The sequence below is a fragment of the Pseudomonas sp. ICMP 3272 genome (assembly GCF_001466905.1).
Taxonomy (GTDB): Bacteria; Pseudomonadota; Gammaproteobacteria; order Pseudomonadales; family Pseudomonadaceae; genus Aquipseudomonas; species Aquipseudomonas amygdali.
Genome location: NZ_LKEK01000037.1, coordinates 55,689 through 113,359, shown reverse-complemented (window position 1 = coordinate 113,359; position 57,671 = coordinate 55,689). Strand labels below are relative to the sequence as shown.

General features: G+C 58.0%; 48 protein-coding genes and 2 tRNA genes (2 of these 50 cut by a window edge). 32 read left to right on the top strand and 18 right to left on the bottom strand.

Annotated elements, in window-relative coordinates; all coding sequences use genetic code 11:
* Together AO068_RS05655 and AO068_RS05650 are read left to right on the top strand one after the other, a co-directional pair.
* A protein-coding gene (locus AO068_RS05655) for an adenylosuccinate synthase (protein ID WP_002551824.1) crosses the window boundary here: on the top strand, positions 1–974 show its 3' portion. Its footprint begins 319 nt before the window's first position; only the last 974 of its 1,293 coding nucleotides appear in the window; its start codon lies beyond the left edge, outside the window; it ends in the stop codon at positions 972–974.
* A 171-nt stretch (positions 975–1,145) separates the two neighbouring features.
* Entirely contained in the window at positions 1,146–3,080 is a 1,935-nt protein-coding gene (locus tag AO068_RS05650; protein ID WP_058401221.1) for a methyl-accepting chemotaxis protein, read from the top strand.
* A gap of 103 nt (positions 3,081–3,183) precedes the next feature.
* Here AO068_RS05650 and AO068_RS05645 read toward each other — a convergent pair.
* Positions 3,184–3,270 (bottom strand) — tRNA-Leu (locus AO068_RS05645).
* Between the two features lie 160 nt (positions 3,271–3,430).
* A tRNA-Leu gene (locus AO068_RS05640) sits at positions 3,431–3,517 on the bottom strand.
* 225 nt (positions 3,518–3,742) lie between these two features.
* Here AO068_RS05640 and rnr point away from each other — a divergent pair.
* The 8 genes from rnr to AO068_RS05600 all read left to right on the top strand — a co-directional run bounded on the left by rnr (position 3,743) and on the right by AO068_RS05600 (position 13,372).
* Positions 3,743–6,373 (top strand): ribonuclease R, encoded by a 2,631-nt coding sequence (gene rnr / locus AO068_RS05635; protein WP_058407864.1) that lies wholly within the window; start codon positions 3,743–3,745, stop codon positions 6,371–6,373.
* Positions 6,370–7,131, top strand: a complete 762-nt coding sequence (gene rlmB, locus AO068_RS05630; RefSeq protein WP_004666402.1) for a 23S rRNA (guanosine(2251)-2'-O)-methyltransferase RlmB — start codon at positions 6,370–6,372, stop codon at positions 7,129–7,131. Before rnr ends, rlmB begins: the two co-directional genes overlap by 4 nt.
* Positions 7,132–7,344: 213 nt before the next feature.
* Positions 7,345–7,770 carry a 30S ribosomal protein S6 gene (gene rpsF / locus AO068_RS05625; RefSeq protein ID WP_002551828.1) on the top strand — a complete coding sequence of 142 codons (426 nt, stop codon included), beginning with the start codon at positions 7,345–7,347 and terminating at the stop codon, positions 7,768–7,770.
* A gap of 28 nt (positions 7,771–7,798) precedes the next feature.
* Positions 7,799–8,029, top strand: a complete 231-nt coding sequence (gene rpsR, locus AO068_RS05620) for a 30S ribosomal protein S18 (protein WP_002551829.1) — start codon at positions 7,799–7,801, stop codon at positions 8,027–8,029.
* Positions 8,030–8,068: 39 nt separating this feature from the next.
* Positions 8,069–8,965 carry a hypothetical protein gene (locus AO068_RS05615; RefSeq protein ID WP_004666401.1) on the top strand — a complete coding sequence of 299 codons (897 nt, stop codon included), beginning with the start codon at positions 8,069–8,071 and terminating at the stop codon, positions 8,963–8,965.
* Between the two features lie 19 nt (positions 8,966–8,984).
* Positions 8,985–9,431, top strand: coding sequence for a 50S ribosomal protein L9 (gene rplI, locus AO068_RS05610; protein WP_002551831.1), 447 nt, complete (start codon positions 8,985–8,987; stop codon positions 9,429–9,431).
* A gap of 123 nt (positions 9,432–9,554) precedes the next feature.
* Positions 9,555–10,949, top strand: a complete 1,395-nt coding sequence (gene dnaB, locus AO068_RS05605; protein ID WP_058407863.1) for a replicative DNA helicase — start codon at positions 9,555–9,557, stop codon at positions 10,947–10,949.
* A 107-nt stretch (positions 10,950–11,056) separates the two neighbouring features.
* On the top strand, positions 11,057–13,372 hold the full coding sequence (locus AO068_RS05600) for a YgiQ family radical SAM protein (protein WP_002551833.1): 2,316 nt from the start codon (positions 11,057–11,059) through the stop codon (positions 13,370–13,372).
* A gap of 51 nt (positions 13,373–13,423) precedes the next feature.
* Here the strand turns inward: AO068_RS05600 and AO068_RS05595 are convergent, their stop codons facing one another.
* On the bottom strand, positions 13,424–16,168 hold the full coding sequence (locus tag AO068_RS05595) for a hypothetical protein (RefSeq protein WP_058407862.1): 2,745 nt from the start codon (positions 16,166–16,168) through the stop codon (positions 13,424–13,426).
* A gap of 273 nt (positions 16,169–16,441) precedes the next feature.
* Here AO068_RS05595 and AO068_RS05590 point away from each other — a divergent pair, with 273 nt between their 5' ends.
* The 4 genes from AO068_RS05590 (at position 16,442) to azu (ending at position 23,798) form a co-directional block, all read left to right on the top strand.
* Complete coding sequence (locus tag AO068_RS05590) at positions 16,442–19,720, top strand: transglutaminase family protein (protein ID WP_058407861.1); 3,279 nt, start codon at positions 16,442–16,444, stop codon at positions 19,718–19,720.
* A gap of 89 nt (positions 19,721–19,809) precedes the next feature.
* Positions 19,810–22,305 carry a circularly permuted type 2 ATP-grasp protein gene (locus AO068_RS05585; RefSeq protein WP_058407860.1) on the top strand — a complete coding sequence of 832 codons (2,496 nt, stop codon included), beginning with the start codon at positions 19,810–19,812 and terminating at the stop codon, positions 22,303–22,305.
* Positions 22,305–23,198, top strand: a complete 894-nt coding sequence (locus AO068_RS05580) for a transglutaminase family protein (protein ID WP_004666395.1) — start codon at positions 22,305–22,307, stop codon at positions 23,196–23,198. The genes AO068_RS05585 and AO068_RS05580 overlap by 1 nt, the downstream gene beginning before the upstream one ends.
* Positions 23,199–23,351: 153 nt before the next feature.
* Positions 23,352–23,798: an azurin gene (gene azu / locus AO068_RS05575; protein WP_005731138.1), complete on the top strand. Its 447-nt coding sequence runs from the start codon at positions 23,352–23,354 to the stop codon at positions 23,796–23,798.
* 354 nt (positions 23,799–24,152) lie between these two features.
* Here azu and nadE read toward each other — a convergent pair whose 3' ends face one another.
* From nadE to AO068_RS05560, 3 genes are all read right to left on the bottom strand, one after another.
* Positions 24,153–24,980, bottom strand: coding sequence for an ammonia-dependent NAD(+) synthetase (nadE, locus tag AO068_RS05570; RefSeq protein WP_057402885.1), 828 nt, complete (start codon positions 24,978–24,980; stop codon positions 24,153–24,155).
* Positions 24,981–25,006: 26 nt separating this feature from the next.
* Entirely contained in the window at positions 25,007–26,230 is a 1,224-nt protein-coding gene (gene pncB / locus AO068_RS05565) for a nicotinate phosphoribosyltransferase (RefSeq protein WP_002551841.1), read from the bottom strand.
* 99 nt (positions 26,231–26,329) lie between these two features.
* Complete coding sequence (locus tag AO068_RS05560; protein WP_057402883.1) at positions 26,330–27,235, bottom strand: LysR substrate-binding domain-containing protein; 906 nt, start codon at positions 27,233–27,235, stop codon at positions 26,330–26,332.
* 505 nt (positions 27,236–27,740) lie between these two features.
* Between AO068_RS05560 and AO068_RS05555 the strand changes: the two genes are divergently transcribed.
* From AO068_RS05555 to AO068_RS05530, 6 genes are all read left to right on the top strand, one after another.
* Positions 27,741–28,877, top strand: coding sequence for a branched-chain amino acid ABC transporter substrate-binding protein (locus AO068_RS05555; protein ID WP_058401226.1), 1,137 nt, complete (start codon positions 27,741–27,743; stop codon positions 28,875–28,877).
* A 161-nt stretch (positions 28,878–29,038) separates the two neighbouring features.
* Positions 29,039–29,953: an ABC transporter permease subunit gene (locus AO068_RS05550; protein ID WP_002551844.1), complete on the top strand. Its 915-nt coding sequence runs from the start codon at positions 29,039–29,041 to the stop codon at positions 29,951–29,953.
* A gap of 2 nt (positions 29,954–29,955) precedes the next feature.
* Complete coding sequence (gene livM, locus AO068_RS05545) at positions 29,956–31,269, top strand: high-affinity branched-chain amino acid ABC transporter permease LivM (protein ID WP_002551845.1); 1,314 nt, start codon at positions 29,956–29,958, stop codon at positions 31,267–31,269.
* Positions 31,266–32,141 (top strand): ABC transporter ATP-binding protein, encoded by an 876-nt coding sequence (locus AO068_RS05540; protein ID WP_058407859.1) that lies wholly within the window; start codon positions 31,266–31,268, stop codon positions 32,139–32,141. The genes livM and AO068_RS05540 overlap by 4 nt, the downstream gene beginning before the upstream one ends.
* Complete coding sequence (locus AO068_RS05535; protein WP_003376368.1) at positions 32,138–32,854, top strand: ABC transporter ATP-binding protein; 717 nt, start codon at positions 32,138–32,140, stop codon at positions 32,852–32,854. Before AO068_RS05540 ends, AO068_RS05535 begins: the two co-directional genes overlap by 4 nt.
* A 719-nt stretch (positions 32,855–33,573) precedes the next feature.
* Positions 33,574–34,338 carry an SDR family oxidoreductase gene (locus AO068_RS05530; RefSeq protein WP_005742971.1) on the top strand — a complete coding sequence of 255 codons (765 nt, stop codon included), beginning with the start codon at positions 33,574–33,576 and terminating at the stop codon, positions 34,336–34,338.
* Between the two features lie 42 nt (positions 34,339–34,380).
* Here AO068_RS05530 and AO068_RS05525 read toward each other — a convergent pair whose 3' ends face one another.
* From AO068_RS05525 to yghU, 7 genes are all read right to left on the bottom strand, one after another.
* Entirely contained in the window at positions 34,381–35,595 is a 1,215-nt protein-coding gene (locus AO068_RS05525; protein WP_058407858.1) for an AGE family epimerase/isomerase, read from the bottom strand.
* A 72-nt stretch (positions 35,596–35,667) separates the two neighbouring features.
* Positions 35,668–37,560 (bottom strand): 1-deoxy-D-xylulose-5-phosphate synthase, encoded by a 1,893-nt coding sequence (gene dxs / locus AO068_RS05520; RefSeq protein ID WP_058407857.1) that lies wholly within the window; start codon positions 37,558–37,560, stop codon positions 35,668–35,670.
* A gap of 160 nt (positions 37,561–37,720) precedes the next feature.
* Positions 37,721–38,608: a polyprenyl synthetase family protein gene (locus AO068_RS05515; protein WP_058401230.1), complete on the bottom strand. Its 888-nt coding sequence runs from the start codon at positions 38,606–38,608 to the stop codon at positions 37,721–37,723.
* Entirely contained in the window at positions 38,605–38,850 is a 246-nt protein-coding gene (locus AO068_RS05510) for an exodeoxyribonuclease VII small subunit (RefSeq protein WP_002551852.1), read from the bottom strand. Before AO068_RS05510 ends, AO068_RS05515 begins: the two co-directional genes overlap by 4 nt.
* Positions 38,851–38,952: 102 nt before the next feature.
* Positions 38,953–40,119 carry a cystathionine beta-lyase gene (gene metC / locus AO068_RS05505; RefSeq protein ID WP_058407856.1) on the bottom strand — a complete coding sequence of 389 codons (1,167 nt, stop codon included), beginning with the start codon at positions 40,117–40,119 and terminating at the stop codon, positions 38,953–38,955.
* An 85-nt stretch (positions 40,120–40,204) separates the two neighbouring features.
* A complete protein-coding gene (locus AO068_RS05500; protein WP_058407855.1) occupies positions 40,205–41,221 on the bottom strand; it encodes a PDDEXK nuclease domain-containing protein in 1,017 nt (338 codons plus the stop codon).
* A gap of 200 nt (positions 41,222–41,421) precedes the next feature.
* Positions 41,422–42,264, bottom strand: a complete 843-nt coding sequence (yghU, locus tag AO068_RS05495) for a glutathione-dependent disulfide-bond oxidoreductase (RefSeq protein ID WP_010211665.1) — start codon at positions 42,262–42,264, stop codon at positions 41,422–41,424.
* A gap of 312 nt (positions 42,265–42,576) precedes the next feature.
* Here yghU and AO068_RS05490 point away from each other — a divergent pair, with 312 nt between their 5' ends.
* The 12 genes from AO068_RS05490 (at position 42,577) to AO068_RS05435 (ending at position 53,974) form a co-directional block, all read left to right on the top strand.
* On the top strand, positions 42,577–43,353 hold the full coding sequence (locus AO068_RS05490; RefSeq protein WP_058407854.1) for an ABC transporter permease: 777 nt from the start codon (positions 42,577–42,579) through the stop codon (positions 43,351–43,353).
* Entirely contained in the window at positions 43,350–44,054 is a 705-nt protein-coding gene (locus AO068_RS05485) for an ABC transporter ATP-binding protein (RefSeq protein ID WP_058407853.1), read from the top strand. The genes AO068_RS05490 and AO068_RS05485 overlap by 4 nt, the downstream gene beginning before the upstream one ends.
* Positions 44,055–44,112: 58 nt before the next feature.
* Positions 44,113–44,874 (top strand): glycosyltransferase family 2 protein, encoded by a 762-nt coding sequence (locus AO068_RS05480; RefSeq protein ID WP_058401234.1) that lies wholly within the window; start codon positions 44,113–44,115, stop codon positions 44,872–44,874.
* A 1-nt stretch (position 44,875) separates the two neighbouring features.
* Entirely contained in the window at positions 44,876–45,490 is a 615-nt protein-coding gene (locus tag AO068_RS05475; RefSeq protein WP_058407852.1) for a hypothetical protein, read from the top strand.
* Positions 45,491–45,497: 7 nt separating this feature from the next.
* The gene (locus AO068_RS05470) at positions 45,498–46,136 is read left to right on the top strand and encodes an HAD family hydrolase (RefSeq protein WP_058401236.1); all 639 of its coding nucleotides are present in this window, start codon (positions 45,498–45,500) and stop codon (positions 46,134–46,136) included.
* Positions 46,133–46,864, top strand: coding sequence for a glycosyltransferase family 2 protein (locus AO068_RS05465; RefSeq protein ID WP_058401237.1), 732 nt, complete (start codon positions 46,133–46,135; stop codon positions 46,862–46,864). The genes AO068_RS05470 and AO068_RS05465 overlap by 4 nt, the downstream gene beginning before the upstream one ends.
* The gene (locus AO068_RS05460; protein ID WP_058401238.1) at positions 46,861–47,181 is read left to right on the top strand and encodes a hypothetical protein; all 321 of its coding nucleotides are present in this window, start codon (positions 46,861–46,863) and stop codon (positions 47,179–47,181) included. Before AO068_RS05465 ends, AO068_RS05460 begins: the two co-directional genes overlap by 4 nt.
* A 3-nt stretch (positions 47,182–47,184) precedes the next feature.
* Positions 47,185–48,960, top strand: coding sequence for a hypothetical protein (locus tag AO068_RS05455; protein ID WP_057402873.1), 1,776 nt, complete (start codon positions 47,185–47,187; stop codon positions 48,958–48,960).
* Positions 48,957–49,562, top strand: a complete 606-nt coding sequence (locus tag AO068_RS05450) for a hypothetical protein (protein WP_058407851.1) — start codon at positions 48,957–48,959, stop codon at positions 49,560–49,562. Before AO068_RS05455 ends, AO068_RS05450 begins: the two co-directional genes overlap by 4 nt.
* A 45-nt stretch (positions 49,563–49,607) precedes the next feature.
* Positions 49,608–50,651, top strand: a complete 1,044-nt coding sequence (locus tag AO068_RS05445) for a WavE lipopolysaccharide synthesis family protein (protein WP_058401240.1) — start codon at positions 49,608–49,610, stop codon at positions 50,649–50,651.
* A gap of 192 nt (positions 50,652–50,843) precedes the next feature.
* Positions 50,844–53,123, top strand: a complete 2,280-nt coding sequence (locus AO068_RS05440; protein WP_058407850.1) for an autotransporter family protein — start codon at positions 50,844–50,846, stop codon at positions 53,121–53,123.
* A complete protein-coding gene (locus AO068_RS05435; RefSeq protein WP_058407849.1) occupies positions 53,123–53,974 on the top strand; it encodes an alpha/beta fold hydrolase in 852 nt (283 codons plus the stop codon). Before AO068_RS05440 ends, AO068_RS05435 begins: the two co-directional genes overlap by 1 nt.
* Positions 53,975–54,066: 92 nt before the next feature.
* Here AO068_RS05435 and AO068_RS05430 read toward each other — a convergent pair whose 3' ends face one another.
* From AO068_RS05430 to AO068_RS05410, 5 genes are all read right to left on the bottom strand, one after another.
* Positions 54,067–54,282: a helix-turn-helix domain-containing protein gene (locus tag AO068_RS05430; protein ID WP_058407873.1), complete on the bottom strand. Its 216-nt coding sequence runs from the start codon at positions 54,280–54,282 to the stop codon at positions 54,067–54,069.
* Positions 54,283–54,334: 52 nt separating this feature from the next.
* Entirely contained in the window at positions 54,335–55,405 is a 1,071-nt protein-coding gene (locus AO068_RS05425) for an alpha/beta fold hydrolase (RefSeq protein WP_058407848.1), read from the bottom strand.
* A gap of 505 nt (positions 55,406–55,910) precedes the next feature.
* Positions 55,911–56,642 carry a LexA family transcriptional regulator gene (locus tag AO068_RS05420; protein WP_058407847.1) on the bottom strand — a complete coding sequence of 244 codons (732 nt, stop codon included), beginning with the start codon at positions 56,640–56,642 and terminating at the stop codon, positions 55,911–55,913.
* A 358-nt stretch (positions 56,643–57,000) separates the two neighbouring features.
* Positions 57,001–57,528 carry an inorganic diphosphatase gene (ppa, locus tag AO068_RS05415; RefSeq protein ID WP_002551870.1) on the bottom strand — a complete coding sequence of 176 codons (528 nt, stop codon included), beginning with the start codon at positions 57,526–57,528 and terminating at the stop codon, positions 57,001–57,003.
* A gap of 110 nt (positions 57,529–57,638) precedes the next feature.
* Positions 57,639–57,671, bottom strand: the 3' end of a protein-coding gene (locus AO068_RS05410; RefSeq protein ID WP_058407846.1) for a zinc-dependent peptidase. Its footprint extends 777 nt past the window's final position; only the last 33 of its 810 coding nucleotides appear in the window; its start codon lies off the right edge, out of view; its stop codon occupies positions 57,639–57,641.

Sequence of the window (57,671 nt, the reverse complement as noted above, 5' to 3'; positions counted from 1 at the left end):
TCCTGTCGTACCACGTTGCATTGGACCAGGCGCGTGAGAAAGCCCGCGGCGAATTCAAGATCGGCACCACCGGTCGTGGTATCGGCCCGGCTTACGAAGACAAGGTTGCGCGTCGCGGTCTGCGCATTGGCGACCTGTTCCATCGCGAACGCTTCGCGGCCAAGCTGGGCGAGCTGCTCGACTACCACAACTTCGTGCTGGTCAATTACTACAAAGAGCCTGCCATCGACTTCCAGAAGACACTCGACGAGTGCATGGAATACGCCGATCTGCTCAAGCCGCTGATGCTCGACGTCACCGCTGCGCTGCATGAAATGCGTCGCGACGGCAAGGACATCATGTTCGAAGGTGCCCAGGGTTCGTTGCTGGACATCGACCACGGTACTTATCCGTACGTCACCAGCTCCAACACCACTGCTGGCGGTATCGCTACCGGTTCGGGTTTTGGTCCGATGTACCTGGATTACATTCTGGGCATTACCAAGGCTTACACCACGCGTGTGGGTTCGGGTCCGTTCCCGACCGAGCTGTTCGACGATGTCGGTGCTTTCCTGGCCAAGCGTGGTCATGAGTTCGGCGCTACCACCGGTCGCGCTCGTCGTTGCGGCTGGTTCGATGCCGTCATCCTGCGTCGCGCCATCGAAATCAACAGCATCTCGGGCCTGTGCCTGACCAAGCTGGACGTGCTCGACGGTCTTGAGACCATCAACATCTGCGTCGGCTACGAGAACGAAGAAGGCGCGGTCATCGACGCACCTACTGACGCCGACAGCTACCTGGGTCTGCGTCCGGTCTACGAGCAGATGCCTGGCTGGAGCGAATCCACGCTGGGTGCCAAGACCCTGGAAGAGTTGCCTGCAGCCGCTCGCGCCTACATCAAGCGCGTCGAAGAGCTGGTTGGCGCGCCTATCGATATCATTTCGACCGGTCCTGACCGTAACGAAACCATCGTGCTGCGTCACCCGTTCGGCTGATACGTCACCGCGCTGTACCAAGAGGGCCGCGTTTGCGGCCCTTTTTGTTTTCAGTGTCTGGTGGATTCAGCCCCGGCAAAAGTGAGACTTGTGTCACGGCACGGCGCTTGCTACAAAGATGACAGAAAAGTGCCATCATTTTAATGGCGCTGAGGGTGGAGGGATTCTCCTGTGTCTGCTGTCTTATCTCTATTGCAAAGCCGTCTGCTGCGCCCGGTCTTCATTGCCCTGGGCATTGCCCTTTTGGTGCAGGTCATCGTGGCGGTTGCTCTTACCCGGAGCACAGTCACAGCGCTTGAGGCTGACCTTGCCAATCGCCTTGGGGTAGATTCGCAACATCTTTCCTCCGAGCTTGAGCTGGCGAGTAGCGAAGTGACGTCGAGCCTCGACTCGCTTTCAGCCAGTACGCGTCAGCGCTTGAGCGTCGGACTTTCTACCCGCCTGAAGGAAGAGCAGGCCCAACTGCGCGCCACGCTGGAAAAAGACCTGAGAGAGTCCGCCACTGACATGGCCGAGCTGCTGGCTGCGGTTGCCCCGCGTGCCATGTGGGATAACGACACGCCAACCCTTTCTGAATTTGCCCGACGCGCCCAGCGCAATCCCAATGTGTTGTTTGTGGTCTATGACGACGCGGCAGGCGAGCACCTTACGCGGTACATGAACCGCGATAACCCGCTGGTCAAAGCGTTGCTGGCCAAGGGTGAGGGTGAGCGGGCGATGGACAAGATCCTCAATGCCGCGAAAAACGACCCGTCGGTGTATTACGTCGAGGCCTCCATCAGCCCTAACGGTGTTGAGATCGGCAAGGTGCGCATGGGAGTGTCCACGGCAACGGTCGAGGAAAATCTCGCTGCGCTGGACAAGCGTTTCGCCACCCTGATAACCAGTGGCGAGCAACTGGTTTCCGACAGCCTTGCCAGTGCTTCCAAAGACAGTTCGACCGCCTTGCGCACGCGCCTGCAATCCGCTCAGGCGGCGGGTGCTGCAATGACCGCCAATACGCGTGTTACGGTTCAGGAAGCCGCTGAAACGTTGCGCTGGCGGATCGGCATGGGGCTGGCGCTGGTCGGCCTGGGCGTACTGCTGTTACTGGCGGTGGTGCTCGGACGTCGTGTGGTCAGCAAGTTGCACCTGCTGATCGCGGCACTGAATGATTTGGCTGCGGGTGAGGGCGACCTGACCAAGCGCGTCAAGCTGGACAGCAATGACGAGATCGGCGACATGTCGGCTGCGGTCAACCGTTTCATCGACAAGTTGCAGCCTATCGTTCGTGAGGCGGGCGAGGTGGCGCAGCGCACCGGGCAGGAAATCGGTGTCATGAGCCAGCGTAACGCCGGGGCTGATGCGGCGGCCGAGCTGCAGCGTGATGAAGTGGCGGCCAGCCTCAAGGCGCTGGAGCAGATGGCTGATGAGGCGCAGTCGGAAAGCCAGGCGATGCAGGCGGCCTTGCGTCAGGTGGTCGATATCAAGCAAGCGACCGATGAAAACACCCGCACGTCCAATCAGGTCGGCGGTTTGATCGAGGCGCTGGCCGGGCAGGTTGAAACCGGTGCGCAGGTCATTGAGCGTCTGGCGCAGCAAAGCCAGCAGATCGAGGTCGTGCTGGAAGTTATCCACGGTATTGCCGAGCAAACCAACTTGCTCGCACTCAACGCAGCTATCGAAGCGGCGCGCGCGGGTGAAACGGGCAGGGGCTTTGCCGTGGTGGCTGACGAAGTGCGGGCGCTGGCCAGCAAGACGCAAAGCTCGACGGGCGATATCCAGGAACACATCATCGCCTTGCAGCGCGGCGCGAAAGAGGCGGTCGCTGCCATCGGCATCGCTGGCCGACAGGCTAAGGAAGGGCTGGAAGTATTACGTGACAGCGCCAAACGCCAGCAGACTGTGCAGGCTTCCGTCGAGCAAGTGCACGCTGCCATTGGTCTGGCGACCAAGGCGGCTGTACATCAGGCTGAAGGCGCGCAGGCCGTTCGCGGTCGGGTAGAGGTGATTCACGCTCAGGCCGAGCGTGCTGCCGAAGCAGTGGTCGAGACGACTGCTAGCGGCAAGGTACTCAGCGGGCTGGCTGCGCAGTTGAAGGCGAGCCTGGGGCAGTTTCGGGCTTGAGTATCATGCAGCGCTGCAAATGTGGCGCTGCCATGTCTGCGGAGGGGGGCTTTTCTGAAGTCGGAAAGCAAAAAACCGAGCCATTGGCTCGGTTTTTTTGAATTGGTGCCCAGAAGAAGACTCGAACTTCCACGACCTTGCGGTCACCAGCACCTGAAGCTGGCGTGTCTACCAATTTCACCATCTGGGCAGCATCAGCAGCGTCTCCGCCGTTGATGGGGCGCACTATACGGCGATCATTTTGCTCTGTAAACCCCTGTTTTGATTTAATAATCAAAACCTGAAAATGCAAAAACCCGCTTTCGCGGGTTTTTGTGAGGCTTGAGACTGTTGTAGTCTGTTGCCTGAATTGGTGCCCAGAAGAAGACTCGAACTTCCACGACCTTGCGGTCACCAGCACCTGAAGCTGGCGTGTCTACCAATTTCACCATCTGGGCAGCATCGGAAGGCATCAACCTGCCGATGGCGCGCACTATACGGAGCGCTTTTTAGGCTGTAAACCCCGGCGATGAAAAAAAGTCGAAAAAATTCGCGGGCGGTGTGTTTCGGGTGTTGCAGCGGGGTTGAGCAGGCTTTTTGTCCAGTGGATTGAGCGTGAAATTTCCCGTTTCATGAGGTCTATGCCAAACTAACCCCTATATATACAAGGTGAAAACTATCTAATGGCCGATTGGCAGTCCCTCGATCCCGAGGCCGCTCGTGAAGCGGAAAAATACGAAAACCCTATTCCCAGCCGTGAGCTGATCTTGCAGCACCTTGCCGAGCGCGGTTCGCCGGCCAGTCGCGAGCAACTGGTCGAAGAATTCGGCCTGACCACCGAAGATCAATTCGAGGCCCTGCGCCGTCGCCTTCGCGCGATGGAGCGCGACGCCCAGTTGATCTATACCCGTCGTGGCACTTATGCACCGGTAGACAAGCTTGACCTTATCCTGGGTCGCATCTCCGGGCATCGCGATGGCTTCGGCTTTCTGGTTCCAGATGACGGTTCCGATGACCTGTTCATGAGCCCGGCGCAAATGCGTCTGGTATTCGACGGCGACCGGGCGCTGGCGCGTGTTTCCGGCCTTGACCGTCGCGGTCGTCGCGAAGGCGTTATTGTCGAAGTGATCTCGCGTGCTCACGAAACCATCGTTGGTCGCTACTTCGAAGAGAGCGGCATTGGTTTTGTTGTACCCGATAACCCGAAAATCCAGCAGGAAGTGCTGGTGACGCCGGGTCGCAACAACGGCGCCAAGATCGGTCAGTTCGTCGAGGTGAAAATCACCCATTGGCCGACGCCGCGCTTCCAGCCGCAAGGCGACGTGATCGAAGTGGTGGGCAACTACATGGCGCCCGGCATGGAGATCGATGTCGCGCTGCGTACCTACGATATCCCGCATGTATGGCCCGAGGCAGTGCTCAAAGAGGCTGCCAAGCTCAAGCCGGAAGTCGAAGAGAAGGACAAGGAACACCGCGTCGATCTGCGCCATCTGCCGTTCGTGACCATCGACGGCGAAGACGCTCGTGACTTCGACGATGCGGTCTATTGCGAAGCCAAGCCGGGCAAGCTGCGTCTGTTCTCCGGTGGCTGGAAGCTCTACGTGGCGATTGCCGACGTATCGAGCTACGTGAAGATCGGCTCGGCGCTGGATGCAGAGTCCCAGGTGCGCGGCAACTCGGTGTATTTCCCCGAGCGCGTCGTGCCCATGCTGCCTGAGCAATTGTCAAACGGCCTCTGCTCGCTGAACCCGCACGTCGATCGTCTGGCCATGGTTTGTGAGATGACCATCTCCAAGACCGGCGAGATGACTGACTACGTATTCTACGAAGGCATCATCCACTCCCACGCTCGCCTGACCTACAACAAGGTCAGCACGATCCTGGAACAGCCGAAAACGGCTGAAGCCAAAAGCCTTCGCGGCGAATACGGCGACGTGGTTCCGCACCTCAAGCAGCTTTACGCCATGTACAAGGTGTTGCTGGGTGCGCGTCATGTGCGCGGTGCGATCGATTTCGAAACTCAGGAAACCCGGATCATCTTCGGTTCCGAGCGCAAGATTGCCGAAATTCGTCCGACCACTCGTAACGATGCTCACAAGCTGATCGAAGAGTGCATGCTGGCCGCCAACGTGGCCACCGCGCAGTTCTTGAAGAAGCACGAAATTCCCGCGTTGTACCGCGTCCATGATGGTCCGCCGCCAGAGCGTCTGGAAAAACTGCGTGCATTCCTCGGTGAGCTGGGGCTGACGCTGCACAAAGGCAAGGAAGGTCCGACACCGAAGGATTATCAGGCGCTGCTTGAAACCGTTCGTGACCGTCCGGATTACCACCTGATTCAGACCGTCATGCTGCGTTCGTTGAGCCAGGCCGTTTACAGCTCTGACAACAACGGCCACTTCGGTCTCAATTACGAAGCGTATACGCACTTCACTTCGCCGATCCGTCGTTATCCGGATCTGCTTACGCACCGTGCGATTCGCAGCGTTATCCGCTCCAAGCAGGATACCCCGCACGTACGCCGTGCCGGTGCTGCAACGATTCCGAAGGCGCGTATCTACCCGTACGACGACGCGCTGCTCGATCAGTTGGGCGAACAATGCTCGATGAGCGAGCGCCGTGCCGACGAGGCTACGCGCGACGTGGTCAACTGGCTCAAGTGCGAGTACATGAAAGATCGCGTGGGCGAGTCATTCCCGGGCGTGATTACGGCGGTAACCGGCTTTGGCCTGTTCGTCGAGCTGACTGACATCTACGTCGAGGGGCTGGTTCACGTCACGGCTCTGCCGGGTGATTACTACCATTTCGACCCCCTGCATCACCGCCTTGCCGGCGAGCGTACCGGGCGTAACTTCCGTCTGGGCGACAGCGTCGAAGTGCGAGTCATGCGTGTTGATCTGGATGAGCGCAAGATCGACTTCGAGATTTCCGAAACCGCAGCGGCTGCAACGCCGGTTGGTCGCAAGCGTCGTGGTCATGACACTGCGCCGCCTGCTACTACAGCGGCTGAAAAGGAAAAGGCGCCTGCCAAGTCCGGTCGCCGTAGCGCTTCTGCCAAGGAGAGCAGTACCGAAGCGTATCGCCCGAGCGATGCGGCGGCGAAAAACGCAGAAGTGCGTAAAAGTCGTGAGCTGAAAAAAGCCCTTCTGGCAGACGCGAAGGGTGGTAGCAAGGCGTCGTCGGGAAAGTCTGACAGGTCGGGCTCTGCTCCTTCGTCGAGCAAGCCGGCCAGTAAACACCGTAAAGGTCCGTCAAAATCGGGCTCCGCGCCAACCGCGAAAAGCGGTGGCGCTCGTAAACCCAAGGCCAAGTCATGAGTCAGCTGGAAAAAATCTACGGCGTTCACGCCGTAGAAGCGTTACTTCGTCATCACCCGAAACGCGTCAAGCACATCTGGCTGGCCGAGGGTCGTAACGACCCCCGCGTTCAGACGCTGGTGGCGCTGGCGGGTGAGAATCGCGTGACCATTGGTCAGGCGGAGCGTCGCGAAATGGATGCCTGGGTCGAAGGCGTGCATCAAGGTGTGGTTGCCGATGTGAGTCCTAGCCAGGTCTGGGGCGAGGCAATGCTCGACGAGCTACTCGACCGCAGCGAAGGTTCGCCGTTGCTGCTGGTGCTTGATGGTGTGACCGATCCGCACAACCTCGGCGCCTGCCTGCGTACCGCCGATGCGGCAGGTGCACTGGCCGTGATCGTGCCCAAGGACAAGTCTGCAACCTTGACGCCAGCGGTGCGCAAAGTCGCCTGCGGTGCGGCAGAAGTCATCCCGCTGGTGGCTGTGACCAACCTGGCGCGCACGCTGGAAAAGCTCCAGCAGCGCGGCTTGTGGGTTGTCGGCACGGCAGGCGAGGCCGAGGTCGAGTTGTATCAGCAGGACCTGACCGGCCCGACCATCATCATCATGGGTGCGGAAGGCAAGGGCATGCGTCGCCTGACCCGCGAGCACTGCGATTATCTGGTGCGTCTGCCGATGGCGGGCAGTGTCAGCAGTCTGAACGTGTCGGTCGCGACCGGCGTGTGTCTGTTTGAAGCGCTGCGTCAGCGCAGTGTCAAGGCTGCCGGCAAAAAAGCCTGATTTCGGCGCCTGGCCAGAGTGAGCAGGTCGCGCCATGCGATCTGCTCATTAATTCACCAATTGCCTTGCGCCTCCCTCGCCCCTTCTCTACAATTGCGCCCCTTGCTGTCACGGCAGGCGCGCATGTGCCTGTCCCTGAGCAAGACCAACAGTGTCATTCACTCCTTGTCTGACCGCTTTTGAGCGGCAGGCTACAACCCGTAAGGAGCATTCATGCGTCATTACGAAATTATCTTTTTGGTCCACCCGGATCAAAGCGAGCAAGTCGGCGGCATGGTAGAGCGTTACACCAAGCTGATCGAAGAAGACGGCGGCAAAATCCACCGTCTGGAAGATTGGGGCCGTCGTCAACTGGCTTACGCAATCAACAATGTTCACAAGGCTCACTACGTGATGCTGAACGTTGAGTGCACTGGCAAGGCTCTGGCCGAGCTGGAAGACAACTTCCGTTACAACGATGCTGTGATCCGTAACCTGGTCATCCGTCGCGACGAAGCCGTAACTGGCCAGTCCGAGATGCTCAAGGCTGAAGAGAACCGCAGTGAGCGCCGTGAGCGTCGTGACCGTCCTGAGCACTCCGACAGCGCCGATGGCGATGACGGCGACAACAGCGACGTTAGCGATAACGCTGACGAGTAATCCACGGACCTTTTGAGGAGCCAATTACATGGCACGTTTCTTCCGTCGTCGTAAATTCTGCCGCTTCACCGCTGAAGACGTCAAAGAGATCGATTACAAAGATCTCAACACTCTGAAAGCCTACGTATCCGAGACCGGCAAAATCGTTCCAAGCCGTATCACTGGTACCAAAGCACGTTATCAGCGTCAGCTGGCCACCGCTATCAAGCGTGCCCGCTTCCTGGCCCTGCTGGCCTACACCGACAGCCACGGCCGCTGAGACCAGGTAGTCGACAAAACGTAACAAAGGATAGAAAGCATGCGTGCCCTGGCTGAATTCATCATGCGCGGCCGTATGCAGGCCACTCTCGTAGTGGCTGGATGTGCGGCATTGCCGCTGTTGTTCTGGTTGAGTGCTGCCGCAGGGTGCCTTGTGCTTCTGCGACGCGGGTTCAGTGATGCCGTTGGTGTTCTGTCCTGGGCTCTGCTGCCGGCTTTGGTCTGGTGGTATTTCGGCGAACCTCGTACAGCCATGGTGCTGGCAGGTTCGCTGAGTTTGGCAATGGTTTTGCGTGCCAGCGAGTCCTGGGTCCGCGTGCTGCTGGTCAGCGTGGCGTTGGGTGTGGTGTATGCAGTAATTCTGGGCACGGTTTTTCGCGAACCTCTGGAAGCAATGTCGCAGGAGCTGCAAAAGCATCTGCCGACAATGCTGGCCGGGCTCTACGAGCAGTTGAACGTAGAAGAGCGAGCGCGTCTGGGGGCACTGATTGCACCCGTCCTGAATGGCCTGATAGCGGCTGTGCTGCAAATTGTCAGTGTGCTGTGCCTGATTCTTGGGCGGTACTGGCAAGCGATGTTGTACAACCCTGGTGGTTTCGGGCGTGAATTTCGCGCTGTGAAACTCCCGCTGGTGCCTGCGTTGGCGCTGTTGGTGTGCATGCTGGTGGGGCCGAATTTCGGTCCGCAGATAGCAATGCTTACACCGCTTTGCAGCGTACCGCTGGTGTTTGCGGGGCTGGCTCTGATCCACGGTCTGGTTGCTGAAAAGCGGCTTTCCCGGTTCTGGCTGGTAGGGATGTACATAACGCTGCTGGTGTTCATGCAACTGATCTATCCGTTGCTCGTGGTAATTGCCATTGTCGACAGCCTGATTGATTTTCGCGGTCGCCGGAGTTCGAAAGATTCCGGCAATGGTCCTGCGAACGGTGAAGGTTAAAAGTTAAGAGGATTTCCACATGCAATTGATCCTTCTGGAAAAAGTCGCCAACCTGGGCAACCTGGGCGACAAAGTAAACGTTAAGGCCGGCTACGGTCGTAACTACCTGCTGCCTTACGGCAAAGCAACCGCTGCAACCGCTGCCAACGTGGCTGCGTTTGAAGAGCGTCGTGCAGAGCTGGAAAAACTGGCTGCAGACAAGAAAGCATCTGCCGAAACTCGCGCTGCTCAACTGGCTGAGCTGGAAGTGACTATCACTGCCACCGCTGGTGACGAAGGCAAGCTGTTCGGTTCGATCGGTACGCACGACATCGCTGATGCACTGACCGCCTCCGGCGTTGAAGTTGCAAAAAGCGAAGTTCGTCTGCCGAACGGCACTATCCGCAATGTTGGCGAATACGACGTAGCCGTGCACCTGCACAGCGACGTAGAAGCGACCGTACGCGTTGTCGTAGTGGCTGCTTAAGCAATACGTAATCGTCTGGCGGCATTGCTGCCAGAGGATTAACATCGGGCACGATCCTGTTCACAGGTCGTGCCCTTTGTCTTTGTGCCATCCCCATTCTGCAAACCTCGAATTGAAGTGGCCATGAACGATATTTCCACCCCCGAACAATACGATCTGCAAACCGCTGCCCTGAAGGTGCCGCCACATTCCATCGAGGCCGAACAGGCCGTGCTCGGTGGTTTGATGCTGGATAACAACGCCTGGGAGCGGGTGCTTGATCAAGTTTCCGATGGTGATTTCTATCGACATGACCACCGCCTGATATTCCGCGCCATCGCCCGCTTGGCCGACCAGAACAGCCCGATTGACGTGGTCACCCTGGCTGAACAGCTGGACAAGGAAGGGCAGACCTCGCAAGTAGGCGGCCTGGGCTACCTCAGTGAGCTGGCGAAAAACACGCCTTCTGTCGCCAACATCAAGGCCTACGCGCAGATTGTCCGGGCCCGTGCCACATTGCGGCAATTGATCGGCATCAGCACCGAAATTGCCGACAGTGCGTTCAACCCGGAAGGCCGTACCGCCGAAGAAATTCTTGACGAGGCTGAGCGGCAGATCTTCCAGATCGCCGAAGCGCGCCCCAAGACGGGCGGTCCGGTCAGCGTCAATGACCTGCTGACCAAGGCCATCGACCGTATCGATACCCTGTTCAACAGCGACAACGCCATTACCGGTCTGTCGACCGGGTATACCGATCTCGATGAAAAAACCAGCGGATTGCAACCCGCCGACCTGATCATCGTTGCCGGACGTCCTTCGATGGGTAAGACCACCTTCGCCATGAACCTAGTCGAGAATGCGGTGCTGCGCAGTGACAAGGTGGTTCTGGTCTACTCGCTGGAGATGCCAGGTGAATCGCTGATCATGCGTATGTTGTCGTCACTGGGGCGCATCGACCAGACCAAGGTGCGCGCGGGTCAGCTCGACGACGATGACTGGCCGCGGCTGACGTCTGCGGTCAACCTGCTCAATGATCGCAAGCTGTTCATCGATGACACTGCCGGTATCAGCCCGTCCGAAATGCGTGCGCGTACCCGGCGGATCGTACGTGAGCACGGCGATATCGCCATGATCATGATCGACTACCTGCAGTTGATGCAGATTCCCGGCTCGAGCGGTGACAACCGGACCAACGAAATTTCCGAGATTTCGCGCTCGCTGAAAGCGCTGGCCAAGGAATTCAACTGCCCGGTCATTGCCCTGTCGCAGCTCAACCGCTCCCTTGAGCAGCGGCCGAACAAGCGTCCGATCAACTCCGACCTCCGGGAATCCGGAGCGATCGAGCAGGACGCCGACGTGATCATGTTCGTCTACCGGGACGAGGTGTATCACCCGGAAACCGAGCATAAAGGCATTGCCGAGATCATCATCGGCAAGCAGCGTAACGGGCCGATCGGCACCACGCGCCTCGCTTTCATCGGCAAATACACGCGTTTCGAGAACCTGGCACCGGGCAGTTACAACTTCGACGACGATTGACCCGAGGTCAGGCACATCAAATCCGACCACTGTCGTCGGGTTTGATCAAAAAATGTGCTATATTCCGCGCCCGCGATTTTTCCAACGTGCAAACGTAGGTCCTGAACATGCAAGCAGCCAAGCCGTTATTTGACTATCCCAAGTACTGGGCCGAATGTTTCGGACCAGCACCTTTCCTGCCCATGAGCCGGGAAGAGATGGATCTGCTTGGCTGGGATTCCTGCGACATCATCATCGTTACCGGTGATGCGTACGTCGATCACCCGTCTTTCGGCATGGCGATCATCGGCCGTCTGCTTGAGTCCCAGGGCTTTCGGGTCGGGATCATTGCGCAGCCAAACTGGCAGTCCAAAGACGACTTCATGAAGCTCGGCGAGCCGAACCTGTTCTTCGGTGTCGCTGCAGGCAACATGGACTCGATGATCAACCGCTATACCGCGGACAAGAAGATTCGCTCCGATGACGCCTATACCCCTGGCGGCATGGCTGGCAAGCGTCCGGACCGCGCGAGTCTGGTCTACAGCCAGCGCTGCAAGGAAGCCTACAAGCATGTACCAATCGTGCTGGGTGGCATCGAAGCTTCGCTGCGCCGCATCGCGCACTATGACTACTGGCAGGACAAGGTTCGCAACTCGATCCTGATTGACGCCTGCGCCGACATCCTGCTGTACGGCAATGCCGAACGCGCGATTGTCGAAGTAGCTCAGCGCCTGTCCTATGGCCACAAGATCGAAGACATCACCGATGTGCGCGGCACCGCGTTCATTCGTCGCGACACGCCGCAGGGCTGGTATGAGGTCGACTCCACGCGTATCGACCGTCCGGGCAAGGTCGACAAGATCATCAACCCGTACGTCAACACCCAGGACACGCAGGCCTGCGCCATCGAGCAGGAAAAAGGCAACGTCGAGGACCCTAACGAAGCCAAGGTGGTGCAGATTCTTGCCAGCCCGCGCATGACCCGGGACAAGACGGTCATCCGCCTGCCATCGGTGGAAAAGGTCCGTAATGACGCTGTGCTGTATGCCCACGCCAACCGCGTCTTGCACCTTGAAACCAACCCGGGCAACGCCCGCGCGCTGGTGCAGAAGCATGGAGAGGTCGACGTCTGGTTCAACCCGCCGCCCATTCCGATGACCACTGAAGAAATGGACTACGTGTTTGGCATGCCTTACGCGCGTGTCCCGCATCCTGCATACGGCAAGGAAAAGATCCCTGCCTACGACATGATTCGTTTCTCGGTGAACATCATGCGTGGCTGCTTCGGCGGCTGCACCTTCTGCTCGATCACCGAGCATGAAGGCCGGATCATTCAGAACCGCTCCGAAGAGTCGATCATTCGCGAAATCGAAGAGATCCGCGACAAGGTGCCGGGCTTTACCGGAGTCATTTCCGACCTGGGCGGCCCAACCGCGAACATGTACCGCATCGCCTGCAAAAGCCCGGAGATCGAATCGGCTTGCCGTAAGCCGTCCTGCGTATTCCCCGGCATCTGCCCGAACCTGAACACCGATCACTCATCGCTGATTCAGCTGTATCGCAGTGCCCGCGCCCTGCCGGGCGTGAAGAAAATCCTGATCGCCTCGGGCCTGCGCTACGACCTGGCGGTCGAGTCGCCGGAGTATGTCAAAGAGCTGGTAACGCACCACGTGGGTGGTTACCTGAAGATCGCCCCGGAACACACCGAGGAAGGTCCGCTCAACCAGATGATGAAGCCGGGCATTGGCAGCTATGACAAGTTCAAGCGCATGTTCGAGAAGTACACCAAGGAAGCCGGCAAGGAGCAGTACCTGATTCCTTACTTCATCGCCGCACACCCCGGCACCACCGATGAAGACATGATGAACCTGGCGCTGTGGCTCAAGGGCAACGGCTTCCGCGCGGATCAGGTGCAGGCGTTCTACCCGTCGCCGATGGCAACCGCCACGGCCATGTACCACTCCGGCAAGAACCCGTTGCGCAAGGTCACCTACAAGAGCGACGCAGTCACGATTGTGAAGAGTGAAGCGCAGCGTCGTCTGCACAAGGCCTTCCTGCGCTATCACGACCCGAAAGGCTGGCCGATGCTGCGCGAGGCCCTTGAACGCATGGGCCGTGCCGATCTGATCGGGCCGGGCAAGGATCAACTGATCCCGTTGCATCAGCCGGCGACCGACAGCTATCAAAGTGCGCGCCGCAAGAACTCGACGCCAGCCGGCAGCCACAAGGTTGCCAAGAACGCGAAGACTACGCTGATCCAGACCCAGCATACTGGCCTGCCACCGCGTGGCAGCGATGGCAGCAAGCCGTGGGACAAACGCGAAGAGGCCAAGGCCGCCGCAATGGCGCGCAACAAGCAGGCCGCCAAGGAGCGCATGGATGCAGCCAAGGGTGGCAAGGGCAAAGGCGGCAAGCCAGCCCGCAAGCCTGTAGTGCCTCGCTGATAGCTATGGGCCGCAGGTACGCTTGTGCCTGCGGCCCGGCTGTTCTTCAGGTCAGGTAGCCTTTTGCTCTTCAGCTTGAGGCTCCTGCGTGCCCATACTGGCGAGAAGTCTGCGACTGTAACCCTTACCTACGTTTATCGCCAAAAATTTCCAGGTGACGTGCTTCACGACGAATTGCGAAACGCCAGTCAATACTTTCCCCGCCATGTCAGGGGCTAGCCTGATATTGATCGAGGTGGTACCTCTGAGTGTGATGCGCGTCTTCATGAGCAATTTCGAAACATGAACTTTGCCACCTCGGGCTATCAGATTTCTGCCTAAACGCGTGGCGACCTTTGCAGTACCTGCAAGTAGCTTTCCGGCGAAACCACCGTACGGAATCATGTAGACCGTCAGCCCTAGTGCTCCTGCCCTCATGCGGTTTTTCTCTCCGGACAGGAGGCTTTTGAATTCGGGCCAGGGCGTCAGAGATATCAGGATATTGGTTATCTCTTCGATAGCCCCGGGCGCGCTTTTGTCCTTTTCTATTTTGGTAATGCCTTTGCATTGTGCATAAAGGTCATCCTCATTAACGTAGAACAACTGGCTGCAGACAATACTGGCAATGCCGGTACAGCGTTTTGAAAAAGTGGTTATGGGCATATGCAGGGCTGTCTCAGTGTTCGATGGGCCGAATGGCTCGCCAACAATTTCTGCAATCATGGTGGCGGTCGCGCCCTCACGCGGTTCATCGCCGCGCAGGTAGGCGTTTTGATCAAACGGCAATGTTCTTCCCTTATTGACAACCACCGGCGTCGGGATTGTGGATGTAATCGTCCAGAACTCGATCCCGGGTACACCATTCTCGATAAGCGCCTTCAGATCAGGGCGATACCGCACCCTCATCAACAGCGGGAAAACTTCGTAGAACCTTGTTTTACCTTCGTAGACAGCCTCAATGATAAAACCGGCGCGCCCTCGTAGTGGTTCTCGATGCTTCTCGCTTTCTGCAACAGCCATCAGGTCTTGGGTCGGTAGTCTGAGCGAGTAGAGTGATACGGCACCATTTTCGATGGCCAGGCGATGCTTGAAAGGCAGTTGAGTCAGCAACTTTTTAATGATTGTCGCGTAAGCCTTGCGGGCATCCGCCAGATAAGCCTGAAACTCACGCTCGAATTGTTGATTGATGTCTGGCAGCGCCTTGTACAGCAACTGCATTTCACGGTTTATGGGAAGCAGGCCTTCCGTGCTGTCGCGCCCTGGCAGTCTCCAGTCATCAATGTTTTCACCGGCCATGTAGACCTCCAGCAACGACGACGAATCGTGTTTTATGCCGTAAGCGTTATAGGGCAGATTGGATGCTGAGAGGGTGCCTTTATGATCGCGATAGACAGGCGTATGGCTTTTGCGTAGCACCGCCAGCCTGGGGCGTAGATCAATGGGCGGGAATGGGTAATCTTCCTGCTCAAGTATCTGTTGAATTGCAGGCGTTCTTCGCGCTTCTGTCATGGCGACGATGGCCATCGCCTTGCGTTCTGGCGCTGTGCGAACCAGTGCATTCACGGCTTCAAGTGATTCGGTTTCGGACTCTTCGAACGCGCTGACTGCCTGTGCTATCTCTTGTTCGGAATAAGGCAGGTTGCCCTGAATGCGGATATAACCGTTGGCCTGCGCCCATGCCAGAAGGATGGGCAGGCGGGTTGTGACATAGGCGGCTTGCTGTTCTTCGGTGTCCATCCTTTTGTTGAAGATCACTGGCAGTTCGATCAGGTCGTCAAAGCTCATCCAGCGTGAAGAACCAAACTCGATGGCTTCCGCAAGGGTGACCCCATGCTGAAAATTGACCCACACTTCAGTACAACCGTATGGCAGATCGTCGGGAACACCGTTGACCAGCCATTCAGGGCAGTTCTCCAGTGCCAGTATGAAGCGTGCGAGTGTTGCTTCGTTGATCGACGCCGCCTTGCCCGTGTGGATCAGGTGGCTGTGCATATCGTTCAGGATGTCAGCGTGGCTACGCCCCAGGTTTTCTGTTCTGGAGAATGGGTAGCCGGCAATTTCTCCAGGCTTTCGATCCTCAGGTTGCTGAAGATCGCTGCTGATGGCATGCCATAAAATCCGGTCCATGAGTGTCATCAGGGACGCGGACGTTTCTTCCTCAGGCCGATCAAGTTGTGCCAGCAGCGTTTGCCCCAATGCCCTTGCCGGTCCGGATCTGAGAACCCGGGCCATAACCGCCACTGGGGAGTCCTGCACATCTGCCAGTGGACAGGAGGCAATGATTTCAGCACCCAGCTTGCTTAGCAGCGTGCCACCCTCGTTGCCCAGGTACTCAGTGCGGGCTCGTTTCAGGTCCTGCAGATTTTTCGGTGTCAGCATGGCCTTGATGTCGAACTGATCAATAAGCCCCAATTCCTGACTGGCGCGAAGTTCTGCCAGCGTATTGAGCAGGGTTTTGATTGCCGTTGTGTCAGGCGATGGTGGAAGCGACAACCCGTAGTTGTAGCTCAGCATCAATGCCAGGCTGACGCTGCCATCGCTGTCTATCTGAAACGGCAACTCCTGCTTTTCGGCTTGAAGCGGTGCAGGCAGAGCCGCTTTCTCAGCGCAGTATTCGCCGAATCCGGACGCTGGATCTGGCTTGATCCGAATGTCTTCAAGGCTGATAGGGGCATTGCTGCTCTGCATTACCGCAAGCAATGCTTTTCGTGTCGTCTCGTAGTCAGCACTTTCGGCCGGATCCATGAGGTCGATGTGAGCGTCGACAGCTTGGGCCGGTTCTGAAAGCGGTTGTTGCGCGGGATTTAGCTGTGTCATTACAAGTGCTCCGATAATGGTTAATCATTGGAGGACGATGTAATCAGGCATCAATCTGGCTGTGGCACTAAGTAAATATTGCGTGCGGGTCCAACCTTATTGCCCTGTGCGCCCCGTTTCCGTGCGACCCTTGCACCTTCAGTTCAGGCGAGCACATTTTTGGTGCTGCGCCTGATCGGGCGGGGAATGTCACTCTCGTTGGCGCACGACTTTGACCGGATGGCATAAGTCTTGCGCGGCTCAATTACCGTTCAGGCTCGCAGGAGGCACGCCGTGTCGATTCATATTGCCTTGCACCATGTCACGCACTATCGCTACGAACGCGCGGTCGAACTGGGTCCTCAGATCGTTCGCCTGCGCCCGGCCGCTCACAGCCGCACGCGCGTACTGTCGTATTCGCTGAAAGTCCTGCCCGAAAACCACTTCATCAACTGGCAGCAGGACCCTCAAGGTAATTACCTGGCGCGTCTGGTCTTCCCGGAAAAGACCAGGGAATTTCGCGTCGAGGTCGATCTGGTCGCCGAGATGGCGGTGTTCAATCCGTTCGACTTCTTTCTGGAGCCTTACGCCGAGAACATTCCGTTCACCTACGCCAGCGAAGAGCAGCGCGAGCTGGCGCCGTACCTCGAAAAACTGCCGCTGACCCCGAGATTTCAGGCGTATCTGGACAGCATCAGTCGCGAGCCGATACCCGCCATCGACTTTCTGGTGGGCCTCAACCAGCGCCTGAGTCAGGATGTCGCTTACCTGATCCGTATGGAACCGGGTGTGCAGACCCCGGAATTCACCCTGGAAAACGCTTCAGGTTCTTGCCGTGACTCCGCGTGGCTGCTGGTGCAGCTGTTGCGCCATCTGGGCATGGCGGCGCGATTTGTATCGGGCTATCTCATCCAGCTCAAGGCCGATGTCGAGGCGCTGGACGGGCCGTCGGGCACTGATGTCGACTTCACCGACCTGCATGCCTGGTGCGAGGTCTATCTGCCGGGTGCTGGCTGGGTCGGTCTGGATGCTACTTCCGGCCTCTTTGCAGGCGAAGGGCATATTCCGCTGGCGTGCAGCCCGGAGCCGTCTTCCGCAGCGCCGATCAGCGGTCTGGTCGAGCCGTGCGAAACCGATTTCAGCCACGAAATGTCGGTCGAGCGCATCTGGGAGGCGCCACGCGTCACCAAGCCTTACACCGAAGCGCAATGGCAGGACATACAGGCACTTGGCCGACAGATCGACGCGGACCTGACGCGTGACGACGTGCGCCTGACCATGGGCGGCGAACCGACGTTCGTGTCCATCGATGATCGCGACGGTGCCGAGTGGAACACGGCTGCGCTGGGGCCTCGCAAGCGTGAGCTGTCTGCCGAGCTGTTTCAGCGCATGCGCGCGCATTACGCGCCACTGGGGATCGTGCATTTCGGCCAGGGCAAATGGTATCCGGGCGAACAGTTGCCACGCTGGTCACTGAACTGTTTCTGGCGCAAGGATGGCAAACCGGTCTGGCGCAACAATGCGCTGATCGCCGATGAAACCCAGGATTACGGCGCTACCGGCGAGCTGGCCGGGCGCTTTCTGGCCAGCGTTGCCGAGCGTCTGAAACTACCGGCCCGTTTCGTTTTTCCGGCTTACGAAGACAATTTCTACTACCTTTGGCGCGAAGGTGCGTTGCCGGTCAACGTGACTGCTGAAGACTCGCGGCTGGGTGATGAGCTGGAGCGCGCGCGCCTGCGCAAGGTATTCGCTCAGGGGCTGGACAAGATGATTGGTCAGGTCCTGCCGTTGGCCCGTAATGCAGGCGGCGATAGCTGGCAGAGTGGCCGCTGGTATTTGCGTGACGAACACTGCCGTCTGGTGCCGGGTGATTCCGCGCTGGGCTATCGCCTGCCATTGGCATCGCAGCCTTGGGCCAAGGCGGCGGAATACCCGTTCATTCATCCGACCGACCATAACCAGGACTTCCCCGAGCTTGCCGACAGCGACTCGCTGACCTCGGCGCTCAAGTCCACAGATATCGACGCCGAACGCTCGCCGAAAATCGATGAGTCGGCCGACTGGCTGACCCGTACGGCGCTGTGTGCCGAAGCGCGCGACGGGCGTCTGTACCTGTTTATGCCGCCACTGCAAAAGCTTGAGGAGTACCTTGAACTGGTGGCCGTGATCGAAGCGACCGCTGAAGAACTGCAATGCCCGATTCTGCTGGAAGGCTACGAGCCGCCGAGCGATCCGCGTCTGTGTAACTTCCGCATTACCCCGGACCCTGGTGTGATCGAGGTCAACGTGCAGCCGTCCGCCAGTTGGGACGAGTTGGTCGAGCGCACCGAGTTTCTTTACGAGCAGGCGCGTCTCACACGCCTGACCACAGAGAAATTCATGATCGACGGCCGTCACACCGGCACTGGCGGCGGCAACCACTTCGTGCTGGGTGGCGCGACACCGGCGGACTCTCCGTTTCTGCGTCGCCCAGACCTGCTGCGCAGCCTGATCAGCTATTGGCACAACCATCCTTCGCTGTCGTACCTGTTTTCCGGTCTGTTCATCGGCCCGACGTCCCAGGCACCACGTATCGATGAGGCGCGCAACGACTCGCTTTATGAAATGGAAATCGCCTTCGCACAGATGCCGGAGCCGGGTGAAGAAGTTGCGCCGTGGATCGTCGATCGTCTGCTGCGCAACCTGTTGATCGACGTCACCGGCAACACCCATCGCGCCGAATTCTGCATCGACAAGCTGTACTCGCCCGATGGTGCAACCGGGCGTCTTGGCCTGCTGGAGCTGCGTGCCTTCGAGATGCCGCCGCATGCGCGCATGAGCCTGGCGCAGCAGTTGCTGCTACGGGCGCTGGTGGCGCGTTTCTGGCGTGAACCCTATGCACCGGCCAAGCTGGCACGCTGGGGCACGCAATTACATGATCGCTTCATGCTGCCGCACTTCATCGAGCAGGATTTCGCCGATGTGGTCGCCGACCTCAACGCAGCCGGCTACCCGGTACAGGCCGACTGGTTCTCTGCGCATTTGGAATTTCGCTTTCCGAAAGTGGGTGATTACGCCGTCAACGGCATCGAGCTGGAGCTGCGGCAGGCGCTGGAGCCCTGGCACGTTCTGGGTGAAGAGGGCTCGGCCGGTGGCGCGGTGCGCTACGTCGATTCGTCGCTGGAGCGTCTGCAGGTGCATCTCAGCGGGTTGCCACCGCAGCGTTACGTGTTGACCTGCAACGGCGTCGCGGTGCCTTTGCAGCCCACCGGACGGGCTGGCGAGTTCGTCGCGGGTGTGCGTTATCGCGCCTGGCAGCCGGCCAACTGCTTGCAACCGACCATCGGCGTCCATGCGCCACTGGTTTTTGATCTGGTCGACACCTGGATGCACCGCTCGCTGGGCGGCTGCGCGTATCATGTCGCCCACCCGGGCGGCCGCAACTATGAAACCTTGCCGGTCAACGCCAACGAAGCGGAAAGCCGTCGCCTGTCACGTTTCTTCCGCATCGGTCATACCCCGGGCAAACTGGACGTTCCGTCGCTCAACATTAGCGACGAGCTGCCGATGACGCTGGATATGCGTCTGCATTAGAAAAACAGTGGCTCTGTGCGTCAGATGCACACGGACGTGACATCTGACTGCACTAATCTGAAGTCCTTACGTTGCCTGCCGAGCCTTCCATGCCCGACCTGCTTGACCATTACCCGCTGTCCGAGGGTACTTACCACGAAATGCTCGATGCCGACGGAGCCGTTCGCCCGCACTGGCGTCGTCTGTACGAGCACATGCGGCGCAGCAGCGCGGCGCAACTGATCCAGCGCCAGGCCCTGCTGACCCGGCAGATTCAGGAAAACGGTGTCACCTATAACGTTTACGCCGACCCCAAAGGCGCGGATCGCCCATGGGAGCTGGACCTGTTGCCGCACATCATTGCGGCCGATGAGTGGCAGCACGTAGCGGCAGGGATTGCCCAGCGTGCACGGCTGCTCAACGCAGTGCTCACGGACCTTTACGGCCCGCAGACGCTAATCGCCAATGGCTTGCTGCCCGCCGAACTTGTGTTTGGCCACAACAACTTTCTCTGGCCGTGTCAGGGAGTAAAACCTCCAGAAGGCACGTTCCTGCATATGTACGCGGTCGATCTGGCACGCACCCCGGACGGGCGCTGGTGGGTGACTGCCGACCGCACCCAAGCGCCTTCGGGTGCCGGTTATGCACTGGAAAATCGCCAGAGCGTCGCGCGTGCCTTGCCGGAAACCTATCGTGACCTGCAAGTCCGGCACCTCTCGGGTTTCTTCGACGCATTGCAACAGACGCTGGCCCGTCAGGCGCCAACCAGCAACGAGGCACCGCTGATCGTCCTGCTGACGCCGGGCCGTTTCAACGAAAGCTACTTCGAACACTTGTACCTGGCGCGACAACTGGGCTATCCGCTGGTCGAGGGTGGTGATCTGACCGTGCGCGATGCCACTGTCTACCTGAAAACCCTCAGCGGCTTGCGTCGGGTTCACGCCATCATGCGCCGTCTGGACGATGACTTCTGCGACCCTCTGGAATTGCGTACCGATTCTGCGCTCGGTGTGCCGGGGCTGCTGGAGGCTGTGCGTCAGGGCAATGTGCTGGTCGCCAACGCATTGGGCAGTGGTGTTCTGGAGTCGCCTGGCCTGCTGGGCTTTTTGCCGAAAATCAGTCAGTACCTGTTTGGCGAAGATCTGATCCTGCCATCGGTTGCAACCTGGTGGTGCGGAGAGCCGCCCGTGCTGGCGCAAGCGCTGGAGAAACTGCCTGATCTGTTGATCAAGCCTGCATTTCCTTCGCAGCACTTCGCCCCGGTGTTCGGTCGCGATTTGAATGATGAGCAGCGCAACGCGCTTGCCCTGCGCATGCAGTCGCGCCCCTATGCCTACGTCGCTCAGGAGCTGGCGCAGTTGTCTCATGCACCGGTGCTGCAGGCCGATGGTACCGGTTTGCAGCCGCGCGCCATCGGCATGCGTGTCTACGCAGTGGCCAGCCTCGACGGCTATCGCGTGCTACCGGGCGGCCTGACCCGAGTGGCCGCCGAAGCCGATGCCGACGTGGTATCGATGCAGCGCGGCGGTGCGAGCAAGGACACCTGGGTGCTGGGCGAACGCTCGCACCTTGGCGAGCCCTGGAAGGGGCAGCGCCCACTGGGTGTCTATGACCTGATTCGCCGTGATCCTTACCTGCCGTCGCGGGTGGTGGAGAACCTGTTCTGGTTCGGGCGTTACTGCGAACGTTGTGACGACAGTGCTCGTCTGCTGCGCATCATGTTGACGCGCTATGTTGATGACGACGATCCCCTCGCGTTGCAGGCGGCTGTCGCGCTGGCCGAGAGCCTGGGCATGCTGCCCGAAGCCGAGGAGGGCGAAGAGTTGAAGGATCGCCTGCTGGTTGCTCTGCTGGGCGACGAGTGGCCGTTCAGCCTGCGCGCCAATTTGCAGCGTTTGCAGTGGGCCGCTTCGCAAGTGCGCGGCAAGCTCTCACGGGAAAACTGGCAGGCGCTGGTCGAATTGCAGCGCGAAGCCTCAAGCCTGGAAACCGAAGAGCCGGATTTTGGCGAGCTGCTGGATTTTCTCAACCGTCTGGTGATGTCTCTGGCAGCGCTTTCCGGTTTTGCGCTGGACGACATGACCCGCGACGAAGGCTGGAGCTTTTTGATGATCGGGCGACGTATCGAGCGCCTGAAGTTTCTCAGCACCAGTCTGGCGGCGTTTTTGCGCGGCTCGGCAGTCTCGGAGAAAGCCGGGCTGGAATGGTTGCTGGAACTGGGCAACAGCAGCATTACTTATCGTTCGCGGTACATGGCCGTGCCGCACCTGATTCCGGTGCTGGACCTTTTGTTGCTTGATGAGCAGAACCCGCATGCGGTGCTGTTTCAACTCAAGCTGGTGCAACGCTCGCTGCGCCGCCTGAACGACGAGTTTGATGCGCCGCGTGACAGCAGCCTGGCGGTGCTGGCTCAGCGTCTCGCCGCATTTGACCTTGGCAGTCTGGAGAACCCGCTGTTCGGTCAGAGCAGCATCGACGCTGTTCTCGACGGGCTGGCCGATCTGCTGCAGAGCATTGGTGACAGCAGTGGGCAGGCCTCCGACCGCCTGGCGCTGCGCCATTTTGCTCACGTCGATGACGTCAGCCAACGCACGGTATCTGTCTGATGAGCGCTTTCTACCAGATCTTTCATGACACGCATTACAAGTACGACAGCCCGGTTTCGCTGGCTCAGCAACTGGCGCATCTCTGGCCGCGCAGCAGCCCGTGGCAGCGTTGCACCGAGCAGGCACTCGAGATTTTTCCGGAGCCTACCACGCGCCGTGATGAGCTGGATGTGTTCGGCAACCCGCTGACCCGACTGGCGTTCGAGCGTCCGCACGACGAGTTGCAAGTCAATGCGCGGTTGCGTATCGAGGTCATGGAGAAGCCGTTTCTGGACTTCAATCTGTCGCCGGAATGGGAAGTGACCCGCAGTGCGCTGACTTACAGCGCCAAGCCGATGACTGCTGATATTCTGGAGGCCTGCCGCTATCGCTTCGAATCCCCCTATGTTCACCTGAAGCGTTCGTTCGTCGAATTCTCGCAGGTCTGTTTCCCGCCGGGCCGCCCGTTGTTGCTGTGCGTACAGGCCCTGATGGAAAAGATTTTCGACGAATTCACCTTCGATGACGAGGCGACTCAGGTCGCCACGCCCCTGGTGGAAGTGCTGGAGCGGCGACGGGGGGTGTGTCAGGACTTCGCCCACTTGATGCTGGCGTGCCTGCGCTCTCGAGGTCTGGCCGCGCGCTACGTAAGTGGCTATCTGCTGACCCAGCCACCACCGGGCCAGCCCCGCTTGATCGGTGCCGATGCCTCGCATGCCTGGGTATCGGTGTTCTGTCCGGCTTCGGGCTGGGTCGACTTCGACCCCACCAACAATGTGCAACCTGCGCTGGAGCACATCAGCCTGGCCTGGGGGCGTGACTTCTCTGACGTCTCGCCTTTGCGCGGCGTGATTCTGGGCGGCGGCACGCATGATCCCGATGTCCGGGTGACGGTGATGCCGGTCAGCGCCTAATTACCTGCTCCCGTGAATCGTTCTTCAGAAGGGCGCTCCGTCGCGAGCGCCCGAGGGACCATTTGACGCACGTCCTTGGAACCCCGGCCCTGATCGGGCACTCTCTTCTTACGTCAGTTATCACGTTAATCAAGTCCTGCCCTGGAGATTCAAATGATTCGCAAGCTTGTAGCGATTTCGCTGTTGTCGTTGGCCAGTAGCCAGTTGCTGGCTGCCGAGTGTTCGGCCACAGTCGATTCGACCGATCAAATGATGTACAACACCAAAGCCATTGAGATCGACAAGAGCTGCAAGGAATTCACCGTCAACCTGACGCACTCCGGCAGCCTGCCGAAGAATGTCATGGGCCATAACTGGGTGCTGAGCAAGAAGTCCGATACCCAGGCAATCGTTACCGACGGCATGGCTGTCGGCATCGACAAGGATTACCTGAAGCCCGACGACAGCCGCGTCATCGCCCACACCAAAGTCATCGGCGCTGGTGAAAAAGACTCGGTTACCTTTGATGTATCGAAGCTGGACCCGGCACAGGAATACCAGTTCTTCTGCACATTTCCAGGGCACATCAGCATGATGAAAGGCGCTGTGACCCTGAAGTAACGACACGCCCCCGAACGAGGACGCGGAGCGTCCAGAACGGCATGCCGACGCGGAGCGTCGCACGATAGTTGAGATTATCGTTCCGCACGCTGCAGCGTGGGGATGCCTTGGTTGACGCTCCGCGTCGCAGTTATGCGCCGCGCCGCAAACGCAAGACCAGACGCAGAGCGTCGCACGATAGTTGCGATTATCGTTCCGCACGCTCCAGCGTGGGAATGCCGTGGGTGACGCTCTGCGTCACAGAACTGTGCCGCGCCGCAAACGCAAGACCAGACGCAGAGCGTCCAGAAAGGCGTACCCACGCGGAGCATGGGCACGATAGTGTTGCTGCTCTCTCGTTCCGCACGCACCCACTCAAGGCGCGTATGGCAATTCGCGTTTGTGCTGGGTCTTGGCGTAGGTTTCGCAAATGATCCGGAACGCTTCTTCGCGCACCGGCTCGCCGTGCAGGAAGGCGTCGATCTCGGCGTAGGTCACGCCGTGCGAGGCTTCGTCCGGTTTGCCGGGGGACAGGTCTTCCAGATCCGCCGTCGGTACTTTCTCGACCAGTGATTCCGGTGCGCCGAAATGGCGGGCAATAGCGCGCACCTGGTTTTTCACCAGACCGCTCAACGGTGCCAGATCGCATGCGCCGTCGCCGAACTTGGTGAAGAAGCCCATCACCGCTTCGGCCGCGTGGTCAGTACCGATCACCAGCCCCTGATAAGCGCCGGCGACGGTGTACTGCGCGACCATGCGCATGCGCGCCTTGGTGTTGCCGAGAACGAAATCCACCGAGCTGGCCGGCAGCCCATCGAACGCCTTCACCTCGGCAGCCAGCGCCTTGACGCTGCTACCGATGTTGATGGTATGGCGCTCGTCCGGTTCGATGAAGTCGACCGAAGCCTGGGCCTCGTGCTCATCGGCCTGCACGACATAGGGCAGGCGCACGGCGATAAAGCGGTAGCTGTTATCGCCTGTGCTCGCGCGCAATTCCTTGACTGCGCGCTGTGCGAGCAAGCCCGCAGTCAGTGAGTCGACTCCGCCACTGATGCCTAGCACCAAGGTTTTGAGCCGCGCGTTCTGCAGACACTCCTTGATGAAACTGACGCGGCGGGCGACTTCTGCCTGCAACGCGTTCTGGTCCGCGAAAGGTGGCTGGACCTTGAGCTGTTCAGCAATCTGGCGCTGTACGGCGTGCATGATTCACTCCTCGTAAATAGGACAATTCAAGCTGGTTTTTCAGGGCTCGGCAAATCCGGCACCTTGAACACATGCCGCAGGTAGGCGACAAAGTTCGGGTCCTTGCACTGCGTCTTGCCGGGCTCGTCGGAAATCTTCGCCACAGCCTGACCGGCGCATGCGGTCATTTTCAGCACCATGTTCATGGGCGCAATGCCGGGTATGTCGGCGGTCAGGTTGGTGCCGATACCGAAGCTGACATTGATGCGTCCGCGCAGCGCCCGGAAGATGTCGAGTGCCTTGGGCAGGTTCAGCCCGTCGGAAAACACCAGCGTCTTGCTCATCGGGTCGATGCCGAGCTTCTGGTAATGCGAGATGCATTTTTCGGCCCACTTCACCGGGTCGCCCGAATCATGGCGTAAACCGTCGAACAGTTTGGCGAAGTACAGATCGAAGTCATTCAGGAACGCGTCAGTGGTGATGCAGTCGGTCAGCGCGATACCTAACAGGCCGCGGTACTCGCGGACCCAGCAATCAAGCGCGGCAATCTGGCTGTCGATCAGGCGCGGTCCCAGTTGTTGATGGGCCATGATCCATTCATGAGCCATTGTGCCCAGCGGTTTCAGGTCAAGCTGACGCGCCAGATGAACGTTGCTGGTGCCGACGAACTGGCCTGGGAAGTCGTTTTTCAGGACGCCAAGCATTTCTTCCTGCACGCGATAGGAAAAACGCCTGCGTGTGCCGAAGTCGGCCACTTTCAGCTCGGCCAGTTCATCGGCCGTGGCATGCGTGGTCAGCCATTCGAACTTGTCATACAGACGATCCCGCGCCTGACTGAGCAGGGTGTCAGGATAGCGGTGCCGGTTGCGCACCTCGCTGACGATCGCCAGCAGTGGCACTTCGAACAGAATGACGTGCAGCCAGGGGCCGTGCAGACGAATGCACAGCTCATCGTTTTCGATGCTGGTTTTCACATAGCGGGTGTTAAAGCGGAACAGTCCCAGAAACCTCAGAAAGTCCGGTTTTATGAACGTGATGCGCTCCAGAAAAGCCAGGTGTTCCGGGCTCAGAGACAGCTCGCACAGTAACTCGATCTGGTGTCTGATCTCGTCCAGATAGGGGCGGAGATCCTCCCCGTTGCGGCAACGAAACTCCCACTCAACGTCGACGTTGGGGTAGTTGTGCAGCACCGCCTGCATCATGGTCAGCTTGTAGAAATCGGTGTCGAGCAGGCTTTGCACGATACGATTTGAAAAGGCGCTCTCGCTCATTGAATCGGGCTCTCCAGAGCAGCCGGATAATGTCGGACCCGCGACTTCCTGTCTGTCACCACGGAAAGCTCACGGCCGGATGGGTGGGCATTGTCGCTCTTAACGGGCTGGTTGATCCAACTGTTCCAGCATCCACTGCAGAAAAACCCGGATTTTGGGCACGTCGGCAGTGTGTTCCGGATAGGACAGGTAGTACGCACTGTTAGTGCTGGGCAATGCGTAATCCCATGCAATTACCAGCTTGTTTTCTGCCAGTTCTTCCTCGACCAGAAAGCGTGGCAACAGTGCGACACCGCAGCCGACCTGTGCGGCGCGGATGCACATATAGAACGTCTCAAAACGCGGCCCGTGATAACTATGGTCGGTGTGATAGCCCTGGCTTTCGAACCATTCGTGCCAGGCTTCTGGGCGGAATGCGTTCTGCAGCAGGACCAGTTCGCTCAACTGAGTCGGGTCGCTGAGGGGGGCTTCCGGCAAGCTTTCAGGTGAACACACCGCTACCAGTTCTTCGCCAAACAGCTTCACGCTTTCCGCGCCCGGTATGGCGGCCTGGCCGAAATAGAACGACACGTCACAACGTCCCTTGATCAGGTCGTCAGACTCCTGTTCGTTGATCAGGTCCAGGTGAATATGCGGATGACGCAAGCGCCAGCCCTTCAGGCGTGGCACCAGCCAGCGGGCACCGAACGTCGAGGGGGTGGACACCCGCAGCACCTCGGTTTCTCCGCCGTAAGAGCGCAGGAAGTGCGTGGACATCTCTATCTGGGTCAGGATCTTGCGCACTTCTGCCAGATACAGCGCGCCGGCTGGCGTCAACTGCAAACGGCGGCGGACGCGCTGAAACAGCAGGTGCTGAACCAGCTCCTCAAGCTGCGCGACCTGTTTGCTGACGGCGCTCTGGGTCAGGTTGAGTTCTTCGGCCGCGCGGGTGAAGCTCAGGTGCCGGGTCACCGCCTCAAAGCATTGCAGCGCGGCTATCGAGGGCAGATGACGTTTGTTCAGCATGATGGTTTCTCTGTTCGAGGCGCGAGGGTGCAGGTACGGGCAATATGAATAATCGGAATGATATCTCGCTTAAAGGTCGTTTGTCGGTCGCATGCGGGAAGGTTATTACTGCGGTTGCGTGACGCGCGTTTCAGATTCAGGCGTTGATTCCGGCAGTTTCGGCTGAATCCGCTAGCCTCAAATGGTGCGTCTCGTAGCGTTCGCGCACCGGGCGTGTGCAATTCGGTGACGCGTGTTGTTACAGGTGGGTTGTCCAATGGTATTTGGTCAGGTTGCTATTCGATCTGGCTTGGGTTGCCCTTTTTATGGGGAGGGTTGCACCTTTGGCGTCTCAAGCGGTTGTACGGCCTGCGACTTGAGCAGTCGTGTCACTGAATGGCTGGAAACGCATGACATTTTCAATAAGAAAAAAGTGATGGCACGGGCCTTGCTCTAAGCAAACGCGTATCCGGGTAATCATGTAACCGCACTGCTAATTAAAAAAATATCCTCAGGAGCACCACTCATGTCGCATACGTTTTACAGGAAAGGTTTTCTGGCAATCGCAGTGGCAACTGCATTGGGCGTGTCTTCGTTTGCACAGGCGGACGTGAAAATCGGCGTTGCGGGTCCGATGACCGGCGCGAACGCATCATTTGGTCAGCAATACATGAAAGGTGCACAGGCAGCGGCCGACGCGATCAACGCGGCGGGCGGTGTCAACGGGGAAAAAATCGTGCTGGTCGCGGGCGATGACGCCTGTGAGCCGAAACAGGCCGTGGCAGTTGCCAACCGTCTGGTTGACCAGGACAAAGTGATCGGCGTGGTCGGGCACTTCTGCTCGTCGTCGACCATTCCTGCTTCAGAGGTTTACAGCGATGCGGGGGTAATTGCCATCACGCCGGGTTCGACCAATCCGACGGTGACCGAGCGTGGCCTGAAGGAAATGTTCCGCATGTGCGGTCGTGACGATCAGCAAGGTGTGGTCGCCGGTGATTACATCGTTGATGTGCTCAAGGGCAAGAAAGTCGCGGTCATCAATGACAAGGACACCTACGGTAAAGGGCTTGCTGATGCCACTGCCAAACAACTGGTAGCGCGTGGCGTGAAGCCGGTACTTGAGGAAGGTCTGACCCGTGGCGAAAAGGATTTCAGTGCGCTGGTAACGAAAATCCGCTCGACCGGTGCCGACGTTGTGTACTTCGGTGGCCTGCATCCGGAAGCCGGTCCACTGGTTCGCCAGATGCGCGAGCAGGGCCTCAAGGACGTCAAGTTCATGTCCGATGACGGTATCGTGACTGACGAACTGGTCACCACTGCCGGTGGTGCGCAATACGTTGACGGCGTGTACATGACCTTCGGTGCCGACCCGCGCGTACTGCCGGATAGCAAGGCAGTCGTGGACGAATTCCGCAAGTCCGGTTACGAGCCTGAAGGCTATACCCTCTACGCGTACGCTTCGATACAGGCCCTGGCTGCCGGTTTCAATGGTGCCAAATCCAACAAGGGCGACAAAGCCGCAGAGTGGCTCAAGGCGCATCCGGTCAAGACCGTCATGGGTGAAAAAGCCTGGGATGCCAAAGGCGACCTGAAAGTCTCCGACTACGTGGTTTACCAGTGGGACGCCACCGGCAAATACAAGCAACTCGAAAAACAGAAGTGAGATAGACCTCGTGTCAGTTCTGCCTGGCAGACGCTGACCCGGTGATGGGCTCGCCCATGAGCGAGCCTGCATCTCTTTTATTGTTTTCGGACCTGTCGCTCGCACCTCCCGAGGGTGTGATTGGCAGGGTGCTGAGCTGCCTTTCAGTGTGAGCGTGCGTGATGGATGGGATCTTCCTGCAACAAATGGTCAACGGACTCACCCTCGGGTCTGTCTATGGCCTCATCGCCATCGGCTATACGATGGTCTACGGCATCATCGGCATGATCAACTTCGCCCACGGCGACGTTTATATGATTTCCGCCTACCTGGCCGCTATCGGTCTGGCGGTTCTGTCTTTCTTCGGACTGGAATCCTTTCCATTCCTGATTCTCGGCACGCTGGTCTTCACCATCGTGGTGACGGGGGTATACGGGTTTGTCATCGAGCGCGTGGCCTACAAGCCGCTGCGCAACTCGACCCGGCTGGCACCGCTGATCAGCGCCATCGGTATTTCCCTGATCCTGCAAAACTACGCGCAGATCAGTCAGGGCGCTCGCCAGCAGGGCGTGCCCACGTTGCTTGAGGGTGCGTGGCGCTTCGAGATCGGCAGCGGCTTTGTGCAGATTACCTACACCAAGATCTTCATTCTCATCGCCGCTTTTGTCGGCATGGGCGTGCTGACCTACATCATCAAATACACCAAGCTGGGCCGCATGTGCCGCGCCACGCAGCAGGACCGCAAGATGGCGTCGATCCTTGGCATCAACACTGATCGGGTCATCTCCTATGTGTTCATCATCGGTGCTGCCATGGCGGCACTGGCCGGTGTGCTGATCACCATGAATTACGGCACGTTCGACTTCTATGCCGGCTTCATCATCGGCATCAAGGCGTTCACTGCCGCGGTGCTGGGCGGGATCGGCTCGCTGCCGGGCGCCATGTTGGGCGGTTTGATCCTGGGGGTTGCCGAGTCGCAGTTCTCCGGCCTGATCAACTCCGATTACAAAGACGTGTTCAGTTTCGGCCTGTTGGTGCTGATCCTGATTTTCCGTCCCCAAGGCCTGCTGGGTCGCCCACTCGTGGCGAAGGTATAAGTATGTCCGCTCCTGTTGCTGCTCCTGTCGTCAAACCTGTTGAAATCAAGAAAAGCCTGATAGATGCCGTGGTCGCGGGGCTGCTGGCACTGATCGTGTTCGGTCCCATCGTCGGGATTGTGCTCGATGGCTACAGCTTCAACCTGCAACCCACCCGCGTGGCCTGGCTGGTGGCCGTGGTCATGGTCGGGCGATTTCTGATCAGCCTGTTTCTGCAAACACCCAAAGGCATACGTGTTTCCCAGAGCTTCGAAAGCTCCGACTCCGGCGTGCATGTGCTCAAGCCTGATCACAAATCCCGCCTGTACTGGATCATTCCGCTACTGATCGTGATTGCCATCGTGTTTCCGATCTTCGCCAACAAGTACATTCTGACCGTGGTTATTCTCGGGCTGATCTACGTATTGCTGGGGCTTGGCCTGAATATCGTGGTCGGCCTGGCCGGCCTGCTCGATCTGGGCTACGTGGCGTTCTATGCCATCGGAGCCTATGGCCTGGCGCTTGGTTATCAGTACCTTGGCCTGGGCTTCTGGTCGGCGCTGCCGCTGGCGGCAATTGCGGCGGCACTGGCCGGATGTATTCTGGGCTTTCCGGTGTTACGCATGCATGGCGATTATCTGGCCATCGTGACGCTGGGGTTCGGGGAAATCATCCGTCTGGTGCTGAATAACTGGCTGTCGTTCACGGGCGGTCCGAATGGTGTGCCGGTCCCGTCACCGACCTTTTTCGGCCTAGAGTTCGGGCGTCGTGCCAAGGATGGTGGCATTCCGATTCATGAATATTTCGGCTTCGATTACAACCCGGACCTGAAATTCCTGTTCATCTACACCGTGCTGTTTCTTGTCGTGCTGGCCGTGTTGTTCATCAAACATCGTCTGACTCGCATGCCGATCGGCCGCGCCTGGGAAGCCCTGCGCGAGGACGAGATTGCTTGCCGTTCGATGGGCCTCAATCACGTACTGGTCAAGCTATCGGCGTTCACCATCGGTGCTTCGACGGCGGGACTGGCCGGGGTGTTTTTCGCCAGCTATCAGGGCTTCGTCAACCCGACGTCATTCACCTTCTTCGAGTCTGCACTGATTCTGGCGATTGTAGTGCTGGGCGGTATGGGGTCGACCGTAGGGGTGGTTATCGCTGCGTTCGTGCTGACCGTTGCGCCTGAACTGTTGCGCAGCTTCTCCGAGTACCGGGTGCTGCTGTTCGGCATCCTGATGGTGTTGATGATGATCTGGCGCCCACGCGGGCTGATCCGCATCAGCCGCACTGGCGTAAAACCGCGCAAGGGTGCGCTGGTGACAGAAGGAGGTGCGCGATGAGCAATGAAGTGATTCTTTCCGTCGAGCACCTGATGATGCACTTCGGCGGCATCAAGGCTCTCAGCGATGTCAGCCTCAACGTCCGCCGCAACTCTATCTTCGCTCTGATCGGCCCCAACGGGGCAGGCAAGACCACCGTGTTCAACTGCCTGACCGGCTTCTACAAGGCCACAGGCGGACGCATCGAGCTGCATACTCGTGGCAAGACCACCAATGTGATCAGGCTGCTGGGCGAGCCGTTCAAGGCAACCGACTTTGTTTCGCCGAAAAGCTTCTTCAGCCGGGTGTACTACAAAATGTTCGGCGGTACCCATCTGGTCAACAGGGCAGGGCTGGCGCGTACGTTTCAGAACATTCGTCTGTTCAAGGAAATGTCGGTCGTCGAAAACCTCCTGGTTGCGCAGCACATGTGGGTCAACCGCAGCCTGATCAGCGGGATCCTCAATACCAAAGGCTATCGCAAGGCCGAAGAGGATGCGCTCAATACGGCGTTCTACTGGCTGGAAGTCGTGGACCTGGTGGACTGTGCCAATCGTCTGGCGGGAGAGCTGTCCTACGGGCAGCAACGGCGCCTGGAAATCGCCCGGGCCATGTGCACGCGTCCGCAGGTGATCTGTCTGGATGAACCGGCTGCCGGTCTCAACCCGCAGGAAACCGAGGCGCTCAGCGGCATGATCCGCCTGCTGCGCGATGAACACGACATGACCATTGTGCTGATCGAGCACGACATGGGCATGGTCATGGGCATTTCCGACGATATTGTGGTGCTTGACCACGGCAACGTGATTGCCATGGGCGGGCCGGAACAGATCCGTAACGATCCGAAAGTGATCGCCGCGTACCTGGGCGCTGATGAAGAGGAGTTGGTATGAGCAAGCCGATCCTCGAACTGAAAGAGATCGATGTGTTTTACGGGCCGATTCAGGCCCTCAAGAAAGTCTCGCTACACATCAATGAAGGCGAAACGGTGAGCCTGATCGGCTCCAACGGTGCGGGCAAGTCCACGCTGCTGATGTCGATCTTCGGCCAGCCGCGCGCTGCCAGCGGGCAGATCATCTATCAGGGTACTGACATCACCCAGAAGTCCTCGCATTACATTGCTTCCAACGGTATTGCGCAGTCGCCGGAGGGGCGGCGGGTGTTCCCCGACATGTCAGTCGAGGAAAACCTGATGATGGGCACCATCCCGATTGGCGACAAGCATTCGGCCGAAGACATGCAGCGTATGTTCGAACTGTTCCCGCGCCTCAAGGAGCGCCGCAACCAGCGCGCCATGACCATGTCCGGTGGCGAGCAGCAAATGCTCGCCATCGCTCGCGCGCTGATGAGTCGTCCCAGGTTGTTGTTGCTTGATGAGCCGAGCCTGGGGCTGGCGCCGATCATCGTCAAACAGATTTTCTCGACCCTGCGCGAGCTGGCGGCGACCGGTATGACCATCTTTCTGGTCGAGCAGAACGCCAACCATGCGCTGAAACTGTCTGATCGCGCCTATGTGATGGTCAATGGCGAGATCCGACTGTCCGGCACGGGCAAGGAATTGCTTGTAAATGAAGAGGTCAGGAACGCTTATCTGGGCGGACACTGAGTTCGTCAAAACCCTGCCGTTTTCGACGCGCGCCCCGAATGTGTAAACATCCGGGGCGTCGCTTTTTGCAATTGTGGAAAACAATTTTGACGGCGCTACCAGGTGCGACATAAAACCGCTGCAAATGGTTGTTTTGTCACTGTTTTGACTTGTTCAGGTTTACTGTGGAACCGGCTGTTAATAACTTGGGAGTATGTGCCTGAAGGCCTTTATGCATAAGGCCTGTAGAGGATTGATTAAATTTTGATCAAGGGTTTTGGACTGGCTTTCAGGGGTGTTTGTCAACAGCATTGAAGCTGGTCGTTCATACAGTTTTTTCAGTTACACAGCCTGTGGATAAGTCTGTTAACAAGCCTTGGAAATAGTGATCCAGCCGTTACTGCGTCTGGGCTACAGGCCATCACGGTTTTCTGACGCCTGGTGGCGTCCTGGCAGTATCGGGCAAAGTCAAGGTGAAAACTTCTCCGGATCTGCTGGAAGCCCCGAACGACGGGACTTTCAGCGTTACCGACTTGCCCCCAGAGATTGTGTGTCTGACTGTGGATAAGGTGGGCAAAACTGTCTGAAAGGCCCGTGGCGTATGGCTCGGCTTGAGTTGGTTGTTTTTTGTACAAATACACTGGGTTGTTGCATCGACGTGCCGCTGACGGGCATTCTGCTGCCCTCGTCAGAACTTATTAACAGGTGCGCTGTTTTTCGCGCCAGGTCAGGAGAACGAAATGACTTCCACTGTATTCATCACGGGCGCTACTTCCGGTTTCGGTGAGGCCTGTGCCCGCCGTTTTGCCGAAGCAGGCTGGTCGCTGGTATTGACTGGCCGTCGCGAGGACCGTCTTGCCGCGTTGAGCGCCGAGCTGTCGAAGCAGACCAAGGTGCATACGCTGGTACTGGATGTGCGTGACCGCAAGGCAATGGAGAGTGCCATCGCAGATTTACCTGAAGAGTTCGGCAGCATTCGCGGGTTGATCAACAACGCCGGTCTGGCGCTGGGGATCGACCCTGCGCCCAAGTGCGATCTGGATGACTGGGACACCATGATCGACACCAACGTCAAAGGTCTGGTTTACACCACACGCCTGTTGCTTCCACGCCTGATTGCGCATGGTCGCGGCGCAAGTATCGTCAACCTGGGCTCGGTAGCCGGCAACTATCCTTATCCGGGTGGTAACGTCTACGGTGGCACCAAGGCGTTTGTCGGGCAGTTCTCGCTGAACCTGCGCAACGATCTGATCGGCACGGGCGTGCGAGTCACCAACCTTGAGCCCGGGCTGTGCGAGAGCGAGTTTTCGCTGGTACGTTTCGGCGGGGATCAGGCCAAGTACGATGCGACCTACGCAGGTGCCGAGCCGATTCAGCCTCAGGACATCGCCGACACCATCTTCTGGATCATGAACACGCCAGCGCACGTCAACATCAACAGCCTGGAACTGATGCCCGTCAGCCAGACCTGGGCCGGTTTTGCGATTGATCGTAACCGCGGTTGATTGCTTGCTGATCGGGCCGCACAGGTGGTGCGGTTCGATCGATCAGTCTTCTACAGGCGTCGGCGGCGGGAAAGCGTTCACGAAGCGGTTCTCGACAAAGTCAGCCAGCCCGATGTAACAGGTTGCCAAGTGGTAAGGCGTGGTCGACGGCATGTCGCTGCGGCTGACTGCGCCATCGGGCTCTACACACTCGTTCCAGCCTTTGGCATGCAGGAAGCGCTGCGCAAAGGCTGACATTTGCGCAGTTAAACTCGCCTCGCACTCTGGCTGCATGGCCATGGCTCGCAGGTATTCCGCCTGAGCCCAGATTCGCTGGGTGGCATCGCGTATCGTGCCATCAAGTGTCAGCATTGCAGTCACTGCGCCGCTCTTTGGCTCGACGCCCTGTGCCTGAGCGTAGGCAAACGCGCGGGTCATGGACTCGTGCAGCTCGCGCCCGTGCAGCTCTGGCGACGATTGCAGCAGGAAGAACCATTCGAACTGATGACCTGGCTCGTACCAGTTATCCACAGCGCCCAAGGGTTTCTCCAGCATCACGCCGGTGGCGGTGTCGACAAAGCGGCGCTGCATGTGGATAACCAGGGCGTCCAGCGCTGACTGGGTTGCAGGGTCGGCGCGCACCGACAGCGTCGCCAGAAAGGCCTCTGCCAGATGCATCAAAGGGTTCTGGAGCGGGCCGGTGCCCAGCGTCGACCAGTCTTCAGCGAGTTGCGCTTCGTACAGCCCGTCATCGTCGGCAAAGCGCTCCGCTACAACACTGAGCGCCGCATTGAGCACGGACTCTGCCAGCGGGTCCTGCACCTGCGCCCAGTAATGTGCGCAGGCGAAAATAATGAAGGCGTGAGTGTAGAGGTCCTTGCGGCGATCCAGAGGTTTGCCCTGCGGATCGATGCTATAGAACCAGCCGCCATGCTCGGCATCGTGGAAGTGCTGTTGCAGGGAGCGAAACAGCTCACCGGCGCGGGCTCGGGCGTTTGGTACTTCGACGTTATCGATAAGGCTGGAAAACAGAAACAACTGACGTGCACAGGCCATGGCGCGATAGCGTTGCGGCGGTAGAGGCTGATCGTTGGCGTCGAGCGCTTCGTAAGGCAATGCCAATTGTGCGTTCCAGCCAGGGCCCTGCCAGAGCGGAACGACGACCTGCAGAAAATGCTGCTGCATGGCAGCGAACACCGAGGTCAATTCAGGCGTGGAGGCGGAGCGGGTCACATGGGGCATCGGCTGGCATCGCGGCAGTGTCGAAGTGCGCAGCATGTTATCAGGATTGCTGCATGCGGGGTCGGGGTGATCGTTCCTCACGCTCGGCGCGTGAGGAACCTCTTTCAGTCAGCCAATCAACGCCAGCCGCTCATTGATCGCCGCTTCGATCCCTTGGGCGTCCAGCCCGCATTCAGCCAGCATCTGCGCAGGCTTGGCATGCTCGACGTAGGTGTCCGGCAGGCCCAGGTGCAATACCGACTTGAGGATATTGGCGCGTGCCAGAAACTCACTGATCGCAGCACCGGCACCGCCCATCACTGCGTTCTCTTCCAGCGTAACCAGTAGTTCGTGACCGGCGGCCGCCTCTCGCACCAGAGCCTCGTCCAGCGGCTTGACGAAACGCATGTCGATCACCGTCGCATCCAGCTTTTCGGCCACCACCAGCGCATCGGCCAGTTGCACGCCAAACACCAGTATCGCAACGCCCTGGCCCTGACGACGCACAACGCCCTTGCCGATTTCGACGGGGTCAAGACCTGCCTCGATCAACGCGTTCGGACCGGTGCCGCGTGGGTAGCGCACTGCCGCGGGGCCTGTGTGCAGGTAACCGGTGCTGAGCAGCTTGCGCAGTTCGTTTTCGTCGCTCGGCGTCATGACCACCATACCGGGGATGCAGCGCAGGTAGGACAGGTCAAAGCTGCCTGCGTGAGTCGGGCCGTCTTCGCCCACCAGACCGGCGCGGTCGATGGCGAACAGTACGTCGAGGTTCTGCACCGCGACGTCATGCACCAGTTGATCGTAGCCGCGCTGCAGGAAGGTAGAGTAGATAGCCACGACCGGCTTGCTGCCTTCACAGGCCATACCGGCCGCCAGCGTTACAGCGTGTTGTTCGGCGATGGCAACATCGAAGTAGCGTTCTGGAAAGCGCTCGCTGAATGCCACCAGGTCCGAGCCTTCCTTCATGGCTGGCGTGATGCCGACCAGCCGCGAATCAGCCTCGGCCATGTCGCAGATCCACTGGCCGAACACTGCGGAATACTTCGGTGCACTGATTTTTTTCGGGGCGACAGGCGCATTCAGTGGCTCAAGCTTGGTAATGGCGTGATAACCGATCGGGTCGACTTCGGCTGGCGCAAAACCTTTGCCCTTCTTGGTCACCACGTGCAGAAACTGCGGGCCTTTCAGATCACGCATGTTGCGCAGAGTGGCGATCAGAGTCGGCAGGTCGTGGCCATCGATAGGGCCGATGTAGTTCCAGCCCAGCTCTTCGAAAAGCGTGCCCGGAACCAGCATGCCCTTGGCGTATTCTTCGGTGCGACGCGCGATTTCCCAGGCACCGGGCAGGCGCGAAAGCACCTTTTTGCTGCCTTCGCGCATACTGCTGTACGTGCGGCTGGAAAGAATCTTGGCCAGGTAATTCGACAGACCGCCGACATTGCGCGAGATCGACATGTCGTTGTCGTTGAGAATCACCAGCATGTCGGCTGCCACTTCCGGCGCGTGGTTCAACGCTTCGAAGGCCATGCCGGCAGTCAGCGCACCGTCGCCGATCACGGCAATCGATTTACGCTCGCTGCCTTGCAGGCGCGAGGCAATCGCCATACCGAGGGCGGCGCTGATAGAGGTGCTGGAGTGCCCGACGCCAAAGGTGTCGTACTCGCTCTCGCTGCGACGCGGAAAGGCCGCCACCCCATCCTTCTGGCGCAGGGTGGACATGCGCGCGCGACGGCCGGTGAGGATCTTGTGCGGATAGGCTTGATGACCCACGTCCCACACCAGACGGTCGTCCGGGGTGTCGAAAACGTAATGCAGCGCGATGGTCAGCTCGATGACCCCAAGACCGGCACCAAAATGCCCTCCGGTCTGGCCAACGGAATACAGCAATTCCAGGCGCAGTTCATCGGCCAGGGTTTCCAGCTCGGCTTCGCCCAGACGGCGCAGGCCGTGCGGGGTATCGGCTCGGTCGAGCAACGGCGTGACCGGGCGCTCGCGGGGGATCTCTTTGAACGTCGTGGGCATCAGGCGAATCGTTATAAGTAAAAGAGGCGGCAGTTTACCTTATGCATCGCAAGCTGCCCATGAAGTGCGTCGGCGGATGGTCCGCCGACTCACACGCTTAATGACTGAGACCTGACGAACCGTGGTTGATTCAGCAGATTTCCGGCTTCGGTGACGGTGATCAGTGGCGGCGTTCGACGATATAGCGTGCCAGCTCGCGCAACGGCTCTGCGGCGGCATCGAACGGGCTCAGCGCCGTCAGCGCCTGATCACGCAGTTCCAGTGCATAGTGCTTGGCCGCTTCCAGGCCCAGCAACGCAGGGTAGGTCGGCTTGTCGCGGGCGATGTCGGCACCCTGACGCTTGCCGAGGGTCGCAGTATCGCTTTCGACATCGAGAATGTCGTCCTGAACCTGAAAGGCCAGACCGACCGCACGCGCATAGACCTGCAAGGCGTCAAGACGGGGCTGATCGGCTTGACCGCTGGCCAGTGCGCCAAGCCGGACGCTGGCTTCGATCAACGCACCGGTCTTGTGCCGATGCATGTATTCCAGCGCGGCCTGATCAAGCTTCAGCCCCACAGAGCCCAGATCGATCGCCTGCCCGCCCACCATACCTGCCGGGCCGGCAGCGGCTGCGAGGGTGTTGACCATCTGCAGACGCGTTTCAGCATCGCGTGAGGTCAGGTGCGGCGCGAGCAGCGCAGTGAACGCCAGGCTTTGCAGGCCGTCACCTGCCAGGATCGCGCAGGCTTCATCGAAGGCCTTGTGCGTGGTCGGCTGGCCGCGACGCAGGTCGTCATCGTCCATCGCCGGTAAATCGTCGTGCACCAGCGAGTAAGCATGAATCAGTTCAACCGCACAGGCGGCACCGTTGGCATCTTCGGCTACGCCACCCAGCGCTTCGCAGGCCGCATAGGCCAGCAGCGGGCGCACGCGCTTGCCGCCGTTCATCACGCTGTAGCGCATGGCTTCGTAAAGGCGGTTCAGCTCAGGGCTCGGTGCCTGAAACAGTTTTTCGAGTGCTGCGTTGACGCGAGTCTGGCTTTGCGCTTGATAGCTCGCGATCATTCGGGAAGTTCCGCATCGTCGAACGGCTCTTCGCTCAGTTCACCATCGCGCTCCAGCAGTACCTGAACCTTCTGTTCGGCCTGGGTGAGGGCGCTCTGGCAGTCGCGGGTCAGGCGTACGCCTTGCTCGAAGGCGGTCAATGAGTCTTCCAGCGACAACTCGCCATTCTCCAGCCGCTCTACCAGCGCTTGCAGGTCAGCGAGTGACTGTTCGAAATCCAGTGCAGCTTTCTTGCGGGCCATGGGGGCATTTCCGGTAGAGGTTAAACCGCGCGACACTAGCAGAGCGAGGGCTTCTGGGCAAATAACGGCGACGGAGCAATGCCAGGGCAGCAGTTGTCAGGATTAACCCGCAGCGAACCCGTTCTGCAGGTCTGCGATCAGGTCTTCCGGGCTTTCCAGGCCGACCTGTAGCCGCAGCATCGGGCCGATGCCGCGGTCAGGGCCATATTGCTCGACTTCAGTGATCAGGCTTTCAAAACCGCCCCAGGAGTAACCAATCCCGAACAGTTTCAACGCGCCGGTAAATCGGTCCAGCACCTGCCGGTCAACGGCATGGAATTCGAAACTGAGCAAGCCATTGCAGCCATGGAAATCTCGCTTCCAGATGGTATGGCCCGGATCGTCCGGCAATGCGGGATACAGCACGCGGGCAACCTGAGGCTGCTCCTGCAGCCATTGCGCGATCTGCATCGCATGGCGTTCGTGCATGGCCATGCGCGCCGCCAGACTTCGGGCACCGCGCAGCACCAGATACGCGTCGTCGGGGCTGACGGTATTGCCCACGGCGGTATTCATGGTCTTGAGGGTTTTCCAGTGCGCTTCGGTAGTGCTGACGCTGCCCATCATGACGTCGGAATGCCCGGCCACGTATTTGGTCAGGGCCATCAGGGAAATGTCCGCGCCCAGCTCCAGCGGCTTGTACAGAATTCCCGAGCCCCACGAGTTATCCACAGCCAGCAGCAGATTCCTTGCCTTGCACACCTGTGACAGGGCAGGCAGGTCGCACATGTCGAACGTCAGCGAACCGGGCACTTCAGCGTAGATCATCCGTGTGTTGGTCTTGATCAGCGATTCCACATTGCTGCCGTCGGCCGAGTAGAAATCGAACTGGATGTCGAAGGCCGTCAGCATCGTTTTCGCCAGACGCCGAACGGGGCCGTACACCGATTCGGTAATCAGCACGTGGTCGCCTGGGCGCAGAAACGATTGAAACATCTGCGCCACTGCTGCCAGTCCGGTTGGGTACAGGCAAGTACCGTGCGCGCCCTCAAGCCCGGAAATCAGATCCTGCAAGGCAAACGCCGTCGGGTTGCCGTTGGCTCCGTAGGTCAGCGAGCGCTCTGGCCCTGTGGTGCGAATTTCCGCCTCGCGCAAACTCTCCAGACTGTCGAACAGCACCGTGCTCAGACGCACGACCGGCGGGTTGACCGCAAGCCCAGGCCCGCTGCTGGCGCTGCGGCCGCGTTGCGACAGGGCGGTGTGGGCGCGAGGGTCCTTATGGTGCGGCATTGGAGGCTCCAGTCAGGGAAAGGGCAAGCAGGCAGACTGCCGCTCAGGCACGCGCAAGCGTAATGCATCGTGCGTCTGGCAGGTATCACTGATCGTTCAGCGCAGCGCTCGCGTAGAACTCATGCAGCTTTGCCTGCAATAGCTGCCTGTCCGGCAAGCGGGTCTGATACTCGGCAATCAGCGCGGGTGAAAGCGAGCGGTTCAGGGCGTACTCGACCACTTCATCGTTTTTGCTGGCGCAGAGTAAAACGCCGATGGCCGGGTTTTCATGGGGTTTGCGTACCTTCCGGTCCAGCGCCTCAAGATAAAAGTCCAGCTTGCCCAAGTACTCTGGCTCAAAGCGGCCGACCTTGAGTTCGATGGCAACAAGGCAGTTGAGGCCGCGATGGAAAAACAGCAGATCCAGTGCAAAATCCTGACCGCCGACCTGCAACGTGTACTCGGAGCCGACAAAACAGAAGTCGCGGCCCAACTCGATCAGAAAATCCCTCAGGCGTTGCAGCAAACCGCGATGCAGGTCGGCTTCGGCGTGTCCCGATGGTAGCTCGAGGAACTCCACCATGTAGGCATCACGGAACACATCCAGTGCTGCCGGTCGGGTTTCCTTGAGCATTGCCGAGGCTTTGGCTGGCTGGGTGATACTGCGCTCGAACAAGGCGGTCTTGAACTGGCGCTCCAGCTCGCGTTTTGACCATCTCTCCTGAGTTGCCATTTTCAGATAAAACTCGCGTTCTTCAGGGCGCTTGCTCTGGCTGAAAATGATCAGGTTATGGGACCAGGATAATTGTCGCGCCAGTGGTGCGACTTTCTCTTCTGCGCGGTAAATCTCATAGAACTGACGCATGCGAAACAGGTTGCTGCGCGTAAACCCGCGCAGTCCTGGCTGGGTTACAGCCAGATGCTCGGCAAGCTGGCTGACCACCGCGTCACCCCATTCGGCGTTTTCAATCTTGCGGCTGATGTAGGCGCCTACCTGCCAGTAAAGCTCGATCAGGCGAGTGTTGACCGCCTGTGCAGCTTGCTGTCGAGCGCTCTGAATCATTGCGAGCACTTCATCAAAGCGATCCTTTACAGGCGTATGCGGTGCATTGGGAGTACTCATGCTGCAAGTACTCCACTGCGTGGGAAACCGGTGTCGAGTTGCAAGCGAAAATCTGGATGGGCAGTTGTCCGGCTCATAGGGCGCGTCCTTGGGCAGTGGCTAAGGACGCTACTTTACGTTCAGATCACGACTGTCCGACCCAGAATCTCTTTTGAGTTTGTAGCACCAGGTTTCTGTTTGCGCAGGCCTTGACTTGCGCCTTATTTATCCAGGTCGGACGCCTGATGCCGCTCCGGCACCTGGTCCGCCTCTTCGCCCCAGGTGCGGTTGACCTTCTGGCCTTTGATGACGGCAGGGCGCGCGGCGATTTCTTCCGTCCAGCGAATCAGGTTCGGGTATTCGTGCACCGACAGGAACTCGGCGGCCGAATAAACCTTGTTCCTTACCAGCGCGCCATACCATGGCCAGACCGCGATATCGGCAATCGTGTAGGTGTCGCCAGCCAGGTAGCGGTGCTCGCCCAGTCGACGGTTCAGCACATCGAGTTGGCGCTTGGCCTCCATCGCGAAGCGATTGATGGGGTATTCGAGTTTCTCCGGCGCGTAGGCGTAGAAGTGCCCGAACCCGCCACCCAGGTAGGGCGCCGCGCCCATCTGCCAGAACAGCCAGTTCAGCGTTTCGGTACGGCCTGCCGGGTCGGCGGGCAGGAAACTGGAAAACTTCTCAGCCAGGTACAGCAGAATCGAACCGGACTCGAATACCCGGACAGGTGTTTCATGGCTTCGGTCCAGCAACGCAGGGATCTTGGAGTTGGGATTGATCTCGACAAAGCCGCTGGAGAACTGATCGCCCTCGGAAATGCGGATCAGCCAGGCATCGTATTCCGCGCCGCTATGCCCCAGCGCCAGCAGCTCTTCGAGCATGATCGTGACCTTCACCCCGTTGGGTGTGGCCAGAGAATAAAGCTGCAGTGGGTGCTTGCCGACGGGCAGTACCTTGTCATGCGTGGGACCGGCTACGGGCCGGTTGATGCTGGCGAACGTACCGCCTGCTTTTGTTTCCTGCTGCCATACCTTCGGCGGGGTGTAAGGGGTTTGGGTCATGAGTAGCCTCGCTTGTTCAAGGGTGATCGCTGGACCGGTCGTATTGCGAATGACCATTGACGTTATAGATCAACGTGCGCGGATGGAAGTGCCTTGCGATTCTGATCGAGCGTGGCGAGGCCTCGAAAGGGCCATTTAGCTGCCGCCGGTAGTTTGTGGAATATTCCTACAGTAACTAAGGCGTCGCCCTATAGCTGTAACTCTATGAAAGAAGAGAACATATGCCCGCAGCATGAGGCCATAAGGTTATCCATTTATGATCTTGATTGTCAAAATCGTTCTCTGATCTACCTGTCAATAGCTGGATACCGTATGTCGTCATCTCGCAGCACAAGCTTTATAAAATGGCGTGACCTGATCATCAATCTTGTGTCCAAGGAAATTAAAATCCGTTACATGGGGGCGACGTTGGGCTTCGTTTGGTCATTGGGAAATCCGCTGGTTGTTACACTTACGTATTACACGGTCTTCACCTATATCCTGCCCAGCAATCAGGACCGCTTTGCGCTTCATCTGGTAACGGGTGTCGTCCACTGGATGCTTCTGGCACAAATAGTTTCACAGAGCGGGGAATGGCTCATCAATAATGGCAACCTCATTCGGAAGTTACGCTTCCCGCGTATATTGCTACCCGTCTCCGGAGCATTGTCGATTGCTGTATTCTGGGCGGGCTGCATGCTCGTGTATGTATTGTTATTCCCCATGCTGGGTGGTGTGTTTTCACGCGCGCTGTTTTTTTATCCCATTGTACTGATTGCGTTCATGGCGCTCATCATGGGGTTCGGTCTGGCGCTTAGCATCATTCAGGTAACGGTGAGGGATGCAAAACACTTCATCGACGTATTTCTGCCCTTGCTGTTCTGGTTGACGCCAATTGTGTGGGTCACCTCCGCGCTGCCCGAAGGTATCGCCAGCATAGCGGCCTACAATCCGGTAGCCCTTTATTTCGATAGTTTCAGCAGCATTTTGCATACCGGGGTCGTTCCAGACACCCGCGATCTGCTGCTTTGCGTGTTAATGGGGGCCGCGTCGTTGCTTGCCGGCCTGCTCATATTCAGGAAGGTCGACGACGTGGTGGAGTATTTATGAGCCGTGTCGTCATAAAGGCAGAAAACCTCACCAAACAGTTCACCCTTCGCCACAACAGGGGCGGTTTGAAGAGCAAGTTTCTAGGTCTGTTCGATGTTCGACACCGTGAGCATGCCGAAACGTTCATGGCAGTCAGCGACGTGTCGTTCACCTTGCATAAGGGGGAATCGCTTGCACTTGTGGGGCATAACGGTTCAGGTAAAAGCACGCTGTTGCAGCTGGTTTCACGCATTCTTGTTCCCACCAGCGGACGTTTGACTACGGTGGGCCGTGTAGCCCCTTTAATAGAAATCGGTGTGGGCTTTCACCCTGATCTGACAGGGGAAGAGAATATCTATCTCAATGCCAGCCTGTTCGGGTTAAGTAACAGGGAAGTACGTTCGCGTTTCAACGAGATCGTGGATTTTTCCGGGCTTGGAAACTTTATTGATACGCCGGTCAAGAACTATTCGTCGGGTATGTACATGAGGCTGGGTTTTTCGGTAGCGGTTCATGTTGAGCCACAGGTCCTGCTGGCTGACGAAGTGCTTGCTGTGGGGGACGAAGAGTTCAAACGCAAATGCCACGAGCGAATTCGCACTTTGCAGGATGACGGCATGGCCCTGATTCTTGTTACTCACGCGGTAGAAGAGGGGAAAGCGTTTTGTCAGCGTTATTTGACGCTTGAGCGTGGCCGGATAATCGAACACGGTTGTTATTGATTCATTGCAGTCAGCGCCACTTCGTCAACTTCAAATTACCCATTCAAAAGGGATTTTCATGCTGCAAATTATCGTTCCGATGGCGGGTGCCGGGAGTCGCTTTGCGGTCGCGGGCTACACCGATCCCAAGCCGTTGATCCCTGTGCACGGTGTACCGATGATCAAGGTCGTGATTGACAATCTGACGCCGGATTGTCCGCACCGATTCATCTTCATCTGTCAGGCGGATCAGGTCGCAACCTATTCGCTGAGGGAAAAGCTGAATGCCTGGGCACCTGGATGCGACATCGTCGAGCTTGGTGGGCTGACGGGGGGCGCCGCGTGCTCCGTTTATGCCGCCAGGCACCTGCTCGACTATAGCCAGCAAGTGATGATTGCCAACAGCGACCAGTATGTCGATGTGGACATAAACGCTTATCTGCAGGCAATGAACGAGGGTGACGCAGCGGGCTTGATCATGACGATGAAAGCCAGCGATCCGAAGTGGTCGTTTGTGGGCTTCAGTGCAGAAGGCCTCATCACCCGCGTAGTGGAAAAAGAGGTCATCTCTGACGAAGCCACTGTTGGCATCTACAACTTTCGCAATGCAGGTCAGTTGATATCGGCCATCGAGACGATGGTCATGAAAGATCTTCGCGTCAATGGCGAATTCTATGTTGCGCCAGCGTACAACGAGATCATCGGGCGCGGCGCCAAGGTGATTCATTACAGTATTGGCGCAGAGGGGCATGGCATGTACGGCCTGGGTATACCGGCAGACCTGAACCAATTCCTGTCGTTGCCGCTGAGCAGGCAGGCAGCCTCGGGAAGACAGGCCTGACATGCACATCATCAGCCATCGCGGCTACTGGCTGCAAAAGCCGCAGCGCAATTTGCCCGAAGCATTTCACCGATCATTCGACCTTGGTTTCGGCACAGAGACCGATGTCCGTGATGTAGCGGGTCAACTGGTTATTTCTCACGACATGCCCGTCGGCGGCGAGCTGACGCTTGATGGGCTGCTCGACATCATGGCGGGTCGTAACCTGCCACTGGCCATCAATATCAAGGCTGATGGCATGGCGCAGGCGCTCGCCAAAACCTTCGCTCGATACGGTCATACCAACTGGTTTGCCTTTGATATGGCGGTACCGGACATGCGCAGTTACTTTCACGCGAATGTCATTACTTACACCCGGCTCAGCGAAGTCGAACCGTCCCCAGCCTGGATCGAACAGGCATCAGGTGTCTGGCTTGACGGTTTTGAGGGGGAATGGTTTTCCAGCCAGGTTATTGGCGATCTTCTATCTCAGGGCAAGCAGGTGTGTGTGGTATCTCCCGAGTTGCACGGGCGTGAACATGGCGGCCTATGGCAGCAATTGCTTGAGCTCGAAGCGCACAACGGTTTAACGATTTGCACTGATATTCCCGCAGACGCAGCCACTTTCTTCAAGTGAGGCAATCATGATCAAGGCAGTGATATTCGATATGGATGGCGTCCTCATTGAAGCCAAGGAATGGCATTACGATGCACTGAACAAAGCCCTCGGCCTGTTCGGTTACAACATCAGTCGCCATGAACACCTCACCGCCTACGACGGTCTGCCCACCTCGCGCAAACTCGACATGCTGAGCGTCGAGCGCGATCTGCCGGTGGCGTTGCACGCATTCATCAACGAGATGAAGCAGCAGTACACCATGGAGATCGTGTACGCCCAGTGCAAGCCGACGTTTGTGCACCAGTACGCGTTGTCATCGTTGAAAACAATGGGCTACAAGCTGGCGGTTGCATCCAACTCCATTCGCAACACAGTGGAGGTCATGATGAACAGGGCAGATCTGGAGCGATACCTCGATTTGCAGCTCTCCAACGAGGATGTCAAACATGCCAAGCCAGCTCCCGATATCTACACCAAAGCCATCAGGCAACTGGGGCTGAAGCCCGAAGAGTGTCTGATCGTCGAAGACAACGAAAATGGTATCAAAGCCGCCAGAGATTCCGGCGCCCATGTTCTGGTGGTGGCTGAAACCTGCGATGTAAACCTCAATAACATCCTTGGCAAGGTCGATGAGATCAACGTCGACAAGGTGGCTAGCCTGTGAGCGCATTGAACATCATTCTTCTGTCGGGAAAGAAGGGAGAGACGTCGCTCGACGACGGCGAGTACCCCGAATATCTGTGCGAATGCAATGGCAAGCCACTGATCCACACGCTGATCGACAACTGTGCTGCGCTTGAGCCGCGCAGGATCATCTGCACATTCTCGAATGACGATGTCACTCGGCTGCACCTTCGCAACATGGTCCAGCAAATGCACCCTGCGGCCAGTGTTCTGCCCATTAACAAAGTCACCCGGGGTGCCGCCTGCACGGCACTTCTGGTGAGCGGGCAAATCGACAACGATGATGAGTTGTTGATTCTCAGTGTCAGTGATTTTCTGGATATAGAGCTGCGTGACGCCGTGCGTGCGTTTCGGGACAACGATGAAGATGCCGGCGTGGTTATCTTCAATTCACTGCACCCTCGCTATTCATTCGCACGTCTGGATAGCAACTGCCGGGTCATTGAAGCAGCCGAAAAAAATCCGATCAGTCCCCACGCCATTGCAGGTGTGTACTGGTTCAAATCCGGCTCGCTGTTCGTGGCGGCGGCGAAAGAGATGATTCGCAAGGATGCCAGGGTCAATGACAACTTCTACATAGCACCCGCCCTCAATGAGCTGGTGCTGTTACAGAAAAGGATCGGTGCCTACCGGATCGAACCCAATCAGTACCGGCCGCTGAAAACCAATAGTCAGCTTCACGCTTTCGAAGCAGGAGAAATGCGATGAAAACGGCAAGACTGCAAGACATGGTCAAAGGCTGGTTTGTGGGCGGCTTCGAGCCTGCTGCTTTCAGTACCGAGTCCTGTGAGGTCGGGGTCAAGACTTACACGGCAGGCGAAAAGGAAGCAGCCCATTACCACAGGGTTGCCACCGAGATCACCGTGCTCATTTCCGGGTCCGTCAACATGCGCGATCAGGTCTGGCATGCAGGCGACATCATTGTTCTGGAGCCGGGGGACATTACGGCGTTCGAAGCGCTCACTGATGCAACCACCGTTGTCGTTAAGGTGCCCGGCGCGCTTGCCGACAAGTACGTCGTCTGAACCATGAAAACTACTCATCTCCAGCACCATCCAAGCCTTGGTTACCTGGCAGCGGGCAGCCTGCGTAACCTTCCGGTGGGCCTGCTGCTGCCCCATGAATGTTCAGGTTTTGTTTCGTTCCGCGCCCATCCGTTTCGCAAGCCGGAGCGGGTAATCAAAAACCTGCATGCCGCCCAGCGTCCGTTATCCATGTATGGCGCGGGTAGTTACTGCTTTTATGGTGTCCAGAGTGATTCACCGCTGGCGCCACTGCTGCTGTGGGACGGTGCCCACTTTCTGAATGTTGGCGAGAAGATTACAGTTATCGAAGACACTGAGTTTGAGTGCTATCTGGACCGTGAATATTTTGCCGGATCACTCAAGGTAATCGAACGCTCGGCCACCTCTGTCACCTACAAAAAGGTCGCAAGGCTGGCGGCGGAATCCGATGACGATCTTGATGGCTGGAGCTTTTGCCTTCCTGTAGGGCCAGGAGACGCCACGGTTCTGAATGCGGTAGTGAAGCGCATTCTGGAAATCGATGTTCCGCGCAAAGAGATACTTCTGTGCGGCACACCGGGAAGCAACTTCGCCTATTTCGACAAGGTCCGCCTCGTGGGGCAGGACATTACCGCTCCGCCAGTGCAGATCTGCAAGAAGAAAAATCGTCTCGCTCTGGAGGCTGGATTCAGCAATCTCGTGATCCTGCATGACCGCGTATTTCTGCCCAGGAATTTTGGAGAAATCGTACGTCGCTTTGGTCCGCGCTATCCGTTGATGACACTGCAAAGCATGTTTTTCGACAATCGGCTCAGTATGCACCCTCGCCGCTATTCGGATTACGGCATGGCCATGGAGCAAGTTGCGCAGGGACTGCTGGGGCTGCACCGTACCAGCGGTAATGCGCAGGCTATTGCCCCGTCAGTATTCTCGGAAGTTGACCGGACCGGGTTCTGTTTCGCCAGCCCGATGCGCCACAACAGCGACGCCAGTTACCCCACAGGCAGCCTCTATATTTGCCGTAAGGATGTGTGGAATGCCTGCCCTCTGGACGAGTCTCTGCACTGGGTGGAATACGAAGACATCGAGCATGCGCTACGAGCGTCCCGAGCGGGTATTCCGAACCGTATAAACCCTTTCGGTATCACTCAGTCAGTGACCTCCCGAGCACTGCTGGGAGGCAAGGCTTCGGTCGAATCCGTTGACGGATGTCTCGGAATATCCGGGCCTTGTTATGTGTCCCTGCTGAAAAAGAAACCTCTTTTGAACCTGTCTGCCGAGACCGCACTGGTCAGATTGCGGCAATTCGCTGACAAATACCTGGCCAATCCGTCGGCGGTCATTATTCCAACCGGTCTTGATTGCATCTCTGTCCGAGCCTGGATTGAACTGATCGATCACATCGCTCAACAGTCCTCGTTCAGAAATGATATCGACGCAGTCAAAGAGTTTCTTGCTGATTTCGAGCGGCTGATGCTGTTCGATCAGCTAACACAAACCCGACAGGCGTTTCTGGTCAATCGCTTCCTTGCAGACCCTGTGCTGGCCAAGCAGACGCTGATCACCCAGAGCTGTGAAGTGCGCAATATGTTGCGTCAACGCAGTACGCAGGCATGGTTTGTTCGTCAGCAGGATGATTACTTTCACCACCACCTCCTGTCGCTCCCGGGTATTTTGATTTCGGCGGTTCGTACTTACAGAAACAACGGGAAAATCTTCTATTTTGAAAGCGTGTGGGCTGCGGTGAAGGCTATCTACAACTCCACTCCCTTCAAGTCCTATGCCAGAGGTTCAAAATGAAGATATTCGTCGTGTCTCATTTGAGCCCCAGGCCGGCCAGTCATGAGCTGATCTGTCAGCTGTCCCACATCCAGCACGCGTATAGAAAGACTATCCCGGTGGTTGTCATCGATGACCGCTACAACCTGACCGAACTGCCCATCAGCGATCTATCGACGGACCACGTCCAGTTCAGTCTGGAAGACTTCCTTCACGAGAATGGCCTGAGCGGCATCGTGGCGAACAGCGTTGCGCTTCATATGGATAAAGTCGAGAGCGCATGGGTACTGATTGATTTTGGTCAGCATGACTCGGCTACCTGCATGGACTTCATCCAGAAAATGGCTCGCTACAACTATTTGAGCCCAAGGCTTCGAAACCGAAACATCGTGATCATGGTGCCTGCCATGCACCTGGGTATCTATTCGCGAACCCTCAATGCGTCGTTCAATAACCTGCCTTCAAGCACAACAGCCGCAGCTCATTCGGCTCAAATCGGGAGGTTATTCATGGTCACTCGTCTTGAGACGGTGCTGATCAGCCTGCCAATGCTGGCCGGAGTCCTGCGTCGAATGCATCGTCTCTTCCTGCGCGTTTTTCGGCGTGCTGCGAGATTCACCTGACTGATCTGTTTTTCTTGTCGTCATCTCCCATTAAAGGTTAAGAACATGCCTCATCTTGTGGCCGTTGATTCCAGAAAAATCAGCGTGGTTATCCAAGGGCCTCTTTATCGCAACCTGAGCCCCCAGCGGAATATCTTCGCCTGTATCGCATCGGTCAGGGCGCACCTGCCGCATGCCGAGGTTATCGTCTCTACCTGGCGTCATGAAGATACCTCTGCGGTTGAGGTGGATCAGCTCATCATGTCGGATGATCCGGGTGCCTTCGTCGACGATGCCGGTAATCAGATCAACATCAATCGCATGCTGCGATCGACGTTGTGCGGTATTCAAGCCGCCTCAAGACCGTATGTCATGAAGATGCGCGCCGACCACAACCTGACCAGCCCTGCACTGGCTGTCATAGGTCAGCCAGATGATGCCGAGTCTGGCGAAACACGGCTGTTCGAGACGCCCATTACCACCACGACGCTCTACATTCGTGACCCTGAACGGTTACCGATGTTGTTCCACATATCGGACCTTGTTCAGTTCGGCACGCGTGATGCGATGCTCGCCATGTGGGAGCAACCACTATTCGAAAGGGACGCGCTTTTCAATGACAAGCCGTCTCGCAACCCGTTTGGCAACTTCATTGGCTACACGTCTGCGCGCCTGGTGACCGAGCAGGCGCTGATGCTGGGTGTCATGCGCAGGAAGGGCATTGACGCCCGGCTTGGACGACCTTGCGAGGTAGGGCTGAGCAATCTGAAGTTATGGGACAACGTCTTGAGGCGCAACTTCAGAGTCCTGAATCACTCCGAGGCTGGCGTAGACTTCCCGGAACGCTTTCTAACCAGTCGCCGCGTATTGAGCACACTCTACAAGGCCTCCGCGATAGAGCAATTGCAGGGTCTTGATCCGAAGCGCTACAGGCTGAGAATAGCGCGCATATGGCTCAATCAGTACTTGCTGACCTGCCTGCGGCCCGGCTGGTGGGTGTCCTTTGCGACCATCGTGCTGTTCAGCAGCTCGCCGACCTTTGCCAAGCGCGTTCGCTCGTACTGGCGCACGCTCAGGAAGGTAGCGCATGCGGAGTCCTATCGGGTCTAGCCATCCCGACCCCGAGCACTTGCACAACTTTAGCGAAGTGCGATTGTGCCGATAATAGTTGATGTTATTTCAAGTCGGTTACTTTATTCTCGCCGCGCTCTTCTGTGTGGCCAATCGCCACTTTTTGCTGCGGCAGGTTCTCGCCAAGCATGGCAGCGCCCCCAACATAAGGAATGAATCGTGAACTCTGTGATGTTTCGCAAGACCCTTCTCGCCATGGCTGTGGCTGCAACTGCCGTTCCGGCTTTTGCTGAAACAGTCCAACTGACCAACGCTGGCTACAAAAGCGAGCGTCAGACCCATACCGGCAATCTTGAGATCAACGGTGCCTATGCGGGGAGTGCGGTTAAAGATGCGATTCAGCTAAGTGGTTCGACCGTTGAAAAGAACCTTATCCTCAACGGGAACATCAGTGGCTCCGGCACCTTTGCCAGTGGTGAAGGAGCCAAAGGCATCAGCCTGGAGGGCGGTAAGATCAACGGCAACGTCATCAACCACGGTCTGGTTGAAGTTTCCGGTCAAGGCGCGACGGCCCTGGACGTCGCCACGAGCCTGAAATTCTTCGAAAACCATGGCAGCCTCTCCGCTAGCGGCGCGGGGTCTCAAGGTCTTCGAATCGACGGGGCCACCATGATAGGCAATAGTGCGGACATAACCAACACCGGGACGATCCGTGGCGAGAGCGCTGCTATCGTGATGGGCACCACCAAATTCTCTATGATCGGCGCTCAGCCTTGGTACATCGAACGGGGCGACTTCAATATCTATAACGAAGGTTCGATCATTTCTGCTGACAGGGCCATCGACGCTTCTGGAAGCAATCGTCCGGTCGAGCTGATCCTGAGAAAGGGCAGCGTCGTTGTCGGTAACCTGATCGACGTGAGCAATATCGAGCTGGAGGGGGATACTTCCTTCACGGGTACTGACAGCCGTAAAGACGGCTACAACATTCGCCTGAAGAGCGGCGGATCGGTTTACGTTGGCGGCACCTCCGACAGTCCTACTACCATGACTTTCGAGTCCGCACACAGCAGCATTAACGGCGATCTTTATGTTGACGGCAATTCGGCGCTCGGTCTGAATCTGAGTAAGGCCACTGATGCTAAAACTGCGGTACTGAAAGTTACCGGGACCACTCAGTTCGAACCGGGAGCGCAAGTAAAGCTCGCGGCCAAGGGTGACGACTTCAATGCCAACGGCACTGCTTACACGCTTATCGAAGCAGGCAAGATCGAGCTGCTGACCAAGGATGGGCGCGCGGTCGATCCTGCTGGCAAACTGGATGTAGTCAGTACCTCGGCGCTGCTTAAAATCGACAGCTATACCGTTGACGGCAAAGACGTTGTGGCTGTGGTCACCGCCAAGGGCAAGGAAGAGGTCGCTCAGGTAGTTGCCAACAACGGCGGTTCAGTTAATGAACAGACCACACTGGTCAACCTGACCGGCGACAGCATCATCAGTAAGCTGAACGACAGTGATGCGTTCAAACAGCTTTTGCTGAACGCTGACGGCGGGCAGCTTGCCAAGCTGGCCTCGCAGCTGTCGCCGGAGGTCAACGGCGGGGCCAGAAGCGCCGCTACTACCAGCCAGGGTCTGATCAGCAACGTAACGGGCAGCCGCACCAGCTCGATACGCGGCGCGTCTTCTGGCGAAGGTTTCAAGAATGCCGGGGTTTGGGTCCAGTCGCTCTACAGCGACGCCACTCAAGGCCAGCGTGACGGAATTGCTGGCTATAACGCGTACAGCAGCGGAGTCGCGGTGGGCGCTGACGGCAAGCTCAACGACAACCTGACGCTGGGGTTGGCGTACAGCTTCATCAATACCGACGTGAATGGCAAAAGTGGCAACAAGACCGAAGTCGATAGCCATGCATTCACGCTGTACAGCGGCTTCGAACAAGGCAATTACTTTGTCGATACAAGCCTGACTTACGGCCTCAACGACAACCAGGGCAAACGCAGCATTGCAGGTACGCGTGCCAAGGCAGATTACGACAGTGACCTGCTGGGCCTGAATCTGGTGGGTGGCTACACCTATCACGTCACCCCGCAAGTATTGGTCGAACCACGTCTGGCGGCGCGTTACAGCCAAGTGAACATCGACGGCTACCGTGAGAAAGGCTCGTCGGCTGCGTTAAAGGTTGAAGACCAGCGTTATGAAACCATTGAGCTGGGCGCAGGCATGCGCGTGGCTGGCAGTTTCCTCGTGGGCGCAGGAACGCTGGAGCCACAAGCCAAACTGATGGCTTACCACGACTTCGCCGCCGACGAAGCACAGAGCACATCGACCTTTCTGCTCGGCAGTACGCCGTTTGTGACCAGCGGTGCCAAAGCCGTACGTGACAGTTACGAAGCGGGTGTGGGTGCCGATTACAAACTGGGTGCCGTCACACTGGGCGTCAACTACGACTACATCGGTAAATCGGGCTTCGATGCCGATGTGTTCTCTGCAAAAGTGCGTTACGACTTCTGATGAGAGATCACCGTCCCGGTCAGCAGCGCTGGGGCGGTATTCCTCCCGTCTTGATAGCGTTGCTGTTGAGCGTTTTTGTGACGGGTTGTCAGTCGCCACGTGCAGCCCTGCAGCAACTGGCGGACCAGCACGGCCGACAGATGCAGGTTCTGCCGGTACAGCCCTTTCCGCTGGCGGCGCTATTGCCGCCAGATACCTTCAGAACAACTCGCCTACGAGTCTATCTGGAAGGCGACGGCCATGCCTGGGCCACTGCCACTCAACCCAGTCTCGAGCCGAGCCCGCGTAACTTGCTGGTGCCTGGACTGGCAATCAACGACCCGACTCCCAACGTCTATCTGGCGCGACCTTGTCAATTCATCACAGCCCCGGCCTGCAGCGCTGCCCTTTGGACCAATCGCCGTTTCTCCCAGGCAGTGGTCACCAGCCTCAGCAGCGCGCTGGACCAGATGAAACAACGTTACGGTAATAACGAGTTCGAGCTGATTGGTTATTCAGGCGGCGCAACCCTCGCGTTGCTACTGGCGGGACAACGAAACGACATCACCCTGATTCAGACCATCGCTGGCAATCTCGCCCCGAACCAGTGGACAGAACTAAAAGGACTTTCGCCTCTCAATGGCTCGTTGGACCCACTCGATTACATTCAGCGCCTGGCATTGATACCTCAGCGTCACTTGTCGGGAACGCGTGACGAAATGATCCCGACTGAACTGGCAAGGCATTACATCAAGCAGCTAGGCAACGGTGCGTGCAGTCAGCTGGTTATTGTCTCGGGTCCGAGTCATGAAGACGGTTGGGAGGAGGTCTGGAAGCTGTGGAGAGGACGGGACGTAGATGTGTGTCCGTGAGAGTCCTACAGCTGACCAAAACGCACTGCATTGAATCGCTATGAGTCATTTTTTATGCAAGCGCTCATCCAGCAAAGCTTCGCGATTGTCGATTACAGGCGAGCCATAGAGTCCAGCTTACTGAGCAGCGCATACGGGTCAGTCCCGATCCCCCGACAGACATCCATGAACTCAATGACATCGAGCCTGCGCTCGGCGTTCTCGGTCTTTGAGACAAATGACTGCGGTCGCCCTAGCCTGACGGCCAATTCTTTTTGCGTCATGCCGGCTGCGCTGCGCGCTTCCAGCAAAAGATCAAGCAACGCTATAGCGCCTGTAGCCCTGACGAAGGCTGCGCGGAGCCGCACGCCGCCAGCCAATCTAGCGAGCCTTTTCAGTCTCCTGCATAAATTGTCCCAGCTCCTTGCTGTAAAACTTCGCCATGCTGGTTGTGCCGTGGCCACGGGTGTCAACGCTGGCCGGAATGAGCAGCAGCCGCGCATGCTTGAGCTCTTTCATGGACGCCTCCAGCCGGCCTGTTTCCGGTGGGTTGCGCTCATCGTCCGCCGAATTGATGACGAGCACCGGGGCCTGGATTTTATTCAGTCCCTGAGCCGCGTTGTAGTCGGCAGATGATTGCCATTGGTAGATGAAGTCGTTTGCGTCGGCGGTTTGCGGGGCGTTAAGGCGCTCATCTACCAGTTTGTCGGCTTGCGCCCGAGTCGGTGCGGCGACCTGATAAGCCAGGTTGCCACCACTTGTGCCAACGCTGAACATCGCGTTGGCCAAGCGCAAGGACGCTGGTTGTACGGTGTAGTTGCCGTTGTTCCACGCCGGGTCCTGCTTGATCGATTCCACTAACAAGCGGCGCATCATCCAGTTGCGTGACGACATTTCAGTCGGTTGCGAAGCCATCGGCACCAGCGCATCCATCATGTGCGGCCAGGTCTCGCCCCACATCCAGGTTTGCATACCCCCCATGGAGTTGCCGATGACCAGCCTCAGGTGTTTGATCCCCAAGCCTTCGGTCACCAGCCGATACTGGGCTTGAACGAGGTCGGTGTAGTTGTACGCGGGAAACTGAGTGCGCAGGCCATCAGAGGGTTTGCTTGACTGGCCCACGCCGATGCCGTCGGTGGAAATGATGTAGTACTTGTTTGCGTCCAGCGGTTGGCCCGGGCCAAACAGCTCGCCGCCAAAATCCTTGCTCAACACATCGCTGCCAGGTCGGTAGGTGCCGTGAAGGTAGAGAATGGCGGGGTTCTTTGGATCGCCCAGGGTGATGTAGTGCAGTTTCAGGTTGTCGAGTTTTTCACCTGTATGGAAGGTGAATTGCGGGGCGATCCAGTCGCCTTCGGTTGCGGCCGGTAACGGCGCGGCGCTCGCGGCAGGGACGATAAAAGACAGGGACAACAACAGCCCGAGCACAGGCAGGGAACTGAAACGTTGCATGGAAAGTATCCTGTTATTTTTATTTTATGAGCCCCTGTGCCAATCGCCAGCCGGGGTGTGCGTAACCTCACGCGCCTTCAACTCCCGCAACGCTGTTTTTTCAGTGCGTCATGCGCGTTGGACGAATATTCTCCGATTGATCAGATTATGTGAAGTTGTTTTTTATTAACAGTATTTAACATCGCCGCACCACTGTGCCTATGACTTGGGTGCACGCGAAAAGCAGCCGCACGTGATCGGGCGACAAGGCAGGTTTATTTCGGACAAATAAAAAGCCGGCTTGTGGCCGGCTTCTCGTAGGCGGTTCCGATCTATTTTTGATAGACCGCAATCACCTTCAACAGGTGCGCCTCTTACAGAAGCGCGAATAGACAACAGGGCAAACGGATCACATGCCCCATTCAAACACCGCATCGCATGACTGCGTCAGGTGCTCTGGATGGCGCACAGAATACTGAAATTCTCCGCCAATGCCCAGCCCGAATGCCTTTCAAACCCAACCGCCTCACAACAGCAGCATCGCATTGCGCCGACTGTTGAGTGTCGACCACCAGAATATCCAGCCCAGAATCCGTATTTTCTCCCGGTCGATGTCTTCGGCACTGAACAGTTCGTCCGGGTATTCGGCGTCGTTATGGCTGCGCAGGCGCAGGCCGCCGTTGGGCAGGCGGTAGAGGTAGCGCACGCGCAGGATGCCGCCGTGCTCGAGGGCGTAGATTTCGCCGTCGATGACCTGGGTCAGTTCTCGGTCGACGCCGAGAATCGAGCCGTCCTGGATCTTGTCGGCCATGCTGTTGCCGACCATAGCGACACACATGCAGTTTTTCGGGTCGATGCCCATGGTTTGCAGAACTTGCACGGGCAGGCGGATTTTTTGCCCAGGGGCTTCGGAAAGGACGGTTTTGCCGACGCCATGAGTGGATTCAACCTCCGTGTAGATCTGAATTTCCACATCGCCGCGCAGGACGTTTCTGGTCTGCTGGATGACCATTCGGGTGTCGTCACCGGTGTTTTCATTGGCCGATTCATTGGGATGTTTGGGCCCGTCGCCCGTGCGCAGCCAGCGTGCGTTTACGGTTAACAGTTCAGCCACCTCATCAATCCGCGCCATGGGCACGCCACGCTTGAACCAGTTATTGACGTGTTGCGGCGTGATTTTGCGGTTGGCCGCAAAGTCAGTCGCTGTGAGATGGCACTCCCGAAGGAGGATGCGGAGTCGATCACCTGATGTATTCATAGAGCGAAGTCTACGGACGTCGCTTGGGCGTTTAAATGAACGAGGTGTTGAGATCGACGTTATCCCAAGGGGGGGGCGGCTATCCGGACTACGGATTGAATGAATATCGTGTAGGCAGATTCCGTAATAGCGCTTTTTTGGCTAAACGACGTACCGGGCGTTTACCCTTGCTATACGGGCATTAACGAACTGTTTATCGAGCGCCTAAAAGTCGAACGCATTTTTAAACGTGTGCGCTGCAAAAAAAAACGGATGGGTGTGTTTCAAGGAACGGTATTGGCGGGGAGCAGCGGCAGGGAAGGGGTCAAGCGTGTTTCAGGGCACGTGTGTGGCGTGCCCTGAAACGCCAGATCAGTGATCAGCCTTTGAACGCTGCAACCGATTTGGTGATCTCGGCGCGGGCAGCGTCAGCATTGCCCCAACCTTCGATTTTCACCCATTTGCCTTTTTCGAGATCCTTGTAGTTCTCGAAGAAGTGCTTGATCTGCTCAAGCAGCAGGGCTGGCAGATCGGTGTACTCTTTCACGTCGACATACAGCTGGGACAGCTTGTCGTGTGGCACTGCGATAACCTTGGCATCGCCACCGCCGTCGTCAGTCATGTGCAGAATACCGACCGGGCGGGCACGGATGACCGAACCTGGGGACACCGGGTAAGGCGTCACCACCAGCACGTCCAGCGGGTCGCCGTCGTCAGCCAGCGTGTTAGGGATGAAACCGTAGTTGGCCGGGTAGAACATCGGGGTGGCCATGAAACGGTCAACGAACAGGCAATCGGTTTCTTTGTCGATTTCGTACTTGATCGGCGCATGGTTGGCCGGGATTTCGATCGCGACGTAGATGTCGTTCGGAAGGTCTTTGCCTGCCGGAATCTTGCTGTAGCTCATTGGGCATTGCCCCCATAGTTGACCAGACAGATTTTGGCGCGAACCGCCAAAAAGTGGTCCGGATTATAGGCATATTCTGTTTTGGTTGCCACGCATGGCCTTGGCCGTTGTCAGTTGTCCCGGTAAGCCGGGTCCTGCTGGCA

Bases quoted from the DNA above. Each gene is read 5' to 3' on its own strand.
- rnr (WP_058407864.1), top strand. From the start codon at position 3,743: ATGGCCGATTGGCAGTCCCTCGATCCCGAGGCCGCTCGTGAAGCGGAA.
- rlmB (WP_004666402.1), top strand. From the start codon at position 6,370: ATGAGTCAGCTGGAAAAAATCTACGGCGTTCACGCCGTAGAAGCGTTA.
- rpsF (WP_002551828.1), top strand. From the start codon at position 7,345: ATGCGTCATTACGAAATTATCTTTTTGGTCCACCCGGATCAAAGCGAG.
- rpsR (WP_002551829.1), top strand. From the start codon at position 7,799: ATGGCACGTTTCTTCCGTCGTCGTAAATTCTGCCGCTTCACCGCTGAA.
- AO068_RS05615 (WP_004666401.1), top strand. From the start codon at position 8,069: ATGCGTGCCCTGGCTGAATTCATCATGCGCGGCCGTATGCAGGCCACT.
- rplI (WP_002551831.1), top strand. From the start codon at position 8,985: ATGCAATTGATCCTTCTGGAAAAAGTCGCCAACCTGGGCAACCTGGGC.
- dnaB (WP_058407863.1), top strand. From the start codon at position 9,555: ATGAACGATATTTCCACCCCCGAACAATACGATCTGCAAACCGCTGCC.
- AO068_RS05600 (WP_002551833.1), top strand. From the start codon at position 11,057: ATGCAAGCAGCCAAGCCGTTATTTGACTATCCCAAGTACTGGGCCGAA.
- AO068_RS05595 (WP_058407862.1), bottom strand. From the start codon at position 16,168: ATGACACAGCTAAATCCCGCGCAACAACCGCTTTCAGAACCGGCCCAA.
- AO068_RS05585 (WP_058407860.1), top strand. From the start codon at position 19,810: ATGCCCGACCTGCTTGACCATTACCCGCTGTCCGAGGGTACTTACCAC.
- AO068_RS05580 (WP_004666395.1), top strand. From the start codon at position 22,305: ATGAGCGCTTTCTACCAGATCTTTCATGACACGCATTACAAGTACGAC.
- azu (WP_005731138.1), top strand. From the start codon at position 23,352: ATGATTCGCAAGCTTGTAGCGATTTCGCTGTTGTCGTTGGCCAGTAGC.
- nadE (WP_057402885.1), bottom strand. From the start codon at position 24,980: ATGCACGCCGTACAGCGCCAGATTGCTGAACAGCTCAAGGTCCAGCCA.
- pncB (WP_002551841.1), bottom strand. From the start codon at position 26,230: ATGAGCGAGAGCGCCTTTTCAAATCGTATCGTGCAAAGCCTGCTCGAC.
- AO068_RS05560 (WP_057402883.1), bottom strand. From the start codon at position 27,235: ATGCTGAACAAACGTCATCTGCCCTCGATAGCCGCGCTGCAATGCTTT.
- AO068_RS05555 (WP_058401226.1), top strand. From the start codon at position 27,741: ATGTCGCATACGTTTTACAGGAAAGGTTTTCTGGCAATCGCAGTGGCA.
- AO068_RS05550 (WP_002551844.1), top strand. From the start codon at position 29,039: ATGGATGGGATCTTCCTGCAACAAATGGTCAACGGACTCACCCTCGGG.
- livM (WP_002551845.1), top strand. From the start codon at position 29,956: ATGTCCGCTCCTGTTGCTGCTCCTGTCGTCAAACCTGTTGAAATCAAG.
- AO068_RS05540 (WP_058407859.1), top strand. From the start codon at position 31,266: ATGAGCAATGAAGTGATTCTTTCCGTCGAGCACCTGATGATGCACTTC.
- AO068_RS05535 (WP_003376368.1), top strand. From the start codon at position 32,138: ATGAGCAAGCCGATCCTCGAACTGAAAGAGATCGATGTGTTTTACGGG.
- AO068_RS05530 (WP_005742971.1), top strand. From the start codon at position 33,574: ATGACTTCCACTGTATTCATCACGGGCGCTACTTCCGGTTTCGGTGAG.
- AO068_RS05525 (WP_058407858.1), bottom strand. From the start codon at position 35,595: ATGCTGCGCACTTCGACACTGCCGCGATGCCAGCCGATGCCCCATGTG.
- dxs (WP_058407857.1), bottom strand. From the start codon at position 37,560: ATGCCCACGACGTTCAAAGAGATCCCCCGCGAGCGCCCGGTCACGCCG.
- AO068_RS05515 (WP_058401230.1), bottom strand. From the start codon at position 38,608: ATGATCGCGAGCTATCAAGCGCAAAGCCAGACTCGCGTCAACGCAGCA.
- AO068_RS05510 (WP_002551852.1), bottom strand. From the start codon at position 38,850: ATGGCCCGCAAGAAAGCTGCACTGGATTTCGAACAGTCACTCGCTGAC.
- metC (WP_058407856.1), bottom strand. From the start codon at position 40,119: ATGCCGCACCATAAGGACCCTCGCGCCCACACCGCCCTGTCGCAACGC.
- AO068_RS05500 (WP_058407855.1), bottom strand. From the start codon at position 41,221: ATGAGTACTCCCAATGCACCGCATACGCCTGTAAAGGATCGCTTTGAT.
- yghU (WP_010211665.1), bottom strand. From the start codon at position 42,264: ATGACCCAAACCCCTTACACCCCGCCGAAGGTATGGCAGCAGGAAACA.
- AO068_RS05490 (WP_058407854.1), top strand. From the start codon at position 42,577: ATGTCGTCATCTCGCAGCACAAGCTTTATAAAATGGCGTGACCTGATC.
- AO068_RS05485 (WP_058407853.1), top strand. From the start codon at position 43,350: ATGAGCCGTGTCGTCATAAAGGCAGAAAACCTCACCAAACAGTTCACC.
- AO068_RS05480 (WP_058401234.1), top strand. From the start codon at position 44,113: ATGCTGCAAATTATCGTTCCGATGGCGGGTGCCGGGAGTCGCTTTGCG.
- AO068_RS05475 (WP_058407852.1), top strand. From the start codon at position 44,876: ATGCACATCATCAGCCATCGCGGCTACTGGCTGCAAAAGCCGCAGCGC.
- AO068_RS05470 (WP_058401236.1), top strand. From the start codon at position 45,498: ATGATCAAGGCAGTGATATTCGATATGGATGGCGTCCTCATTGAAGCC.
- AO068_RS05460 (WP_058401238.1), top strand. From the start codon at position 46,861: ATGAAAACGGCAAGACTGCAAGACATGGTCAAAGGCTGGTTTGTGGGC.
- AO068_RS05455 (WP_057402873.1), top strand. From the start codon at position 47,185: ATGAAAACTACTCATCTCCAGCACCATCCAAGCCTTGGTTACCTGGCA.
- AO068_RS05450 (WP_058407851.1), top strand. From the start codon at position 48,957: ATGAAGATATTCGTCGTGTCTCATTTGAGCCCCAGGCCGGCCAGTCAT.
- AO068_RS05445 (WP_058401240.1), top strand. From the start codon at position 49,608: ATGCCTCATCTTGTGGCCGTTGATTCCAGAAAAATCAGCGTGGTTATC.
- AO068_RS05440 (WP_058407850.1), top strand. From the start codon at position 50,844: ATGTTTCGCAAGACCCTTCTCGCCATGGCTGTGGCTGCAACTGCCGTT.
- AO068_RS05435 (WP_058407849.1), top strand. From the start codon at position 53,123: ATGAGAGATCACCGTCCCGGTCAGCAGCGCTGGGGCGGTATTCCTCCC.
- AO068_RS05425 (WP_058407848.1), bottom strand. From the start codon at position 55,405: ATGCAACGTTTCAGTTCCCTGCCTGTGCTCGGGCTGTTGTTGTCCCTG.
- AO068_RS05420 (WP_058407847.1), bottom strand. From the start codon at position 56,642: ATGAATACATCAGGTGATCGACTCCGCATCCTCCTTCGGGAGTGCCAT.
- ppa (WP_002551870.1), bottom strand. From the start codon at position 57,528: ATGAGCTACAGCAAGATTCCGGCAGGCAAAGACCTTCCGAACGACATC.